The organism is Bacillus sp. ISL-55 (assembly GCF_018613155.1).
Taxonomy (GTDB): domain Bacteria; phylum Bacillota; class Bacilli; order Bacillales; family Cytobacillaceae; genus Mesobacillus.
The window spans coordinates 1-57553 of sequence record NZ_JAGGQU010000018.1 but is presented as its reverse complement, the minus strand read 5'-3'; the positions used below and the strand labels follow the sequence as shown (position 1 = coordinate 57553).

Sequence of the window (57553 nt, the reverse complement as noted above, 5' to 3'; positions counted from 1 at the left end):
TATTGGGCATCATGAAAAAACGGGAGGAATCCATACTAAATATACGAGGAAAACAATGTGTTGGAAGTGAATCTGATGGAAAAAACGATTTATATCCGCATGCGAAATCGCGTCCAGGTCAAGCCTGAGGAATCACTTTTGTTAAAGGATATAGCGCAGATCATTGCCAGTGAGGATATTTATGAGGAATTGGCAGCACTACAGGTCCTTAAAGTTACGCCTAAGGATCATATCCACATTGTTGATGTCATGAAGGTCATTGAATTTATCACCGGGATTTACAGGGATCATGAGGTTCAGGCTGTTGGGCCGCCGCAAACGATTATCGAGGTGATTTACAAGAAAAAAGGAATGTCGATTCCATTTTTTATCCTCGTCTGGTTCCTGTTGTTTTTTGGTGCAGCATTGACCATTATGAATTTCCATGAGGATGTTAGTATGCAAACGGTCCATGAGCGTCTTTATTACATTATGACAGGAGAAGAAGTTGAGAAGCCGCTATTATTCCAAATTCCTTATTCAATCGGAATTGGGGTTGGCATGATCTTATTTTTTAACCATGTATTTAAAAAGAGATTGAATGAAGAGCCCAGTCCTCTTGAAGTTGAAATGTTCAACTACCAGCAATCGCTTGACCAGTATGTAATCTTGCATGAAAACAAGGAAAGCGTGAAGCATATAGATGACGATTAGTATCTTATTCATAATTCTTGTTGGACTGGCGAGTGGGCTAGCGGTAGGATCTGGTTTTGTTGCGTTTTTGTCCGTCCTAGGAGTCATACCCAGACTTACACAGCTCACGAAGACGATGAAATTGATTTCCTGGTATGAATGGGCTGTTGTCCTGGGAGCCCTATTGGGAACTGTCGGCAGCTTAAGGGATCCGCTTCTCAGTTTTTCTCCACTGGTTACCATTCCGCTTGGATTGGCGGGTGGCATATTTGTGGGTATGCTGGCTGCGGCTTTGACAGAGGTCCTGAATGTACTTCCGATCCTCGCTAAAAGAGTCAGGGTGGATGACAAACTTGAGAATTTGCTCATGGCGATAGTGCTGGGAAAGGTATTCGGATCATTATTTCATTGGATTTACTTTGTAGGACGTTAAAAAGCTTTGTAGAATGCTTCATATTCCAGCAACCACCTTAATAAAGAAAAAGAGCTGCAGAAAGGACGGCAAAGAATGGCCGAAAAAAGGAAGGTAATTTTAATTACAGATGGTGATGATTATGCCCGGCGTGCGGTTGAGAGTGTGGCTGCAGATGTCGGCGGGCGGTGCATCTCTCTTTCACATGGAAACCCTTCTGTCCTTTCTGGGCCACAGCTAGTTAAATTGATCAAGAAAGCAGCCAAGGATCCAGTTTTGGTCATGTTTGATGATAGTGGTTTTCTTGGAGAAGGAGCAGGAGAGAAAGCGCTGAAATATGTAGCTGAGCATAAGGACATTGAGGTTCTGGGGGCGATTGCCGTAGCGTCAAAAACGCATATGGCGGAATGGAGCCGTGTGGATTTTTGTATAGACCGGGATGGTGAACTCACGCCATATGGTGTTGATAAACATGGAGTGCCAGAACTTGAGATTGGAAGGATTAATGGAGACACTGTGTACTGTTTGGATACGCTTAATGTCCCCCTAATAATCGGGATAGGTGATATCGGTAAAATGGCAAGGCGCGACCACTATAAAATAGGTTCACCCATAACGAAGAAAGCAGTGGAAATCATCCTTGAAAGGAGCGGATTCTATGCCAGAGAAGAATGACAAGCTGCCAATCCCGCGATCATTGGACGAAGCTGAAAAGTATATGAAAGAACACGTTGGTCTTGGAGACAGTTTTGACCTTGGGGTCAGGAAGCTGAAAATCCTGAAGAAGAATGTCCATTTTTATTATGTGAATGGGTTGTGCGATACAAGCTTCATCGTACATATCGTTGAAGAGCTAGTGGATATAAATGATAACGAAAAACTTTCAACCCATCTGCAGGAGATTGTTGAGAATAGAATCACCCACCAATCTGTTGAGAAGATTAAAACGATGGATGAGCTTGTCGACCAGGTTCTTTCTGGACTTATTGTCATATTAGTTGAAGGTGAATCAATCGGACTGGTAGTCGATGTCAGGAGCTATCCCGGAAGGCAGCCTCAGGAGCCTGATACAGAAAAGGTAGTGCGCGGATCTCGTGATGGCTTTGTGGAAAATATCATTGTCAATACTGCCTTAACCAGAAGGCGGATCAGGGATGAAAATCTGCGTTTTGAAATGATGAAGGTAGGCGAAAGGTCAAAATCAGATGTTGCGGTTGCCTATATAAAAGATATAGCGAATCCAGGCTTGATTGATGTCATCAAAAAGGAACTTAATTCAATCAAAATAGATGGTATTACAATGGCAGATAAAACAATCGAGGAATTCCTTGTAAAACAGGGATATAATCCTTACCCGCTCGTAAGGTATACGGAACGGGCCGATGTAGCAGCGACACATCTCCTAGAAGGACATGTACTAATTTATGTGGATACGTCTCCGAGTGTCATCATTACGCCAACGACCTATTTTCATCATCTTCAACATGCTGAAGAGTACAGACAATCACCTGGTGTCGGCACAATGGTTCGCTGGATACGATTCCTTGGAGTGCTTGCATCACTGTTGCTTTTGCCGTTATGGTATTTATTTGTGCAGAATCCAGACCTGCTTCCAGATAAAATTTCATTTATCGGACCTAATGAAGATTCAAATATTCCGATTTTCTTGCAAATCATGCTTGCAGATGGAGGCATTGAGTTCCTTAGGATGGCGGCCATCCATACGCCGACGCCTCTCTCCACAGCAATGGGTTTAATCGCTGCAGTCCTGATCGGTCAAATCGCAATCGATGTAGGGATGTTCGTGCCAGAAGTAATCCTTTATGTAGCTGTGGCAGCCATCGGTACTTATGCAACGCCAAGTTACGAATTGAGTATAGCGAACAAAATAGGCAGGATTTTCCTGTTAATAATGACTGCTATATTTCATGTGCCGGGATTTGTGGCAGGTACCACTGTTTGGCTGCTGCTGCTTGCTAATATAAAATCCTTGAACACTCCTTACCTATGGCCTTTCATTCCATTTCATCCTATCGCATTTATGCAGATTTTGATCAGGAGAGCTGTGCCAGGATCAAAAATCCGGCCAAGCATCGTCCATGCAAGGAACCGCTACAAACAGCCATCAAAATCCTGATCATGTTTCAATTGCGCGTTCGCTCAAATTATGATAAAGTGTTTTTAATTTACTAAAGACTTAAAGCGAAAAATAAATAGACAGTTCATCAGTGAACTGTCTATTTATTTATTATTCATGGATAAGCGTTATCGTACCTTAGCAGGTAAAAGTTTATGCTGAAATAACAGAACAATAAGAAAACAAGCTTAAATCAAATGATAGGCAAGGGATGAGGGACTACATGGAATTTCATGGAACTGCAAAGGTTAACCGACTAGGGCATTTGGAAATTGGCGGAGTCGATACAATCGAATTAGCTGAAAAATATGGAACCCCGCTGTATGTTTATGACGTTGCCTTGATCAGGGAGCGTGCAAGAGCTTTTAAAAGGACTTTCGAGAAGGCTGGAATTACCGCTCAAGTAGCGTATGCGAGCAAAGCTTTTTCAACCGTAGCGATGGTGCAGTTAGCTGCGGAGGAGAACCTTTCGCTTGATGTCGTTTCTGGGGGAGAGCTCTATACGGCGCTGGCTGCGGGTTTCCCTACAGGAAGGATCCATTTCCATGGAAACAATAAAAGCCGGGAAGAGCTGGTAATGGCTCTTGAGAATAATGTCGGCTGTATCGTAGTCGATAACTTTTATGAACTCAACATGCTGAAGGATATTTGCAAAGAGAAGAATACTGCAGTCAAAGTTCTGCTACGAGTTACACCTGGTATTGAAGCACATACACATGATTATATTTTAACTGGCCAGGAAGACTCAAAATTTGGATTTGATTTACAGAATGGACAGGCTGATGCGGCTATGAAGCTTTGCCTTAATGACAAGAATATCGATGTTCTCGGTCTGCATTGCCATATAGGTTCACAGATTTTCGAAACAACAGGTTTCATCCTTGCTGCACAGAAGATTTTTGAAAAACTGAATCAATGGAAAAAGGACCTGTCTTTCGACTCGACAGTCCTCAATCTTGGCGGTGGATTTGGGATTCGCTATACAGACGAGGATGACCCTATTCCAGCAGCACAATATGTAGAAGAGATTATTGCTGAGGTCAAAAAGCAAGCTTCTCACTATTCAATGAATGTTCCGGAAATCTGGATCGAGCCAGGACGTTCTCTTGTTGGGGATGCCGGTACCACCCTTTACCGCATCGGTTCTAGAAAGGATGTTCCGAATGTCCGCCAGTACGTAGCTGTCGATGGCGGAATGAGTGATAATATTCGCCCGGCATTGTACCAGGCTAAATACGAAGCAGTCCTTGCAAACAGGGTAATGGACAAACCAGAAGAGACCGTAGCAATTGCCGGGAAGTGTTGTGAATCGGGAGATATGCTAATCTGGGATCTTCCGCTGCCAAAGTCTGGTGACCAGGATCTTCTGGCTGTTTTTTGTACGGGTGCCTACGGCTATTCAATGGCCAATAACTATAATCGGCTTCCAAGGCCTGCGGTTGTTTTCCTGGAGGATTCCAAGGATACACTGGTTGTCCGCCGCGAAACATTTGAAGACATGGTGAAATTGGATCTCCCCTTTAAAGAAAAGGTGAAAAATTAAGCTGCTTTCCCGCAGCTTTTTTTATCTGGTTTTATTGGTGTTTTGTCATATTGGCTAAATGCCCGGTCTTATTGTAGAATTACAGATTGGGAGGGATTCCGGTTTGAAAAAGAACAACTGGCTGTTATTTGTGTTATTATTGTTGATGTCTGTTGGGTGGGGAGCCTACTACTGGTTTTTTATCGTACCAGGACAATAGCCTGCAGAAAAAGATTTGAAGTATCCGTTCAGATTATGTATGATATTATCATTCAATTAAAATGCAGAACCATAATTGACGAAAAAACATATAGTATCAAAAAGATGTTTTAACATTTGATTTTTTGTAGCCTTCTCTTTACGGGGAGCTAAGGTTTAAGTTGGATGAAAAATGGAAAAAATGGTTTTGTTATCATTCCATTATTACTGTCAAACCACAATGAGGGATTTCTATGTTAATTCGATATAAAAAGGCATTTGAAAAGATTGCGATGGGATTGCTATCCTTCATGCCAAATGAGAAGGATCTGAAAAAACTTCAGCAGACGATGAGGAATTATGAAACCGATGATTCCTGGCAGCTGTTTTTATGGAAAGAAGGCGAAGATATCATCGGGCTGCTGGGTGTTAACTTCACTGAAGATAAAATGATGCAGCTTCTTCACATCTCAGTGAATCCTTCACACCGCCATCAGGGGATTGGAAGGCGTATGGTCAATTCCCTCCAGGAGATGTTTCCTGAATGGACAACAGTTGCAAATGCTGAGACGGCTTCATTTTTTGAAAAGTGCAGCGAGGAAGATAATAGCGTAGAAGGCAGTGGATGTTAAATCCAGCTGCCTTTTTATTTTTCCCTGCCCTTCCTTTCCTCGAGGGCCATCTGCCGGTCGGAAATGACATCATTTCGATCCCTTGTTGAGTGCCGATGGACCAAGTCTGAATTTTGCAGATTACTGCTTGTTCCCCAAGTAAAACCGTTATGTCTGCACTCATCATAGCAAAGTCTTTTAAGCTCGGTGTCGCTTATAGGCAGATTAAAGCTGGTGTATGGAAGGTTGCTAAGCAAGTTGTTTTTTCTTTTAGACAGTGTTTCTGTCAATAGCTCGGGGTCGATTCCTAACCGGGCTGTTGCTTCTTTTGTATCTGAAAAGATTTCCTCTGCTTTAGTTAAGGTCCTTATTGCGCCAGGGAAATTATTGCGGCGATGGTGGTAAGTTGACACAGCCAAAAGGATTAAGGCTACCCAGATAGATTTTTTATTGCCAGCGTCTGTTGCTTTCCAATATTCTTCTAAAATCTCATGGCATTCAAAATAATCCCTGTCTCCGTGGAAATGAGCAAGATATTGTATATAGGATGCTGGATATTTTGACATATAATTACCTCCGATCATGTACCTCTAGCTTAGCATAAATTCCATAAAAGGCTGAAACAAGAAGAGGATATGCAAAACAGCAAACCTAAAAAGGCCCGGCTGTTGCCGGGCATTTAGTCATTGCTTTTTAAATTGCCTTACCCTATAACCAGGCTGCACCAACGATGATGAGCAAAATGAAAAGCACGACGATTAAAGCAAATCCAGCTCCGTGTCCATAACCTTTTTTATCTGACATTTAACATTACCTCCTATTAGTGAAATAGCCTAATATACAATTTCAGCATATGCAGGTACGAAGAGAAGGGTTTGGGCGGAAGCTTGTATTTTTTAGGAAGAACTAGATATTTGTACTTATAAATTAGTAATGGATAACATGTAGGTTATCTACTATACTTATATAATGATGCAGTTCATTATAGGAATTTTGGTGGGAAATAATGCAATATAACGTGAAAATCGAGGCCTTTGAGGGCCCATTGGACTTACTTCTGCACTTGATCAATACTTTGGAGATTGATATTTATGATATACCTGTTGCGGAAATAACTGAACAATATTTAATGTATATCCATGCGATGAAGGAATTGCAGCTCGATGTCGCAAGTGAATATCTCGTAATGGCAGCGACCCTGTTAGCAATCAAAAGCAAGATGCTCCTTCCTAAGCATGAAGAAGAACTGGAAGATGAATTTGACTTTGATCATGAAGAAGATCCGCGAAATGAACTCGTGGAAAGGTTGATTGAATATAAGAAATTCAAAGAGGCAGCCAGTGACCTGAAATCCCTTGAGGAGGAGCGGGGTTTGATGTATACCAAACCTCCAAGTGACCTAACGGATTATGCCGAAGAAGTTAAAGGTGACAATACTAATCTTGAGATATCTTTGTATGACATGCTTGGTGCATTTCAAAAACTTTTAAGAAGAAAAAAGTTGCAAAGGCCACTATCGACCAAAATCGCCCGTCAGGAAATTTCCATAGAAAAAAGGATGGACGAAGTCTTAAGCTTCCTGAAAAAAAACGGCACAAGGAAAAAGTTTTATGACTTGTTTCCCAAATCTGACCGTGAGCATATTGTCGTTACTTTCCTGGCAATTCTTGAGCTTATCAAACGGAAAGAAATCGATGTCGAACAGGAACAAAACTTTGCTGAAATATATATGACAGCCAGAAAGGAGTAAGAGCGTGGGAATAGTGAAGTGGAAAGGGATATTAGAGAGCCTTCTTTTTGCAGCTGGTGATGAAGGGTTGAGCCTGAAGCAGATAACATCTGTGCTTGAAGTTGATGAAATCCAGGCAACTGAAATTGTTACTGAACTCCAGCAGGATTATGAAAGTGACGAAAACCGCGGTATAACAATCGTCCAACTGGCAGGAGTATATCAGCTGGCTACGAAAAAAGAGCATGCTGATTATTTAAAGAAGCTTGTCGAATCACCAGGGGCGGCGCATCTGTCGCAAGCAGCGCTTGAGACTTTGGCAATTGTAGCTTATAAGCAGCCGATTACAAGAGCAGAGATTGAAGAGATTCGCGGAGTGAAAACGGAAAGGCCGCTCCATACTCTGTCTTCCAGGGCTTTGATTAAAGAAGTTGGAAGAGCAGAAGGAACGGGAAGGGCGATTTTATATGGAACGACAAAAGAATTTCTTGATTATTTCGGCTTGAAAAATATTAATGAACTGCCTCCTCTGCCGGATCATATTGAGGATGACGAATTGCATGATGATGCGGATCTATTCTTTGAGAAATTCCAGGAAACAATGGAAACAGATCAATAGCTTTTGTGCACAAAGTTTGGAATTTATGATAAAATCAAAATAATTATTTGGAAATGCTTTAACTGGATGCCAAATTGCTGGCTTCGATGGGAAAGCATTTCTTTTCTACATAGGAATTAAAGAAGAATGAATGTCCAACGGGAGGAATACCATGCTTATAAAGCAATGTATTGGTCATGAACTTGAAAAAGAAAAATCAAACACCTCGGAGGATTTTTTCAACCGAAGCGAAGTGACTTTTGTGGAAGATGGCAAGGAGAAAACCCTGCATGTCCTCTATGTAAGGTATTTTGATGAGTTGGCAGGAAGTATCACTCCATTTGAACAGGATCCAATCTTCAAGGCCGGCAGTAAGGAAGTATATATGAGGGATTTGGTAGCACTTGCTGCGTTATTGAAAAATCCGGGATATCGCCATCGGAAAAGGGTATATATAAATCAACAGAGAGAGTTTGCGGATATTTTCAAAGGATTGGATTATAGCAAGCTTCCTGAAGTATTTGAAGGTATCGAGCAAAAAGGCAGCTTTGAAGTGCGCTCTCCCTTGGATTATATTGTCCAGCCTGTATAGAGCAAGGCTCTTTCCGTAAACTTTGTTGCCTTTTCTCAGCTTCATTGGATTCTTGATTGCGGGAAATCACCCAATAGAGACCCTATTTCAGGAATGAATCGTAAGCTAGAATTCATGGGAAAGCAACTACCACCTAAAAAAAGTTATGGTAAAAATCCATTGGGGGTGTCAATTTGGGGAATACAATAGTTAAAACACAAATCGAGGAAGTAAGGGAATTTCTTTCAGACACAGTAGTGAAGCTGGAGAACTACCTGAATGAAACAACTCTTGAAGTGCTAAAACAAGGGCAGCAGGCAGACGAAGAATACTATAAAACGATTCTTTCAAGCCTCCGCAAGCTGGCTGTTTACTGTGAGGAAGGATTTGATGCCTGCAAGGTGATCCTTCAGGCAGAGGTATTTTCAAAACCAGCAGCTGAAAAAACTTTATACCGAATCTACTATCAATGCATTGAAGAATTCTTCTCTCCTAAAAGTGATGCATGGTATGAAGACAGCAGGGCTGCCTATACAGGAAAGAATGCCATCAAATTCAGACAACCAGTGTCAACTGGAGTAAACGAACTGATGGTCAGCCTCGAAAGCGGTTTTCAAAGAATCCGCGAAGAACTGGAATATTACGAGACAGATTACCGTACAAAAATGCTCCAATCAAGATAACGCAACCCAGGGAACAGCTATTTTTTAGCTGTTCCTTTTTTCATGTCTGTAATTAAGGAGATATATCCATCGTTGGCAGCATTCACGTTTTTGTGTCATAACACTCCTTGTCCTGCATAAACTTGTACAAACTGCCAAAGGAGACGAGGGTCTGTCAATGAAAAGGACTTGGATGAAATTAATGTTTATCGCCACTCTGTTGGTATACTGCATTCCTCAAACAGCGCAGGCTTCTGTTTCGGTAAGTGCCAGAAGCGCGGTTTTGATAGAACAGGAATCTGGCAGGGTATTATTTGAAAAAGACGCGCACAGAGTAAGCAGGATTGCCAGTATAACTAAAATCATGACGGCCATCCTTGCAATAGAATCTGGCAAATTGGATGAAAAGGTGAAAGTGAGCGAGAATGCTGTCCGTACTGAAGGATCCTCAATTTACCTGAAGCCCGGAGAAAAAATAAGGCTTGAGGATTTGGTGTATGGATTAATGCTGAGGTCGGGCAATGATGCTGCTGTCGCGATCGCGGAACATGTAGGCGGCAGTCTGGATGGATTTGCGTACCTGATGAACGAAAAAGCGCAGCAAATCGGCATGAAAAATACTCATTTTGCCAATCCGCACGGGTTGGATGACCACGAAGACCACGTGTCCACAGCCTATGACATGGCTATTCTGACACGCTATGCAATGGAGAATGAGATCTACAAGGAAATTTCCGGTACAAAGGTACACAGGGCTCCTAATCCAACAGAAACATGGGACAGGGTATGGAAAAATAAAAACAGGCTGCTGACAGAGAAATATAAGTATAGTACTGGCGGGAAAACCGGATATACAAAGCGGGCGAAGAGAACTTTAGTCTCCACAGCTCAAAAGGACGATTTTGGGTTAATCGCAGTTACACTTAATGCACCTGATGATTGGAATGACCATATCCAGATGTTTGAAACAGCCTTTTCAAATTATGATATCGCAGAGATACTCTCCAAAGGTAAAGTGAAAGGGATAAAGGATTCGCATTATAAAAATAAAGTTTACCTGGACCATTCATTTGTTTACCCGCTAACTTCAGAAGAAGAAGACATGATCAAAGTAGAATACAGATTGAAAAAGGCGTCGCCAAACGAGGAGGATAAGCGAAGTTCGATTGCAGGCCGGGCAAATGTCTACTTGGATGATAAGCAGATTGCAAGTTTGCCTGTTTATTACAAAGAGGAGGCAAAAGAGAACAAGTCCTTCTTCGGTCTTTTTAAGAACCTTTTCACATCAATAGCAGGGATCAAGAATCATGGTTAATTACATCTGGGTGGTTATGATCTTAATTGGTCTTGGCTTTGCAATGGTGAATGGCACGATGGCTGAAGTGAACGAAGCAGTTTTTAGCGGTGCAAAGGAAGCTATCACCCTGAGTATCGGTCTTATTAGCATCCTTGTATTTTGGCTTGGCATGATGAGGATTGCGGAGGATTCCGGCCTATTATCAAAGCTTTCCACTTTATTTAAACCATTGATTTCAAAGTTGTTCCCTGAAGTCCCTTCCAATCACCCGGCAATGGGCTATATACTGTCAAACATGATTGCCAACATGTTCGGGCTTGGGAACGCAGCAACACCTCTTGGGATCAAAGCAATGGAAGAACTGAAAGAGCTGAATGATGGGAAAAATGAAGCGAGCAGATCGATGATTACTTTTCTTGCGATCAATACAGCGAGCATCACCCTCATTCCAACCACAGTTATCGCGATAAGGATGAATTATGATTCCGCCAATCCAACAGATATCGTTGGACCAACTCTTGTGGCAACTGCTGTCTCTGCTGTTGCAGCGATATTAATTGACCGTTTCTTTTATTACAGAAGAATTAAAAAGGGGTAAATCTAAATGGAAATTGTATCTGCCATATCATTATGGTTCATCCCTGTCATGATAGCTTTTATCCTGATTTATGGAACTTATAAAAAAGTCCAAACATATGAAAGTTTTGTAGAAGGCGGTAAGGAAGGTATCAAAATGGCCGTTTCCATCATGCCATTTCTTGTCGGGATGATGGTGGCCATTGCAGTTTTTCGCGCGTCAGGGGCACTTGATGTTATGGTGAATTGGATTCGGCCAGGACTGGAGATGGTAGGAATCCCTGCTGAAATTGTACCGCTAGCGCTGATCCGGCCAATTTCAGGAACAGCGGCGCTCGGAATTACGAGCGACCTGATTGCGGTACATGGTCCGGACTCTTTTATTGGAACACTCGCTGCCACACTCCAAGGAAGCACGGACACGACGTTTTATGTCCTTACCGTATATTTCGGCGCTGTAGGCATTAAAAAAATGGGAGATGCACTCAAAGTTGGATTACTTGCAGATGCAGTCGCAATTATAACAGCTATAATCGTCGTTACTTTCATGTTCTGATCAGTTCTTGCAATCGTAGAGTGTGAATTCATATTTTTAACAAGAAGAAGATACCTCCTGCAGGTATCTTCTTTATTTTGGGGGGCCGACTGTTCAACTAGACGAATTGACATAGTAAGCGTAGGATACGGAAATCAACAGCCTCGTTTAGCTGTGGGTTATGATCACAATCTTTTTTTATACTCTTAAAAACCTGCCGAATCAGGTATCACAAAATGAACTAATATTAGTATAAAATAATATTGCATTATGTTTACAAAACGAACTTTAGTAGAAGTTGTTCTCGCCTCGTTTTTTGCTTTTCGTCTATAATCTACCATCCGCATTTTGAACAGTTTCGGGGCTCTTTTCTTGCAGCACCTTAACTGGCAATGCATGAGAAATCGTAAAAATCCAGAAGCCGATTTTTACTTTTGACTGTGAAAGCAAAATAGTTGACGAAAAGAGCCTTTGTTAAAGAACAATTAACTTTCCCTATTTATTTTTCGCTTTTTCCACCATTGCTTACTTTGAAAACAGCGAGACTTATGTCATAATTCATAAGGATGGATTAGATATTAATATTAACCATAGTTAATTGATATTAAATAGGAGTGACCTTATGGAAAGACTGCAAAAAGTTATTGCTCATGCAGGAATAGCATCGAGAAGAAAAGCCGAGGAAATGATCCTCGAAGGAAGAGTCAAGGTAAACGGAAGTGTTGTCAAAGAACTTGGCCGAAAGGTAACCCCATCTGACAGAGTAGAAGTGGATGGAGTCCAGATTGAAGGGGAAGAACCTGTCTATTTCTTGTTCTATAAACCCCGCGGTGTTATTTCAAGTGTACAAGATGATAAAGGCCGGAAGGTTGTTACCGACTTTTTCCAAACAATCGAACAAAGGATTTATCCAGTTGGGCGCCTTGATTATGATACATCGGGTCTGCTTTTGCTGACGAACGATGGAGAATTCGCAAACTTGCTCATGCATCCAAGCAATGAAATTGATAAGATGTATGTGGCAAAGGTTAAAGGTATTCCTTCAAAGGAAAAGCTGACTAGCCTGGCTCGAGGAGTCATGCTCGAAGATGGAAAAACAGCGCCGGCAAGGATTAAATTGCTGAGTGTTGATAAAAAGAAGGATACAGCAATTGTTGAAATCACAATCCATGAGGGACGGAATAGACAAGTCAGAAGAATGTTCGATGCAATCGGGCACCCTGTTTTGAAACTTAAAAGAGAAAAATACGGTTTCCTGACGCTGAATGGCTTAAGGACTGGGGAGATCAGGGAGCTTACACATCATGAAGTAAAGCAGCTTCGTGTCCTGGCGATGAAAAAGTCTTAGGTTTACTAACATGGGTGTAGTTGAAATGGTATAATGAAGGAGAAATACGGTGGGAGGTTTAGGGGATGAAAAAGAAACGTCTGATCACTAGAACGATTATTCTCGCGGTTATGGCTCTGGCTGTTGGCTATACTTTGTATGCTAACATGAATAAGGATAAAAACCAGAAGATTGTGATTGGAAAACCTGCTCCTGATTTTGTCCTTGTTGATATGGAAGGCAATAAACACAGACTTTCCGAGTATAAAGGACAAGGAGTTTTCCTTAATTTTTGGGCAACATGGTGCAAACCATGCGAGCGAGAGATGCCTTATATCGAAAATCAGTACCAGCAGTTCAAGGATCAGGGTGTTCAGGTCCTGGCAATTGACTCCGGTGAATCAGAACTTGCTGTTAATAGGTTCATTGAGCGAAAAGGCATGACTTTTCCGGTTATGATTGACGATGGACCAGTCCAGGCAGCATATGGGATCAATCCGTTGCCAATTACCTTCTTGATTGACAAAGAAGGCAAAGTGGTGAAAAGCCATACAGGGGAACTAAATGAAGAAACAGTCCGTGATTTCATGGAACAGATAAAACCTTAAAGTAAGGGGAACAGGGAGTTTTTACTATGAACGAGGTAAAATGTGAGTGCGGCCATATAAATCCGCAGGGAACGATCCTATGTGAATCTTGCGGAAGAGTGCTGGAAGAAAAAGAAAAAGAGAAGCAGCTAGCTGATATGCGCTATGAAGGAAGTGCGCGCCGTTCACAAACGTATAACAAGACAATCATCGATAAAATATGGAATTTCTTCTCGTCCGTCAAAGTTGGGGTATGGCTGATCGTCATCCTCTTAATCGCGTCCTCTCTAGGTACGATTTTTCCTCAGGAAATGTACATCCCTCCTGTAATGCCTGCATGGGAATATTATGAAGAGCAATACGGATGGCTGGGGAAACTTTATTATGATCTCGGGTTCCATAACCTTTACAGTTCCTGGTGGTACCTGCTTTTAATCGCTGCGCTTGGGATATCACTCGTTATCGCTAGTCTCGACAGGGTAGTTCCATTATACAGATCCCTGAAAAACCAGCGAGTATCGAGACATGAAAGCTTTTTAAAGCGCCAGAGAATGTTCAGCATTTCAGATGCTGTGCTGACAGATGAAGCAGCAGGGAAAATCAAAGAAAATTTAACAAAAAAACGGTATAAGCTGCGTGAGGAGAATGGAGATATCCTCGCGGAGAAAAATCGTTTTTCTCGTTGGGGTCCCTATGTAAACCACCTTGGCCTGATCATCTTTTTGATAGGGGGCATGCTCAGGTTCGTGCCTGGGATGTATGTGGACGAAATCCTCTGGCTAAGAGAAGGCGAGACAAAAGCAATTCCTGGGACCGAAGGACACTATTATCTGAAAAACAATCAATTTATCTTTGAAGTATATGATAAAGATAAAGATGAAGAAGTCTTCCAGGATGCGATCAACAAAGCAGGGACGGTAGTTAAAAACTATCAGACTGATGCTACTTTATATCAGAGACAGGGAGAAATTGTCCCGGGTGAAAAACCTGAGCTTGAAAAGATTCGTGACCATGCTATCCAGGTTAATAAGCCTCTGAAAGTCGATGGTTTTGCCTTGTATCAGGTAGATTATAAGCTTGATGAAATGAGCAAAATGGCTTTTAAACTAGAAAATAAAGAAACAGGGGATCAGTTTGGTGATGTGACTGTAGACTTATATGACCCAGAAATGAAATACGATCTAGGAAATGGGTACAAAGTCGAAGTGATGAGCTATTTCCCGGATTTTGAGTTTAATGAAGACGGGGAGCCTGCGACAAAGTCACGCATTCCGAATAACCCTGCGTTCATCTTCAAGATGTTCAGCCCAGAAAAGCCTGAAGGTGAAGTCAGTTTCGTAGCCATCAGGCAGAACCTTGAGCCATTGGGTGAAAATGATTACAAGATGACATTTAACGGGATCGAAACGAAGAATGTTACGGCTCTGACTGTCAGAAAAGACCACACTCTTTGGATCATTGGGCTTGGAGGATTAATATTCATGATCGGTGTAATCCAGGGTGCATATTGGAATCATCGACGTGTATGGTTGAGAAGAGTAAATAATCAGGTATGGATTGCCGCACATACAAACAAAAACTGGCATGGCATAAAAAGGGAGCTTGAAGATGTCTTTTCCGATTCAGGAATAGCCGCTCCTGAAGACCAGGTGTCAGAAGAAAAGAAGGAGTAAGGAGGGAATATAATGGTTGAGTTGAGTTCTAACTTTCTGTTTGCAGCATTTATCCTCTATCTAGTCGGTATTTTGTTTTTCGGGGGAGCTATTAAGGATAAAAGGCATGCTGACAAAAAAAACACACCTAACAAATGGGCGAAGATTGGGCTAGTTGTAACGATTGCGGGTTTCCTATCCCAGTTGACATTTTTCATTTTAAGATGGATTGCTTCCGGACACGCGCCGGTCAGCAATCTGTTCGAATTCACGACATTCTTCGGCATGTCATTGGTAGGGGCATTTATCGTCATTTATTTCATGTATAAAACACCATTGCTGGGACTGTTCACTTTGCCTGTAGCTGCTTTGATCATTGCCTATGGAAGCATGTTCCCAAGGGACGTAACCCCATTGATTCCGGCACTGCAAAGTTACTGGCTCCATATTCACGTTACGACGACAGCGATCGGACAAGCAATCCTGGCAATCAGTTTTGCTGCTGGTCTGATTTATCTCGTTAGAAGTGTTGATCAGACGAAGAAAACCAAAAGTACATTATGGCTTGAAGTTGTCTTGTTTGGCTTGATCAGCACGCTTGGCTTCGTATTCGTTTCCAGTTTCTTTGCAGCAACAGATTATTCAGCGAATTTTAACTATATCAACAAGGATGGCCAGCCTGCTACTGAGGAATTTACAATTCCTGCTCTTGTTGGACCCCATCAGTATGAGTTGACAAACAAAGATCGTTTTGAACCATTGTTCGAGACACCTGCAATCATCAGTGCAAAGAAATTGAATACTGTTATTTGGTCGCTCATAGCGGGTATAGTATTATATGTATTACTAAGACTCGTCCTGCGCAAGCGCGTTGCTGCTGCATTGCAGCCGTTGACGAAGAATATTAATATGGATCTCGTCGATGAGATTGGCTATCGCTCGGTTTTAATCGGCTTCCCGGTTTTCACTCTTGGCGGTCTGATTTTTGCAATGATTTGGGCCCAGATTGCCTGGACTCGCTTCTGGGGCTGGGATCCAAAGGAAGTGTGGGCATTGATAACCTGGCTTTTCTACGCGGCTTTCCTGCACCTGCGCCTTTCAAAAGGATGGCATGGCGAGAAATCGGCATGGCTAGCGGTCATCGGTTTTATCATTATTATGTTCAACCTGGTAGCAGTTAACCTTGTTATCGCAGGTCTGCATTCTTATGCAGGTTCCTAATTTGTGTCAATTTTATGACTGCCTTCACTGTCTTAAGTGAAGGCCTTTTTTAAAAAATCATGGCAAGTAAACGCATGTTTATGTAAAATAATCGCAGGGAGGGATATATTTTATGGAAAAAGACGTGAAGATTTTAGTAGTGGATGATGAAGAAAGAATTAGACGATTGTTGAAAATGTATCTTGAAAGAGAGAACTATATAATTGAAGAAGCAGAAGATGGAAATGAAGCGTTGGCAAAAGCGCTTGCCAACGATTATGACGTAATCCTTCTTGATTTGATGATGCCTGGGAAAGATGGAATCGAAGTTTGTCGTGACCTTCGTGAAAAGAAGTCAACTCCTGTTATCATGCTAACCGCAAAAGGCGAGGAAGTGAACAGGGTCCAAGGCTTCGAGGTAGGTACTGATGATTATATCGTCAAGCCGTTCAGCCCTCGTGAAGTTGTCCTGAGAGTCAAAGCTATGCTCCGCCGTTCATCGAGCACAAGCTACTTGCAGACAGAGACAACTGCTAAAGATGTAATTGTTTTCCCTCATTTAACCATTGATAATGATGCCCATAGGGTTTTGGCAGATGGCAAAGAAGTCAGCTTGACGCCTAAGGAATATGAACTGCTTTACTTCCTGGCGAAAGCGCCTGATAAAGTTTTTGATCGGGAGCAATTATTGAAAGAAGTTTGGCATTATGAATTTTTCGGTGATTTACGAACGGTTGATACACATGTTAAAAGATTGCGCGAGAAGCTGAACAAAGTATCTGAACAGGCTGCGAAAATGATCGTGACAGTCTGGGGGGTTGGCTACAAGTTCGAGGTAGTCAATGAATGATGTTTTGGCGCAGTGTAGTAGGTAAACTTTGGATTACCATCCTTTTGCTGGTTTCATTTGTGTTATTCATCTTGACAGTGATGCTGATGGAATTTTTTGAAAACTATCACATTAATGAAACCAGAAAAGGAATGACCAATACTGCAGAGAAAATAGCCAGGGTACTGGAAGACCATCCTGGCCAGGAGGAACAACTAGGTCTTGAAATTGCATGGGAAATGGTCGACGATGACTCTAGAGTGACTGTCATTAAAGATAAGGATACTTATTTTTACTCACCTGATGGAGAAGATACAGCACATGTACCGATTTCATTTTTTATGAATGACCGGGATCTCTCTGCGGTTTTTAAGGATGATAAAACTGTAGATATCATTTCTTCTATGCCAGGTATTTCAAACGAGGTTGATGATACTCAGTATTTAATGATCGGTGTTCCGCTTGACCAGTTTGAGCAAGGGAACGGGGCCGTATTCATTTATCAGTCACTTGAGGTGATGGAAGAGACGACCAGGCTGACAACGAAGTTCATCTTGCTTGCAGCGGGCGTGGCAATAGTCCTTACGACAATCTTTGCTTTCTTCCTGTCCACCAGGATCACTGCACCTTTGCGTAAAATGAGGGAGGCAGCCTTTGAAGTCGCCAGAGGCAAGTTTGACACAAAAGTACCAATCCTCACTCATGATGAAATAGGGGAATTAGCAACTGCCTTCAATCAGATGGGCAGACAGCTGAAATTCAACATGAACGCATTGAGTCAGGAAAAAGAACAACTGACAAGCATCCTTAGCAGCATGGCAGATGGAGTGATCACTTTCAATCGTGATGGTACAATCCTGATTACGAATCCGCCTGCTGAAGTATTCCTGAGATACTGGTATTATGAGCAGGGCCTGGCTTCTGAGAATACAGATGCCGTCCCTTCTGAAGTCATGGAGTTATTCCAGCTGGCAGTCAATACGGAAAAAGAGCAGGTTGGTGAGATCACTGCCCAGGGAAGAACCTGGGTAATCATTGTCAGCCCGCTGTATAATAAAAGATTCATCCGCGGGGCTGTTGCTGTAGTCCGGGATATGACTGATGAACGAAAACTCGACAAGATGAGGGAAGATTTCATCGCCAATGTTTCACACGAATTAAGAACGCCGATTTCGATGATGCAAGGTTATAGTGAAGCGATCGTCGATGACATCGCTCAAACGGATGAAGAAAAGAAGGAAATGGCTAAAGTCATTTACGATGAGTCACTGCGAATGGGCCGCCTTGTTAATGAACTTCTTGACTTAGCCCGTATGGAAGCAGGTCATATTCTTCTAAACGTTGAATCCGTCGAAATTAATCCATATGTAAATCGAATTATCCGTAAATTCCATGGTTTGGCGAAGGAAAAGGGAATTGAGTTATCTGTCCAGTTTGATTCAGAAGAACAAGATTTCCGTTTTGATCCAGACCGCATCGAACAGGTCCTGACCAACTTGATCGATAATGCTATAAGGCACGTCCCTGATTCGGCATCCGTCGTCATTGGTGGAAGAACCGATGAAAAAGGATTATATTTTGAGGTGAGCGACCAGGGGCCTGGTATCCCTGAGGAAGATTTACCATTCTTGTTCGAGAGGTTTTATAAAGGCGATAAATCCAGGACTCGCGGTGTATCCGGCACCGGGCTTGGACTAGCAATTGCCAAGAATATTATCGACGCACATCGAGGAAATATCTCGGTAAAAAGCAAACTCGGACAAGGAACGACATTTTCCTTTTTCATCCCTCGAAATATTGAATAACTTGCCGACTATTCTTGATTCACGAGGAACAATGAATAAGTCCATCCCGATTTGTGGGTGGGCTTTTTTGTGTTTTTAAACATGGGAATTTCTTTAGAAACCCGCTATCGGACAAACTGAAGTGGAATAGAGGGGTTATTGTCCAATAGAGCGCCTCTATCGGACAAACACAAAGGGAATCAGGGGGAAAAGTGTCCGTTAGAATGCCCCTATCGGACAAACGCTAAGAGAATCAGGGAAAAAGTGTCCGTTAAAACGTCTCTATCGGACAAACAGAAGCAGAATTCAGAGGAAAGTGTCCGTTAGAACACCTCTATCGGTCAAACGTAAAGGGAATCATGGAAAAAGTGTCCGTTAGTACCCTCCATCAGAATTATTTATTCCATAGCCTACCTTATTCAGGTAATTCACTTTAATATAACGTAACTTCATCAAATATTTTGTCCTCGAAAATTCCTTCCATTTCCATTCTAAAAATAATATAGTTAATATGAAACTTTTATTAATACTTTACGACTAATCTAATGAATACGGAGGCGAATAGAGCTATGAACTCCGTTTTTGATGAATTGTATCAAAAATATCATCATGACGTTTTTCAATTTTTATTTTATATGGTTAAAAGCAGGGAGCTGGCTGAAGACCTTGTACAGGAAGTATACATTCGCGTTTTGAAGGCATACAACCGGTTTGAAGGAAAGAGCAGTGAGAAGACATGGCTGTTTTCGATTGCCAAAAATGTCGCGATCGATCACTTCCGCAAACAGAAAGGCTGGAAGCAGCGATTGCTTGAATCCTTTGATATGTCTGCCCGCCAGGTAAGGGACGACCAGCCCCTTCCTGAAGAAATGGCACTCCAAAGTGAAGAGATTCAAATGATGTACAAGTGCCTTGACCAATGCACGGTTGACCAGCGAATGGTCATCATCATGCGCTATATACATGAGTTAACGATCAGCGAAACAGCAGAAGCTTTATCATGGACGGAAAGTAAGGTAAAGACGACTCAGCACCGTGCTTTGAAGACATTGAAAAAGCTGATGGAAGAAATGATTGAAAAGGAAGGGATGACTAGTGAAAAAGTCACAGCTAAGCGATAAGCAGCTAGAAGAAATCCTCGGCCAAATGCCTAAGGTTAAAGATCATCGCGACTCTCGTGACATTTATCAGAATATCGCTCATCGTGTTGAAAAAAGAAAGACAATGCCGACATGGGTTATTCCGGGTGCTGCGCTGGCAGCCGTACTTTTCCTTGCATTCATCCTTTCACCAGGGTTGATGGGTGTGAACCACTCCGCCGATAAAAGCATTGAAAGCAACTCTGCTTCTGATGCCAAGTCATTCATGGAGATGGATACAGCTGTCAGGGATGATACGGCAAATGAAAGTGCCAGCCAGGAGGAGAGCACTCTCATGATGGATGCAGCCGATGGTGAGGCTGAAGAAAAGAGCAAAGAATTCGCTGCGATGGATAAAGCTAATCCTTATGACGGCCTGATTTCTTTATATGCAGAAGAGGTAGACACCGAGACATCCGAAATTCTTACTTATGCAATTCCTGACGACCAGGCGATGAGGATCGTTCCAGTTACGGTAACGACACCGAAGGAAGAAGGCAAGTCCTGGATTGACAACTATACAGAAACGATGCCGAAGCTAATGGAAAAGGAATGGGGATTGACCGATTACTATCCAATGGACGCTGCCTGGAACTTTGATGAAGCGACTAAGACATTGACAATGGATGTTAAACAAAATAATCCCTACCGAGATGGCAGCACTGCAAACGTCATATTCATCGATTCAATGACTCAAAATTTCTCAGGTGCAGGAATAGATAAAATGGTTCTGTCGACAGAGGGAAAACCAGGGCTTGAACTAAGCAACATCGGCTTGTTGGAGGAGCTTCCGCTCAACGCAGAAACAAAAAAGAGGCGGGCGTACTTGTTTTTGACTGTGGAGGGGGTACAGAACCCGTACCTTGTACCGACAAAAGAACAGCATGAATCTATAGGGAAAGCATTTGAGCAAATGTGGAAAGGGGATGGATACCTTTCAGCATCACTTCCGGAAATTTTCAGCCTGGCAGAAACCAATAAATCCGAAAATGATATCTTAGAGATTACAATCGACAAGAATACAACCCTGGATGAAAGTTATCTGCCCAATCTTGAGGCAATTTTAATGACAGCGAGTGAATTTGATTACTCTGGTGTCAGATTCACAAATGCAAACATCGATCAGCTTGGACCTTTCAATCTGAACGAAGTTCTCCCGCTCCCACTCGCTCCAAACAAGAAAAATATTAACTAGAAGAAAGGCCATCTGGTCTTTCTTTTTTTGTGCATTGAAGTAGAACTCTCGATAGCTTTACATAAACAAATTTTCCTTCTTTTGCATAAAAAAGCAGTTTACCACCAATTATAACGAATGTGCTTTTTTTAGCTGCTGCTTTTCCAGCCATACAGTTCTAATTTCGTACAGGCTGTCATAGGGATGGAAAGGGAGTAAAAAGTTAAGGAGGAAGAAAATGCAGGATTACATAAAGCGTTTACTCATTGCTGGGTTAATGGCACTCTGTATCAGCTTGCTATTTCTTGGCGGAAAGCACTCTCAGGCAGAAATGCTCGATATAAAGGAATTGACTTCAGATTGGGTTTGGCCGGCTGAGGGGGTCGTTACGGATTTATATGGAACACGTCATGGCCACCACAAGGGAATTGACATTGCAGGTGAATTCAAAACACCTATACATAGTGTTGATAAAGGAGTAGTAACAAAGTCATATTATTCGGGTTCGTATGGACATGTTGTGTTCATTAAGCATGACAACAATCTGGAAACTGTATACGCCCATTTGAACAAAAGGAATGTTAAGGAAGGACAGGTCGTTCAGCAAGGTGATATTATCGGCCTGATGGGAAACACAGGGGATTCTTCTGGTGTTCATCTTCATTTTGAAATCCATGAAGAAAAATGGACATATGGAAAGGAAAATGCCATGGACCCTGTATTGGCTTTGGGAGAAGCAGCTATAGGACAACCAGTAGTAGCTATGGAGCAAAAACGTAATGAAGTGTCGCTGGCAACAATCGCGAAGCTGCGTCTGAACGATGATACATTCATTAATCAAGGTGAGAATGTAAGCGCTGAAAATGTGAAAATAAATGGACCGGATACCGTGGCTGCCGTCCTGCCGCCAAAAGAGAAACAGGTAAATCATACCGTCCAAAGAGGAGAGACTCTCTGGTCAATAGCACGACAATATAACACATCGGTAGAAGCGATCAAGCAAAAGAATGACATAAATAATAGCCACATCTCTCAAGGTGATATTTTAGTAATTGTGAAATCAGATGATCAGAGTTATGTCGTTGAAGCAGGGGATACACTGCACTCTATCGCGAGAAAGACGAACACCACTATTGAAAAATTAAAAGCCCTGAACAATCTGACATCTGACACGATACGACCTCAGCAAATATTAATAACCCGATAATCTAGCCTTGTACCGGTTATTATCTGAAAGTATAATAGGTAAAACGGTCACAAAGGGGATGGGCACTATGCTGACGGATTACCACAACCATTTGGAAAGAGGCACATTGACGCTTGATTATTTGAAACAGTTTACTGATACAGCCAATGAAAAGAGGATCCAGCATTTCGGGATTTCTGAGCATGCATATCACTTTTATCAGACTGCTGATATTTTACGCAACAGCTGGGTGGATGAACGCAGATTCTATGATATGGCAGATTACGTCGATCTTTTCGAGCAAGCGTGGAGAAACGAAATTGACGTTAAAATGTCGATCGAAATGGACTACACTCCTGGCAAGCATAAGGAGATGGAGCAGTTCATCAAGAGCTATGACTTCGATTATGTAATTGGATCGATCCATTGGATTGGTGATTTTGGGATTGATCTTGCCGAGTATCGAAAAGAGTGGGACAGAAGAGATGTTTATGAGGTTTATCGAAGGTATTTTGACCAGGTAGTAACTCTGGCGCAATCAAATCTGTTTGATATAATCGGGCATATCGATCTTGTGAAGATTTTTAAATATGTCCCTGAGGATGAAAGTTTCCTATTGGAACAGTATGATAGGGCAACAACGGCGTTGGCCCAATCCAAGACCTGTGTGGAAATAAGCACTGCAGGATTAAGGAAGCCTACTCAGACTTTATATCCCGATAAAAGGCTTTTGCAGATGTGCTTTGATAAGAATATACCGATTGTCTTGTCATCGGATGCCCATGTACCTGAGCATGTCGGTGCTGATTTTGATCAGGCTCTGACGCTTGCCAGGCTTGTGGGTTACGAAGAAATTATCACCTTCTCAAAAGGAGAACGAAAATCATATCCTTTGGGTTGAAAAACAAACAGGCCTCACTGTAGGGAGGCCTGTTTGTTCAGAGTATAATACTGTTGATCGTAACAATGTCCTGCAGTGATTTCAGCTTTTCGACCATTTCATCTGGCAGTGGTCTGTCAAAAGAGAGGACCATGATAGCCTCGCCGCCAGCCTCTTTTCTGCCGACTTGCATTGTCGCGATATTCACACCGTGGTCTCCCAGGACCTTTCCTACATGCCCAATTACACCAGGACGGTCCATATGCTGGATGTACAAAAGGTTTCCTGATGGATGGAAATCAATATTAAAGCCGTCCAGGCTGACAATTCGTGGCCCGTAATGCTCGATGTATGTTCCTCTAGCTGTAAAAGTTTCTCCGTCTCCGCTGGCTTTTACTGTTATGGTATTTGCGTAACCAAATGAATTCCCAGTCACTTTTTCCCCCACCATGATACCGCGTTCTTTTGCGATGTGGATTGCATTCACTTCGTTTACTTTCACATCAATGCGGTTTTCGAAGAACCCTGCCAGCAGTGCCTTTGTTAAAAAGGACGTTTCGAGTTCCGCCGCAGTACCAGAATAGGTGGCGGTCAATTCACTGATTCCTTTATTGTGACATTCTGAGACAATCTTGCCCATTTCTTTCGCAAGCTGGTGATAAGGCTGGATCTTTTCATAGATCTCTTTAGACATCGCTGGGAGATTGATTGAGTTGGCAACAGGTTTATTTTCAAAATAAGTACTGATTTCTCTGGCGACCTGGGTAGCAACATTCAATTGCGCTTCTTTTGTTGAGGCTCCTAGGTGTGGGGTGGTGATGACAGAATCAAGTTTCAGCAATGGGTGGTCCCCTGGGGGTTCAGTTTCAAATACATCCAGTGCAGCACCGGCGACATGGCCCTTTTCAATGTAGTGGGCAAGAGCAATCTCATCAATTATTCCACCTCTCGCACAATTGAGGAGGTAAACCCCTTTTTTAGTTTGACTCAATGTCTTTTCATTAAGAAGTCCTTTTGTTTCTTTCGTCAAAGGTGTGTGGACCGAGATGATATCCGTTTCAGCGAGGACCTCATCGAAGGTGGATAGTTGGACGCCTAAAACCTCTGCTCGTTCCATCGTCAGGAATGGGTCGTAGACCTTAACTGACATTCCGAAAGCCCTGGCCCTTTTTGCGAGCTCAGAACCAATCCTTCCCAAACCCACGATTCCTAATGTTTTTCCGTATAGCTCATTGCCAATATATTGATTTCTTTTCCATTCTCCATTTTTTACAGAGGCATGTGCCTGGGGGATGTTTCTCATTAAGGCGGACATCATTGCAAATGTATGCTCTGCGGTTGAAATGGTATTTCCATCCGGGGCATTGACGACGATAATTCCTCTTTTTGTCGCTTCAGCAACATCGATATTATCGACTCCGACTCCTGCCCGGCCGACGAGCTTCAACGATGGCATTCTGTCGAGCAGTTCTGAGGTGACTTTCGTTGCGCTCCTGACGATCAGGGCATCGATTTTTTGTAGATCTATACTCTCAGAGTCAACACTCCCGATATGTACCTGGATACCATCCTGTTCTAATAATGGCTGTAAGCCTTCTTCTTTTATTGAATCTGCCGCTAAAACCTGGAACATCCATTCTCACTCCCTTTGTTAAAGTGGTAATTTTCTGATTATTTTACAAGACGAATATTCTTTTGTCAAATTGTATAATTGTTCATGAATAGAATGAAAGCGCAAACAAAATCTATTGATTAATACTAAATATATTCAGTTATTCCGAATTTATCAGGAGTTTAGTATTAAAATTATAAATGTGTCACGAACGGAATGCATTTAACTCATCTCTGTCAAAAAAACGTCACAAGCAGACACCTTCACAAATTATCTTTTTTTCAGTATAATGAACTTGTTAAATTAAATATGGTCTATCTTCGGGGCAGGGTGAAATTCCCGATCGGCGGTAATAAGATTGATTCTTTAAGCCCGCGAGCCTGTATGGGCAGGATTTGGTGCGATTCCAAAGCCGACAGTATAGTCTGGATGGGAGAAGATGGAGGTTCTGCAGACGTTCAAAAAATGCAGGTTTTGAATGTTTATTAAGCATGCCCTTCACAAAACTCCCTCAAGTATTGAACTTGAGGGTTTATTTGTTAGGGTGTGTGATTGCTGAACCTTTCTTCTTTATGTGAGATGGATCTCTATAAGGAGAGAGGAAAAATGAAAAAATTTAGTGTTAAAGCAATGGTTTCAATTGGTATGCTGAGCAGTATCTCTTATGTATTGATGCTGCTGAATTTTCCGCTGCCGCCGTTTCCAAAATTTTTAATGGTCGATTTCAGCGATATTCCTGCATTAATTGCTGCGTTGATTTTTGGTCCGGTAGCCGGTATTTTAGTAGAATTCTTAAAGAATACGCTGGATTATTTCATGACAGGCAGTGATACGGGAGTTCCAGTAGGCCATGCTGCCAACTTTGTTGCAGGAGTATTATTCATTCTGCCAACTTACTATATTTATCAACGGATGAAAACCAATAGGGGAATGACATTTGCATTAGTGGCTGGGACAGCAAGTATGGCTATCCTGATGAGTGTCCTTAACTACTACGTCTTCCTTCCTGCATACACATTGTTTTTGAACATGCCAGCAATGTCGGGACCGGAAGCGCGAGCCATGATTGTTGCAGGGATTCTACCATTCAATTTCGTTAAAGGTATACTGATGTCTGTCATATTCATGCTGATGTTCACAAGGATGAAAACATGGATTGAGAGACAGCAAACATTCAAAAGTGCATAAACTCATATGAGATCTTATACAAAAGCAACGGCCTGCACCGTTGCTTTTTAATTTATAACGATTAGTAATTACTCACTCTGAGCTATCCACGCAAATGTTTTAGTACGTGGTAGATAAAAAGCAAGCATATCGAAACTCTTTAAAATAGGCTCTTTTCTCAAACTTTGTTGCTGTTGAAAACAAAATAGGATTCAGACTTCTTTTTTTCGTAAAGTTGACTCTTTTTATGAGAAAAGAGCATGCAAACTTAGTACCGACCTGCAAAATGGCTTTTTATTACGTTAAAATCGGCTTTAGGATTTTAACAACAATCTTTACGAAAACAGCGTTAAAACAAAAAAATTCCCGCTTATTAGCGGGAATTATGTATTTCTTTATTCGAACTTAGTAGCATCTCCGTTAAATGGCTCATCTGCAACTTTGATTGAGTCAGTTGGGCAGCCTTCGAATGCGTCCATCATGTCGTCAATTAATACATCAGGAATCTCAACGATACCTTCATTTTCATCAAGAGTTACGAATGCGATGCCTTCATCGTCGTAATCGTAGATATCTGGAGCAGCTGCACCGCAAGCTCCGCATGCAATACAAGTTTCTTTGTCAACAATTGTGTACTTAGCCATGATATAATTCCTCCCAAGTGTTTAACAATAATATGCTGTTCTCACCTAAATAGTGAAAACGTATTCCTCATATCTATTGTAAAACTGTATCGCCAACATTTCAATAAAAAAAGTATTGAGAATGCTTATCACACAAGGCATTGAATGGTTTTTTCGTTGAAAATAAAACATTTTACGAGATATTTTCATGTTAAAATAATGTTATATTATTTTTCTGCTATAGTGGGCGCCGAATATTATCGTGCCCTTTGCTTAATTTTTCATTCAAAGGTGATGTTATGGGGATAACGTATTTGGAGACAGTTGTTTTATCAATATTGAAAAGAATCAATGGTGAAAGAACCATCTATTCGTTATTTCATCTTTTACAGGGAAAGCGATCCTCTCAGACGATTCAGGACGCTCATTTATACAAAATAACCCCATATTTTCATACATATCCCTCAGTTACCCGTGAGGGACTAGAAAAAATGATTAACCAACTGCAGAATAGAGGGCTGTTAGAGGAAATAGCAGATACCAAGGTAATATTAACAGGAAAGGGCGAAGCCACCCTGGAACAGAAGTTGTTGGAATACAGGCTTCCTGACTATCTAAATGGCTGGAAATATCACCAGGTGACTGATTCTTTTTGGGAGAGGCTAACGCTGCTTATTCAGGTGAGTTCAAACCTGATTAATCATGAGCGCTCCTTTATACCTGTGAGGAATAAGCGGGAAACCCTTACTTGGGTAAAACAATACATTAAGCAACAAAATGAAGATCGATTTAAGCTGGCAGAAAGGCTGTATGGTGAACTTGCATCTGCGCTGGAAAATGAAAAGACGAAGCCGGAGCTTGTTGTTATAAGGTTGACAGGCTACAGGAAAATTGGATTGACGACTATGCAGGCTGCCGAATGGATTGGACTCGAACCTGCTCACTATCATTTTGAATTCCTGAATTGCTTGCATGCAATGTTTAATAAGGTGCTGGAGAATTCACAAGGCTACCCTTTACTTAATGGATTGATCAAGAAGGCAGAGAGTAATGTTCCTTTGACGATTTCGACAGATAAGACATATAAATTAATGCAGAAGGGTTATACCTTGGAAGAGATAGCGGCTGTCCGCAACCTAAAACAAAGCACCATTGAAGATCATGTTGTGGAGATTGCTCTTTCTATCAAGGAATTCGATATAGACCACTATGTTCCTTTGATTAAAAAGGAAAGCATTCTACAGGCGGCAAAGCGGAATTCTGCTAAAAAGTTAAAGCAAATCAAGGAACAAGTGGCTGATGCTTCTTATTTTGAAATCAGGCTTGTTCTTGCTAAATATGGTGATGTGGAATGGAGTTAAAAAGATATTTAAAAAAGTATTTTAAGTTCGAGGAGTTCCGTCCAGGGCAGGAAGAAACGATTGAATCCGTTTTAAAAAGACAACATACGATTTCTATGTTGCCAACTGGAACGGGAAAGTCCCTGTGCTACCAACTTCCAGGCTATCTAGTGCACGGGCCGGTCTTGATTGTTTCACCGCTGCTGTCACTAATGCAGGATCAGGTAGAACAAATGATGGCAATGGGTGAAAAGAGAGTAATTGCCTTGAATTCCTTTTTGTCACCACAGCAAAAGGCTAAAGCCCTTGAAGAACTCGAAAGGTATCGGTTTATCTTCATATCTCCAGAAATGCTGGGAATTGAATCTGTATTGAATCGGATCAGGAAATTGTCTGTATCACTGTTCGTTGTGGATGAGGCACACTGTATCTCTCAATGGGGATATGATTTTAGGCCGGACTACCTCAAGCTTGGAGAATTCAGGGAGAAGCTGGGACAACCATTGACGCTTGCGCTAACAGCTACAGCGTCAAAGGAAGTTCGAAAGGATATTGCCGAAAAGCTCCATTTAGAAGAATGGAATGAGGTTGTCTATTCTGTTGACCGCCCTGCTATTTCGCTAGCTTTGGAATTTGCATCTGCCTTTCAGGATAAGCTGGACCGGACAGTTGAGCTGGTGAAGTATTTAAAGGGGCCGGGGATCATTTATTTTTCCAGCAAAAAAGTCGTCGAGCAAACTGCAGTGCATATGAGAGAAAAAGGAATCAAGAATGCCATGGCATATCATGGGGGCCTGGATACGGAAAGCCGGGTCCTCATACAGCAGCAATTCCTCAATGGTCAACTTGACGTCATATGTGCTACCAGTGCTTTTGGAATGGGAATTAATAAAGAAAATGTCCGATTTGTGATTCATTTCCACATGCCTATGCAAATTGAGTCCTATCTTCAGGAGATAGGAAGAGCAGCAAGAGATGGCCGCGATTCAATTGCCATCCTGCTGTACTCGCCAGGTGACGAACAATTGGCCTACCAGCTCGCTGAAGGTGAGCTCCCTGATCAATATCAGATTGAAAGATTGTTTGCTTATTTAATCGATAACCGTATTCTTTATAAAAATCTTTCAGACCTCGCCGAAGAGCTATCAATGATATGCGGCTTCACTGAAATTCAATGGAGGGTCGTCGAAGATTACCTGTCTAATATAGGCGCGCTGGATTATAAAGAAGATAAACAAAGTCTTCTCCAAATGATCGAAAACCGCTTGAAGGTAAAAAATACAAAAATTAAGAAGATGCTCGGTTGGGTTCATACAAAGGAATGTAAGAGGAAAGTTATTTTGGAAATGTTCGGCGACGAATTGCAGGAACGGCCACAGAATTGCTGCATCAGCTGTGGATTAGATATGGACCATTATAAAGAAACCGAACCATCCAGTGAACAATCGCTAGTTGCGTTGGACTGGAAGCAGGAATTGGCTTCAATCCTATTGATGAGAGAGCGGATATAATGAAAGATGAATATAAGGAAACAGTGGCAGGACTTACTGAAAAAGAACTGCTTTTCCACTTAGTTGCTACGCAAATTTTACTATTAACGATTTCAACTATATTAGGTATGATATTGTTTGATAGCTTTACTGATCTCAAAGAATTATTTATTTGGGCCGATTGGAACATTTTATTGATCGGGGTAGTTGCTGGTCTGGCAGTCGTGGCTTTGGACTTTATCCTTATGAAATATCTGCCAAAGTCGTACTACGACGATGGCGGCTTGAACGAAAGAATATTTAAGAATAGAAGTGTATTCCAAATCATGCTCATTGCTGCGATGGTAGCAATCAGTGAGGAAATCCTTTTTAGGGGAGTCATTCAGACAAACACTGGGTTAATCATATCTAGCCTGATTTTCGCAGTCGTTCATTACCGCTATCTGTTTAATTGGTTTTTGTTTACTAATATTATTTTATTGAGTTTCTTGATTGGCTATATTTATATGATGACAAATAATCTTGTTGTGACCATCGTGATGCATTTTATCATTGATTTTATTTTAGGATTGATCATTAAATTCAGGACTCAAGCAACAATTGGGGGTACAGACAGTGAATAAGGAAAAACCTATCAGGGACCAGGCGGAGCGGCTGAGAAAAAGGGTAGAGCGCAAATCCGGGCATACTGTTGAAAAAAAGGAATCCCTTCCTCCAAGAAGAGAGATGCACAGGCAAAAACAGAAAAAAACCAGGGTTAAAGTAAAGTATCCTGTCATCAGGTTGATGGCTCTGTTTTTCATCCTGCTGCCTATTACTTTTTTCAGCATTATCTCGTATTTGGATGGCACAAAGATGCCTTTGAATAAGTCTCTGGAACGTGCCGGAGTGGAAATGATCAATGTTGAAAGTCAGGATGATGGTAAAGGTGTGGGCCAAGTAGAAGACGAAGACCAAGAAGCACCATCTTATGAAGAAATTACTGATCCAGAGGAAATCGATGTTGTGGCAGCCGGGCCTGCTCCAACAAGCAGCGGGGATAAAAACACTGCCGAAGCTCCTGGAGACAGTGACGATAAAGAAAGCGGGAAAATCACAGTTCCAGCTTCTGCCGAGTCTGAGAATGAACCAGCAGACACAGAAGGCACCAAAGCTACAGGTGAAGGCGAATCCGCAACCAGTGAAAAGGTCCTTTATCATACAGTCAAACCGAATGAAACATTATTCAGAGTAGCGATGACATATTATAAATCCCAGGAAGGCATCCCAATCATTAAAAAAGCAAACAACATCCAGGGAAATGAAATTCAGGCAGGACAAGTATTAAAGATACCCGTAAAAAATTAGTCAGAGTGACAAAGAGCTTATTAATATTTGCTGTCTTTTAGATTTTCTTGAGAATTAAGCGAAAAAGCCGGATTCAGTCCATATTAATGGAATTGGTCCGGTTTTTCTTGTTTTCAATCTTATTTTTGGATCACGATATCATAACTCCATGGACAAGTTCATAAAAATTATAAAAGGCTGTTTTTGTAAAGATTGTTGTTAGTATTCTTAAGCCGATTATAATAGCCATTTTATAGTTGGGTATTAAGTGTACAAACTGCTTTTCACAAAAATAAGCTTTAATTTTTTGTGAAGAGACATAGGTAATTCAATCCTATTTTGTTGTCAATAGCAACAAAGTTTGTGAAAAGAGCTTTATAAAAAGGGGAGGGGCTTGCCGTGGAACTGGAAATCGAGAATCTGGATGATCGAACGGACCCAGCAACTAAAAGGATGCTACAGAATGTAATTGACCGAAAGAAAAAGTTTGACCGGTATAAATCCCGGCATCTTATGTCGGTATGGGTGACGATTGGATTGATATCTGTTTATTTCTACTATCTTTATATTACAGTGTTAAAGCCGTATTCTTATTCTTTCGCTGAGATTTTTTCTGTGTATGTCAAGAATTCCGCAAATTTATATTTCCTCATATTGACGGTTGGGACATATGGCTTGATGATCCTGTTTAAGGAGAAACGTGAAAAGGCAGAGAAAGAATACCAGGCGCTTCGTTGTGAAATAGTAGACCGAAGTAAGGATTTATGGAAAAAAGAAGAAGAGTGGAAGAACCGGCATATAGTATTTGATATGATGAAGAAAAAGTTTGATATCAATTTGTTTCACGAAAATAAATAGAAGCATCCAAAACGGATGCTTCAGTTTACTTTAGTTAGAATACTCTCTTTTTCCCTTGTTCGTCCTTGAGTATCTCAACTGCTTCACGGAAGCGCTGGGAGTGGATGATTTCGCGTTCCCTGAGGTATCGTAATCCATCATTCAGGTCAGGGTCATCGCTCATATTGATGATCCATTGATACGTAGCCCTTGCTTTTTCTTCCGCAGCGATATCTTCATATAGATCTGCGATTGGGTCGCCTTTAGCAGCGATGTAGGATGCAGTCCACGGAACCCCAGCAGCATTATGATAGAATAGAGCGCTGTCATGGTTAGCGTAGTGCGCGTCAAGTCCAGCCTGTTTCATTTGTTCTGGTGTTGCGTCCTTAGTCAGCTTGTAAATCATTGTGGCAATCATTTCTAAGTGAGCGAACTCTTCTGTACCAATATCAGTCAATAATCCGATTACCTTATCTGGAATTGTGTAACGCTGGTTTAAGTATCTCAGTGCTGCAGCAAGCTCCCCATCAGCTCCGCCATATTGCTCCACGAGGAATTTAGCGAGCATGGGGTTACAGGTGCTAACTTTTACGGGATACTGTAATTTTTTTTCATAAAGCCACATGTTCCTTACCCCCTCCTAATTGGAATCTAGATTTGCCATGGCCAAGGACCGTCATCCCAATTCCAGGGATAACCTGAATAGCTGTTGCCGAATTGCTGGAGAGGTCCATACATACTTTCAACGACCTTTTTTAGCCGCCGTCTTTCTTTAGCGAACTGATTGAATTGGTTGATAGCTTCATAATCCTCTGGATGTGTATCTAAGTACAAGGTGAGGTCCACGAGAACAAAATCTACAGCCTGGAGTTCTTCCATGGCAGCATAAAATTCCTTTGGCAATTGCTTCATGAGTGATCATCCTCCCTTGGAGCTTCGTATGGCGAATACCAAGGATCATAAAAAACCTTCCACAGTGTCCCTGTTCTTAATGCTTGCATTGGAGTGAACTGTTCTAGATTGGGCGGCTGAAAGCCCAGAAATAAATTTGGCGGTGTAGAGTACGTTTTTGCCTTAATAGGCGGACAAGGGTCGAAGGGACTGGCGTACGGATACCATACTCTTCTATGTGTAGACAAACTAAGCCCTCCTCTAAATGAACTTCATTTCATTTTATGAGCAAAATTTCATTTCATGTTAAATTTATCTGGCAGGCAGGGATTTTAATTAATCTGGAGAATTATATATATATGGCAGTACTTTAAATTTGAGGTGAGTTGAATGTTTGTTAAAAGTATTATGATACCGAAGTACAAATGCATTACTGTACAACAGGATGAGACATTGCAAAGTGTGTTAGAAAAATTGGATGGTAATGAGATTGATGGAGTTCCAGTTTTGGATGGTGACAAATATGTAGGCGTCGTCACGAGACATGGAATTTATCAGGAATTCTTCAATACCGGTGGACAAAAAGAAGAATTTCTACAAAGTAAATATGCGAAAGACATCCTGACTCTGCAGGATCAAATCCTTCATGGCATTGAGGTTTTCGAAACAACGTTAGTAAAATTGAAAGATATTCCGTTAATGGCGGTAATAGATGAGAATGGAAAATTTCAGGGAGCTGTAACCCGCTCAGATGCTCTGGACCAGTTCCAGAGTGCTTTTGGTGTCCATCGAGAGGGTGTAAGGATTGCGTTTACTTCCGTCGAAACGGAAGGCCGTATCGCAAGGCTGGCTGATATTGCTCACCAGTTCCATGAGCATATTATCTCGCTGGTTACTTTTGATGAGACAGACAAGCTCGTCCGCAGAATTGTCATGAAAGTAGAAAAGAAAGACAACATTGACAAGTTTGTCAAGAAGCTGGAAGAGTCAGGATTCCGCATTCTTGATATTCATGAAGTTTGATTTTTTCTATACGGAAATAAAGACAAGGGCCTTTCATACATTGTGTATGGGAGGTTTTTGTATGCTTTGGAAGGTTTTAAGGATGGTCATTGGACTGCTTTGCGGTTACCTCTTTGTCATTTCGCTGTCAGCTATAATTCCTTTTCAATCTGGGGAGCTCCTGGGTGAGTTTATTTTAAATCCATTTGAATTCCTGGTAGGAGCAGTGTCTCTTGTATTCGGAATGTATGCAATTGGAGGATTGATCAGGGATGGGGGAGTTGCTGTCATAAGTGCATATAGAGGAAATAAAAACATAGTACCTGATATAATTTTAGCAATTACCTGTCTAGGCTCATTTTTTCTGCTATCACACTTAGGAGCTTGGCAGACGGCAGTTTTTTTCGTTTTCTGCTTGCTTTATGGTATGATGTCATTTAGCTCACCAGAGGACACAAATGAAAGCTAGATAAAGTAGTGCGGGAGGCAGAAATGGATTTAATTTATTTTATACTTGGAATGCTGCTGATCGGCAGCTTCCTTCTACTATATATGTATCGCCAGGCCTTTACAGACAGAGTGCTGAAGCAGGAAATCCAGTTGAAGGGATTTCCGGAAAGCTTTGGGTCTGTCAAAATCTTTTTTATATCAGATATCCATAAGCGGATTATTCAAGATTCAATAATCAGTGAGGTGAAAGGAAAGGCCGACCTTGTGGTTATTGGAGGCGATCTCGCGGAAAAAGGCGTTCCTTTGGAGAGGGTGTCTGCCAATATAGAAAAATTAAAAACGATTGCCCCGGTATTCTTCGTCTGGGGGAACAATGATTATGAATTCAACTCACATGAACTAGACTCACTTCTTTACCACTTGGGTGTTAAAGTACTAGACAATACAGCAGTGAAATTTGAATCGAGTACCGGGGATGTATTGCATATTTTAGGTATTGATGATTTAAGTCTTGGTAAAAGCAGGCTGGACTTGGCAATTCGTGATGCAGGAGAAGAAGGATTCCGGATCCTTGTAAGCCACAACCCCGCCATCGTCAACAGTCTCAAGCCAGAACACAATATTAGCCTCGTTTTAAGCGGACATACCCATGGGGGGCAGATCAGGATATTCGGGTTCGGTCCTTATGAATTAGGCGGTATTAAAATGAAGAATGGTGCAACGGTGCTTACGAGCAATGGATATGGCACAACGGCTGTGCCTTTTAGACTTGGAGCCAGAGCTGAAACCCATCTACTTACATTGGTTACGGATTCCAATACAGAAGATTGAGGTTTTACAGAGGTACAGCAGCGCGGCTATAATCGGTAGTACAGGTAATAACGGAGGTATTAGGATGGGGAACGGCGCAGGAAAATATAATATTAAAGCAGTATCCAAAATGCTTGGTATTCAGCCCGGGACACTCAGGGCTTGGGAGAGAAGATATCAGATGATTGCCCCTGTCAGAAACGAATCCGGTCATCGATTGTATACAGAGGAGCATGTAGAAATTTTGCAATGGCTAATCTCAAAAATAAATCAAGGCTTTACCATCAGCCAGGCTGTGTCTTTGCTTGAAAACTCAGCTTTATCAATGGAAAAGGCTGAAGTGCCTAAAAGGGACATGGTAGATGAAATTGGAGACAAGCTGTTGAGTGCACTTCTTGAGTTCAATAGTTCCAGAGCTCATGAATTGATTAACCAGGCCTTCAGTATATTTACAATTGACAAAACTGTTATTGATTTATTAGGTCCGATTTTGATTAAGGTGGGCGATTTGTGGGAAGAGGGAAGTATAACGACTGCACATGAGCATTTTGCTTCGTCATTTATACGTTCGAGAATAGAAGGATTATCAAATTCATTTCCGCACAATGCCTTCCTGCCAAAGTCAATTGCTGTATGCGGACCTGGAGAAAGACATGAACTGGGTTTATTAATCTATACATTGTACCTAAGGCGAAAAGGATTTGAGGTAGTCTTCCTTGGCACAAGCCTTGCTGAGAATGATCTTGAGGCAGTGCTGGAAAAGGTGAAACCCAAGTTCCTTTTCTTGTCTTGCACTCTTGATGAAAATAGAGAGGCAACTTTGAAGCTTGCCAAAGAGATTAATAAAATCCATCCAGATCTTATTATTGGGCTCGGTGGTATAGCGATTGACTCCATGCCGTTAGAGCAGCAGGAACAATATCAAGAAAACATTGTAGGCATGACAAGAGCGGAATGGGAAAAATGGTTGAAAAAGCGCATTGATCAATTTAAATAACTCACCAACCTGCGATAATTTCATAAACTAAAATAAGAGCTTTGTCGATGGCAGGGGGCATGAATATGCGCTTGGAACGATTAACCAACAATAAAATTAAGATTTTCCTTACGATAGATGATTTATCCGACCGGGGTTTGACCAAAGAGGATATATGGAAGGATTCGTTGAAGTGGCATCAGCTTTTTCACGATATGCTCGAGGAAGCCAGCGAAGAATTCGATTTGGATATCATCGGTTCAGTTGCAGTGGAAATTTTTTCGTTGCATGCCCAGGGGATGGTCATGATCGTCACAATGATCGAACAGGATGAAGACGAAGAGCAGTTTGATGATGGGATTATAGAAATGCAGGTAACGGTCGATGGAAGCGAAGACATTTTGTTTGAATTCGAAAATATCGAGGACGTGATCCAGCTGGCAAAAAGACTTTTGGACGCCGGAATTGACGGAGGCAGCCTGCATTTCATGAATGACCATTATTATTTGCTCATGAATGGTATATTGCCTGATGAGACCAATAAAACAGTGTCATTAATGGCAGAATACGGAGTTCCATCAATATTGAGCATCCACAGACTGCTTGAATATGGGAACGAGATTATGGAAGAACGTGCAGTCGAAAGCCTTGTCCATTATTTTATGAAATAATGGATGGGCTTCGGCTTTTTTTATGGAAATATTGTGTTATACAAGGGCTGTTAGAATTGGGTTTTTTTAGGAAAAAACATGCCTGATTGCTAAGGTAGGATTTTTATTGAGTTATCCTCGAATCTGACTCTTATAATACAGTCATTTAACCTAGGAATGTCTTATTATTCAGTAAATTTATTATCAAGTCAATAATAATAAGGGCTTGAATGGTAGCGTTTTCATTTAATAATCAAAAAATGCGGAAAACTGTTTTTTTCTTCTTGCATAAAATAACCAAAGGTGTATACTAATCCATGAAAGCAGACAACATCCGCAAAAGTGATTTAGGAGGTTTATCAATGGTAGCCGCAAACGGTAATGAAAATCCAAATAAAGAAGACAAACATGACGTCTTACGATCTACACAAACTGTTATTCACAAGGCTTTGGAAAAACTCGGATACCCTGATGAGGTTTTTGAGCTTTTAAAGGAGCCGCTCAGGATGATGACAGTGAAAATCCCTGTCAGAATGGATGACGGATCTGTTAAAGTCTTTACTGGCTACCGGGCGCAGCACAATGATGCAGTGGGTCCAACAAAGGGAGGAATACGTTTCCATCCAAACGTAACGGAGAAAGAGGTAAAAGCCTTATCAATCTGGATGAGCTTGAAATGTGGCATTGTCGATCTGCCGTATGGCGGCGGAAAAGGCGGGATTGTTTGTGATCCTCGCGACATGTCGTTCAGGGAACTGGAAAGATTGAGCCGGGGATATGTCCGTGCGATCAGCCAGATCGTAGGACCAACAAAAGATATCCCGGCACCTGATGTTTTCACGAACTCACAGATTATGGCTTGGATGATGGATGAATATAGCCGTATAGATGAATTTAACTCTCCAGGATTCATTACAGGCAAGCCGCTGGTACTCGGTGGTTCACATGGTCGTGAATCAGCAACAGCAAAAGGGGTTACGATTTGTATCCGCGAAGCTGCAAAGAAAAAGGGAATCGAGCTTGAAGGCGCAAGAGTGGTTGTCCAGGGATTTGGAAATGCCGGAAGCTACTTGGCCAAGTTCATGCATGATGCTGGTGCGAAGATCATCGGTATTTCAGATGCATACGGCGCGCTGCATGACCCAGACGGACTCGACGTCGATTACCTGCTAGATCGTCGTGACAGTTTTGGTACGGTAACCAAACTATTCAATAATACAATTACAAATAAAGAATTATTGGAACTTGATTGTGATATTCTTGTTCCAGCTGCGATAGAAAATCAGATTACCGAAGAAAATGCCCACAATATCAGGGCTAGTATCGTCGTTGAGGCTGCAAATGGGCCAACAACGCTGGAAGCAACAGAAATCCTTACAGAACGCGGCATCCTGCTTGTGCCGGACGTCCTTGCCTCCGCTGGTGGAGTAACCGTTTCTTACTTTGAATGGGTACAAAACAATCAGGGCTATTATTGGACGGAAGAAGAAGTCGAAGATAAGCTTGAAAAGGTCATGGTGAAATCCTTTGACAGCATCTATGATACAGCCCAGACACGAAGAGTAGACATGAGGCTTGCTGCTTATATGGTCGGTGTCCGCAAAATGGCTGAAGCTAGCCGCTTCAGAGGCTGGATTTAACATAAGAAAAGGGTTCTTCGTTGAATCTTATGATGAAATCTCCTATCATTTAATGATGGGAGATTTTTTATATATCAGCTTTTACGGTTTATATAGATCCAGAAGGAGTGATTTGGCAACATGAAGAAAGAAGAAGTCATTATTGTCGGAGGAGGCCCATGTGGTCTTGCTGCCGCGATTGCATTGAAGAATAAGGGCTTGAATCCGCTTATCATCGAAAAAGGAAATATCGTGAATGCGATTTATAATTATCCAACACACCAGACTTTTTTCAGCAGCAGTGAAAAGCTTGCGATTGGCGATGTACCCTTCATTACCGAGAACCTTAAACCAAAGCGTAATCAGGCGCTTGTTTATTACCGGGAAGTCGTCAAGCGGGAAAAGCTTAGAATCAACAAATATGAAAGGGTAACAGAAATAGTAAAAAAACAAGAGTCCGGCTTTGAGGTGACAACTGATAAACAGGTATACTCCTCGCAAAATATCGTCATCGCAACCGGTTATTATGATAATCCTAATTTCATGGGTATCCCTGGCGAAGAGCTTGAGAAGGTCTCACACTACTTCAAGGAGGCACATCCTTTCTTTGACATGGATGTTGCAGTCATTGGCGGAAAAAACTCAAGCGTTGATGCCGCGATAGAGCTTGAGAAGGCGGGGGCGCGAGTGACAGTTCTATATCGTGGAGCGGAATATTCGCCAAGCATTAAACCGTGGGTGCTGCCAGAATTTGAGGCACTAGTTAAATCGGGCGTTGTTGATATGATATTTAGTGCAGAAGTCAAAGAAATCACTGAAGACTCCATTGTTTATGATCATGAAGGCAAAACGGTGGAATTGAAAAATGACCATGTTTTCGCTTTGACTGGATATCGGCCGGACCACGCCTTTCTTAAGAAAATGGGTGTGGAAATTGAAACAGAAACGGGTCGGCCATATTTTAACTCTGAGACAATGGAAACAAATGTACCAGGAATATTTATTGCAGGAGTCATTGCGGCCGGGAATAATGCAAACGAAATATTCATTGAAAATGGACGCTTCCATGGCGGACAGATTGCAGAAGCAATATCAAGTAGAGTTTAGATTGGTAGTAGGAATCAATGTAAGAAAAAGCGGTGTCCGAATGGCACCGCTTTGTTTACGGAGAAATATCCTTGCCCTTATACAGAGTTACCGCTTGCTATAAAGATGGTGAAAATCGTGCCCTTATGGAGAGGTCTCGCATGTTATAAGGATACTATAAAGAGGGAATCGTGCCCTTATGGAGAGTTTTCAAATGATATAAGGATACGATAAGAAGACAATCCCGCCATTATGAAGAACATTCGCTTCATATAAGGAAACATTTAGAAGCTAAACGTGCTCTTATGAGATTATCCAATGTCCATAAGGGTACATTTCCTTTTTTTTTATCACTGAACAAAACCAAAAGCGATGCCTGCACACATACAGGCACCGCTTTTTTCATATATTATCCTGATTGCTCCATTTTTTAGAACATGAACATTTCATTAATATCATCCATCTTTTCAGTCTTGGCCAGAGCAACCAGCAGTTTGATCCTTGCTTTCTGTCCATTCAGGCCGTTTGAGAAAATGACACCCAATTCCTTTAGGTGCTTTCCTCCGCCTTCATAGCCATAAACATCCTGGACAATGCCGGCAAAGCTCCTGGAAACAATGACGACAGGAATATTGTTTTTAATGAACTCTTTTACACCCTCAAGTGCTGCTGGTGGAAGATTGCCTTGTCCAAGTGCTTCAATCACGACTCCATCAACTTTTAATTCGAGTAACGCTTTGAGTAGGGATGAGTCCATTCCCGCATGCGCTTTTATCAGTGACACGTTCTTATTGATGTACTGAACAGGATAGTTTTCATGTTTAGTTGGAGTGTGGTGGAAAAGAACACCCCTTTTTGTCACAATGCCAATCGGGCCGTATTGCGGGCTTTGAAAGGTTGAGATATTGCTAGTATGCGTTTTGGTGACGTTCACTGCCGTATGGATCTCGTCATTCAGGACAACAAGGACACCCTTGCCTTTTGCATCTGGGCTGGAAGCAACGCTTATGGACGATATTAAATTATAGAGTCCATCAGAGCCGATTTCATTGCTTGACCGCATGGCGCCAGTAACGACGACCGGGAAGCTGGTCTGGCAGGTGAGGTCCAGGAAATAGGCTGTCTCTTCAAGTGTATCTGTTCCATGGGTAATTACGGCTCCGTCGATATTGCCTTTTTTATCATAGTCCTCCAGGATGAATTTTAACTCCATCATCTCTTTTGGTGTAATATGTGGAGAAGGCAAATTGAAGGCTTCTTCTACAACAAGGTCAGCCAAACTGGATAAATGATCGGTTCCTTGTGTCAAAGGGTTATTTGTCCCTGGTTTTACTGCTCCACTTGTATCCTCGCTCATTGAAATGGTACCGCCAGTATGAATCAATAAAATATTCTTCTTCAAAACTATTACCTCCGAAAGACCAGTGAGAAAGAATAATAATCCATTTTCTTTCTTCTAATTACATGATACGATTAAAAAAACAAATTGAAAAGAGGACAGCATATGCTGGGAATAGTTACTGCCGGGGTAGCTCCGGGTCTGGCGCTGTTAAGTTATTTTTATTTAAGGGACCAATATGGGTCAGAGCCGCTATCCCTGGTGTTTAAAATGTTTATATTCGGTGCATTGCTTGTATTTCCGCTTATGTTCATTCAATATGTACTCTCTGCCGAGGGATTGTTCCAGGATGACTTTATTAAAGCATTTGGGACGGTTGGCCTTTTAGAAGAATTTTTTAAATGGTTTATCCTCTATTACGCGATTTTCCAGCATATTTCCTTTGATGAACCATATGATGGAGTCATCTACAGTGTGGCTGTGTCCCTGGGCTTCGCATCGGCTGAAAATATTTTTTATCTGCTCGCTAATGGTCTTCAGGACGCAATTGGCAGGGCGCTGTTGCCTGTTTCGAGCCATGCGCTCTTTGGGGTTATCATGGGTTACTATATAGGTAAGGCCAAGTTTTCACCAGGGGTTCAAAAGAAATGGATCATGCTCTCCTTAACAGTGCCTGTTCTTCTGCACGGGATGTATGATTTTATCCTGATGACCAGGGAGAACTGGTTCGTGTTTATGGTTCCATTTATGATATTCCTTTGGTGGCTAGGTCTGCGAAAAGTAAAGAAGGCGAGAACCTTGACTCTGCAGCATATTGAGAAGCAATATCCAATCTGAGAAACTCTTCATTCTTAAAAAATGGAGGGTTTTTTTGTTTTGTGGAATAAAAGTCAACTCTTGACAAAAAATAAGATTAATCTTTTAAGTTCACATCTTTGGGGGTTGCATTCAATGAAGAATTATCGGTCTATCTTGAAGGTGATGGCCGCATTGGCTTTAATCATGTCTTTTGTACAATTTAGCGAAGTGGATCAAAGGGCTGAGGCCTTTACGAGTCAAGTGCTGCAGCAGGGTTCTACAGGAGAGGATGTAATAGAACTCCAATCACGTCTCAAGCATATTGGTTTTTATAATGGCAAGATCGACGGGGTATTTGGATGGGGTACCTACTGGGCTCTAAGGAATTTCCAATACGAATTCGGTCTGGAAATCGATGGAGTTGCAGGATGGGTAACAAAACTTAAGCTTGCGAAGGCGACGCCAAATGCGAAAATTGCCTGGGGCGGCGAAAAAACAGGCGGGGGTACAGCTGGTGGCGGCACTCAAACCCAGTCCGCACCAAAAGCAGCAGCTGCAACAAATACACCAAATGGATTCTCGCAGAATGATATTCAGCTTATGGCTAATGCGGTCTATGGAGAAGCCAGGGGTGAACCGTATACCGGACAGGTAGCAGTCGCAGCGGTAATATTGAATCGCGTAGACAGTGCCACATTCCCGAATACAGTATCCGGCGTTATTTTCGAACCGAGGGCGTTCACAGCCGTGGCTGATGGCCAAATCTGGCTGACGCCAAATGAGACTGCGAAAAAAGCTGTCCTTGATGCAATCAATGGCTGGGACCCTACTGGCAATGCGATGTACTATTTTAATCCCGATACAGCAACCAGCGCCTGGATATGGGGACGGCCGCAGATCAAGAAGATTGGGAAACATATTTTTTGTAAATAGGGGTGAGTTGAATTGCTAAGAGGAATAGCCATAGCAGTCCTTGTTGTAGGAATTGCCGGAACCGCATTCTGGGGTTATCAGGAGCACAGGGAAAAAACAGCAGTACTGATCAATGCGGAAAACAATTATCAAAGAGCTTTTCATGACTTGACATATCAAATTGATTTACTGAACGATAAAATTGGTACAACACTTGCGATGAACTCAAGAAGTTCATTATCGCCTCAATTGGCGGAAGTATGGAAGATTACTTCACAAGCCCATAGTGATGTAGGCCAGCTTCCATTGACGCTTTTGCCTTTCAATAAAACGGAAGAGTTTTTAGCGAATATTGGGAACTTCAGTTATAAAGCAGCGATTCGTGATCTGGATAAAGAACCATTAACAGAAAAAGAATATTCGACGTTAAAGACCCTGTATGAGCAATCAGGTGAAATTCAGCAGGATTTAAGGAAAGTCCAGCATATGGTGCTGGAAAACAATCTTCGCTGGATGGATGTAGAGCTAGCCCTTGCAACGGATAAGGGACAAACTGATAATACCATCATTGATGGGTTCAAGACTGTTGAAAAAACAGTAGAAGGCTATTCAGAAACAGATTTTGGGCCGGCACAGATCAATCTTCAGAAAAAGGACGAAAACTTTAAAAAGCTGCCTGGAGAAAAGATATCAAAAGAAAAAGCGGTCCAGATTACCAAACAATACACCCCGGTCAAAAATGGCGGTAAAGTAAAAGTGACGGAGAGCGGCAAAGGATCGGATTATGGATTTTTCAGTGTGACGATCCAAAACCCCGAAACAAATCTGCAAGCAAGTATGGATATAACGAAAAAGGGTGGCTATCCAATCTGGTTCCTGCTTGATCGGGATGTAAAGAATCAAAAGCTTAGTCTCAATGACGCTTCCAATAAGGCAATTGCCTTTTTAAAGGATCATAACTTCGAAAACCTCGATCTCTTCGAAAGTGCTCAATATGATAACATTGGAGTTTTTACATTTGTAGGGAACCAGGACGGCGTAAGGATTTATCCAGATGCAATCAATATGAAAGTCGCATTGGATAACGGAGATGTAATCGGCTTCTCAGCTGAGGATTATTTGAAATCCCATAAAGCAAGAGAAATCCCGCAAGCAGGCATTGAAATAGAAGAGGCAAAAAAGAAAGTCAATCCAAATCTCAAGGTTATGGATGAGAAAAAAGCAATAATCCTGAACGACCTGAATGAAGAGGTGTTATGCTATGAATTCACCGGAGTTCTCGGCAATGATACCTTCAGGATTTATATCAATGCAGAAGACGGTACAGAAGAAAAAGTAGAAAAACTTCATAACGCTGAACAAGTGTATGAAGACGTTGTTTAAGGGGAAGCCAGGCGCTTTCCCTTTTTTTATTTTAGGCTCTGTTAAAGCCCAATGTTGTTTTAATGACCTGTTGATTGTAGTGGAAGGCGCGTAGACTCCTGCGGGATGAGCAAGTCATGGGGAGACCCCGCAGGCGCATAAAACGCCGAGGAGGCTCCCCGACTGCCCGCGGAAAGCGAAGCGCCTGGAACGAAAATCAACAGCATATTTTATCAGAGCCTTATTTTAGAGCACTGACATAAGGTTCTTTTCAACGGTGTTTCTGAACAGGTTTTGCAATTATAACCTTAATGCGGTTTTTACTTATTGTTGAGAAAGCTACAAAGATTTGAATAGAGAATTGTAAAAATAATCCATTAAAGGACTATTGCACCAGATTAGTCCGCCATGTCATAATAAACATGAGAATATATAGAGAGAACAGTTTACCAAACAACAAAAATTTAAAACAGCATAGACAGAAGTGGGGAAGTGGATTAGCTATGATAAAAATCGGTGATAACATAATCCTTGAATATAAGTATTCCGACAGTTTTGAGCAGTACAAGTGTAAACTGGTTGAGAGTAAAGGAAATGATCTGTATATTGATTATCCTGTAAATTTGACTACTAACAGAACAGTGTTCTTGCTTGAGGGTACACCTTTGAAAGCTAATTTTGTAACCGAATCAGGTTCTCATTATTATTTTGACACAGAGGTTAAAGGAAGAATAAAGCTTAACATCCCAATGGTGATTCTTTCATATCCCGGAAAGGAACGTCTTATCAAGGTCCAGAGAAGGCAATTCGTCAGGGTGGAAACCTCAGTGGACGTTGCTGTTTACGCAGGCAAGGGAGAATTTGCTCCATTTACAACTGTCACCGACGATATCAGTGCAGGAGGGGCTGCATTGCTGATTGATAAAAACAGCAGTTTGAAACAGGATATGGAGATTGGATGCTGGTTTGCCCTTCCTATGCAAAATGGAGAATTCGAATACAGGAAGTTCCGTGGAAAGGTTGTCCGGATCATCGATGGTCTAGGACATATGAACAAAGCTTCTGTTCAATTTTTTGACTCATCGGGCACCGACAGGCAGGTGCTTCTAAGGTTCTGCTTCGAAAGACAGCTTGAAATGAAGAAAAAAGGTCTTCCAGTCTAAAGGAATAAATACCTGGAAATGCTCCAATACTAGAATAAAAGTTTTTACAGGAGCATGATAGATGAAAACATTTGAAAGAATCTTAATCAAGATCGCTATCATTCAATTTATTTTTTTGGTTATTGCCCAAGTTTTTTTTCATGAATTCAATGCTTTCCCAGAACTAAAACAAATTACTCAATACGAGGGAGTTACGGACAATAATCATTCAGAAGTCCTGAATACATTCAGGAGCAAAGAGTAAGCGGGTGTTGAACCTGCTTACTCTTTATTTTTTAAAATAAGGAAATTTTAAAATACCAAAGCCTGGAATATTCCTCTAATGAAAGGGGTACAGGGCAAGTTTTGAAAAGTGCCTTAAAAAAAGTGTTGAATGAAGAGGATTAAAAGATTTTTGTGTTAAAATATAAGAGTATATCAAGTAACAACTAGAAGGGTACCAGGAGGAAATATGAGTAGACGAATTTCAATTGCCATAGACGGTCCTGCAGCTGCAGGGAAAAGTACGGTTGCCAAAATTGCAGCCGAAAAACTGACGTATATATACATCGATACAGGTGCGATGTACAGAGCACTTACATACAAGGCTTTGAACAAAGGAGCCAGCCTGGACAACGAAGCAGAGTTGATGGAGATCTTAAATAATACATCAATTGAGCTGATGCCTGGAGAATCAGGCCAAAAGGTTTTGCTTGACGGGATCGAGGTCACCAATGAGATTAGGAGTGCGGAAGTTACCAATCAAGTCTCATATGTAGCGGTCCATGAACTTGTCAGGAAAGAGATGGTCAAACGCCAGCAGCAGTTTGCAGTTGATGGCGGTGTGGTGATGGACGGAAGGGATATCGGCACCCATGTATTGCCGAATGCCGAGGTGAAGGTGTTTTTGCTTGCAAGTGTTGAGGAGAGGGCACAGCGCCGACATGCAGAAAATATCCAGAAAGGATTCCCGTCTGATCTCGAAAAGCTGAAAGAAGAAATTGCCGCCCGTGACAAGATTGATTCGGAGCGGGAAGTAGCCCCTTTGAAAAAGGCAGATGATGCAATTGAAATTGATACAACTTCTTTGTCGATTGCAGATGTGGTAGACAAAATCATGGGTTTGGCGCTTGAAAGGATCGGATAAAATTGACGGTTTATTCATTTGCAAGGTCTTTAGTAAATACAGTATTAAAACCAATTTATCGTATTGAGGTGATTGGCAGAGAAAATATCCCTGCTGATGGCGGAGTGTTGTTATGTGCCAATCATATTGATAATCTAGATCCCCTGGCAGTCGGGATTACTGCTTCCCGTCCTGTCTATTTCATGGCGAAGGAAGAGCTTTTCGCTGTCCCTGTACTTGGGAAAATTGTTCCTCACCTGAATGCGTTCCCTGTCAAAAGGGGTATGAGTGACAGGGAAGCTTTAAGGAAAGGCCTCGGAATTTTAAAGGATGGAAAGGTTTTAGGATTGTTTCCAGAGGGAACAAGAAGCAAGACAGGTGAATTGGGCAAGGGACTTGCAGGAGCAGGCTTCTTTGCGCTCCGCTCTGATACTCATGTCGTTCCATGCGCAATCATCGGTCCATACAAAGCATTCAAGAAATTGAAGGTGGTATATGGAAAGCCTATCGATATGGTATCAATCAAGGAAAAAAAGCTAAATGCAGAACAGACAACTGACTTGATCATGAGTGAAATCCAGGAACTTATTAACAAATATAAGTAATGTTTCTTGCTTGACAAAAATGTCTGTTTGTAAGAAGTTATTAAGAAGAGATATTTTTAGAATTTTCACTTAGTGACTATTTAATGTGTTTTTTTAAGTGGCTTTTTGCCACAAAGCATATATTTGCAGCAGTCATGGATTAAGGAGGAGTACATATGTCAGAAGATATGAATCAAATCGAGGTAAAAAATTTTGAGGCTGGCGACCGTGTCAAAGGCCAGGTAACGAAAGTGGAAGAAAAGCAAGTTTTAGTAGATATCGAAGGAAGCAAGCTAGATGGCATTATCCCGATTAGCGAACTATCAAGCCTTCATGTTGAAAAAGCCGAAGATGCAGTATCTGTCGGTGACGAGCTGGAGCTTGAAGTCCAAAAAGTCGAGGAAGAAGCTTTAATTCTCTCAAAGAGAAAAGTAGATGCTGAGAAAGCTTGGGAAGAACTTAAAGGCAAGTTTGAAAGTGGAGAAGTTTTCGAGGCAGAAGTAAAAGATGTCGTTAAGGGCGGCCTGGTAGTTGACCTTGGCGTTCGCGGATTTGTTCCTGCATCTCTTGTGGAATCCCACTTTGTGGAAGATTTCTCCGATTACAAAGGAAAAACGCTCAGCTTCAAAATCGTAGAGCTTGACCAGGAGAAGAACCGCCTGATCCTTTCTCACCGCGCTGTCGTGGAAGAAGAGCAAGGACAGAAGAAACAGGACTTACTTGCGGCCATCCAGTCTGGACAGGTTATTGATGGCACAGTACAAAGAATTACCGACTTTGGTGCTTTTGTGGATATCGGTGGAGTTGATGGCCTTGTCCATATTTCACAGCTGTCTCATGAACATGTTGAAAAGCCATCTGATGTTGTTCAGGAAGGCCAGCAGGTTCAAGTTAAAGTATTGAGCGTTGATCGTGATAATGAGCGGATATCACTTTCAATCAAAGAAACCCTGCCTGGACCATGGTCAGACATTGATGAGAAAGCTCCTAAGGGCAGCACTCTAGAAGGCACTGTGAAACGTCTGGTTTCTTATGGTGCATTTGTCGAAGTATTCCCTGGGGTTGAGGGCCTTGTCCATATTTCGCAAATTTCTCATAAGCATATCGGTACACCGCATGAAGTCCTTCAAGAAGGGCAGACTGTAAAAGTAAAGGTACTTGACGTAAACAAGCAAGATCAAAGGCTATCACTTAGCATGAAAGAGTTCGAGGAAAGAGAAAGCAATGAAGCTTTTGATTATGAACTTCCTGAAGAAACTAAAGGTTTCAGCTTAGGTGATATGATCGGAGACAAGCTAAAGAATCTTAAACAGTAATGGTGATAAATAGTGTCAAGATCAAAACGTAAATGGGACCATATACAATATGCCCTGGAAACAGGCCAGAAGCGGCTAACCGGTTTTGACGATATTAAGTTTGTAAACCAAAGCTTGCCTGGATCGAATCTTGATTCAGTAAAATTTGAAACTAGAATTGGCGAACTTTCTTTAAGTTCGCCAATTTTTATAAATGCGATGACAGGCGGCGGCGGGGAGAGAACTTACCGTATCAACCGTGAATTGGCTGTAGCGGCAAGAGAGACAGGATCTGCGATTGCAGTTGGATCTCAAATGGCTGCACTGAAGGATCCGGACGAACGAAGAAGTTATGAAGTGGTCAGGAAAATGCACCCTGACGGTATTATCCTTGCCAATCTGGGCAGTGAGGCAACTGTCAGACAGGCAAAAATCGCAATCGATATGCTTCAGGCAGATGCGCTGCAAATTCACTTGAATGTAGTTCAGGAATTGACCATGCCTGAGGGAGACAGAAATTTTGACGGTGCATTAACGAGGATTATTGAAATCCAACAGAGTGTGGGAGTTCCGGTCATCGTCAAAGAAGTTGGTTTCGGCATAAGTGCCGAGGCAGCAGCCGAGCTGTTCTCATCAGGAATACGCTATGTTGATATTGGCGGATTTGGGGGTACCAATTTTGCGGAAATTGAAAATAAGCGGAGGAACCGTTTGTTGACGTTTTTCGAGGATTGGGGAATTCCGACTGCGGCCTCAATAATTGAAACAAAATCTGCATTGCCAGAACTTTCCGTTATCGCTTCTGGAGGAATACAGACTAGCCTTGATATTGTTAAAGCACTTGCATTAGGTGCCGATGGTGCTGCAATGGCTGGTTACTTGTTAAAGACCTTGATGGAAAATGGAACGGATGAACTAATCAGGGAAATTCATCTGTTAAAAGAGGAAATTGCTGTCATTATGACAGCGCTAGGTGTACATAAGATTGAGGAGCTCAAAAACGTACCTTTGGTCATATCAGGAGATACGCATCATTGGCTCGAACAGAGAGGTATTGATACAAAACGTTTTGCTAGAAGGAAAAAATTTGATCTATGAATTGTAACAGAAGGGCCTCTGCTTTTGCAGAGGCCCTTCTGTTTGTTGATTGACTGGAACGCATGGTACTAATTTTAGCTGTACTTGCCGTCATTCATGGAACGAGCTTCTTCAGGGCTTTGCATCTTAGCTGCTCCTGGGTAGTGCAGTGCCTGGTCACGGTCAGACTCCACTCGTCCGCTCTTTTTAAGTTTCTTTTCCTGTCTGTCTTTGCCCATAACATTCCCTCCTGGTCATTAAAATAAGAGCATTACAGAGATTTGTCCTGATAACAAACAAACAGACCTATTCCGGTTATTGTCCATTAATCCAGAACAGTTTTCCAGCTGTGAAAAAAGGTACTGCTTTTCTTAACATGGAACAGGTAAAAAACTTTATGCAAAAAAGATTAAATTACATAAGTGATTACCATAATGGAAATGATAGGAGGGGTTGAATGGAAGGGTTGTACTTTTACTGGATGGCATGGATAGGTTGGATTTGGACTACTTTCTTCATGAATAAAGATAATCCGCTTCGGTGGAAATGGACTGTTATGTTGCTCGCCGTCATTTTTGCGGCGCCATTTACAGTTGATGTTCTTATTTTTGAGCTCCACCTATCTGCTTTTGTGATTGCCTTTTTTATTTTTTTGGAAACAAGGCGAAAAAAGACAGGTTCATTTTTATATTTATTTTTATCTTCATTTATTATTATGCTTGCCTACACGAGTTTTTTATTGTTCGAATTATTCGACCCGGTATGGGTGTTATTCGATCGGAAAATTATGCTTGGAGCAGCAGGTTTTTATCTGGCAGTCCTGTTACATAAAGATAGACATGATCGTATATTGGCTTTGATTTCTGGCTTTTTGCAGGGTGATATATTATTTTCTGCGATTCTATGGAAATTTAATTTTCCATATGCTGCTGCATCAATGGTTTTTATGGACATATTGTTCATATCTTTAGGGCTGCTTCTTGCCTGGTCAGCTATCGAATCGATCATTGCGGTTATGTCGGGAAGTTCAATAAACCAAGTTGAAGGGGAGGAACAAAAGACTTCATGAATGAATACACGTTACCAATCGTATTCGGAATAGCAATAGGGACGTTATCGAGACTTTTTATGCTGAGGACCGATTATCGTCAATATCCAACGTATTTGCATGGGAAAATCATTCATGTAGCTCTTGGGTTCATTGCAGCAGGACTTGGCACGGTTGCAGGCCCAGCAATCATGGAGGAGGAATTCACAGCGATTACCTTCTTGACCCTGGCAGCGTCACAATTCAGGGAAGTCAGGAATATGGAGCGAAATACGCTTACCGAACTTGATAGCTATGAACTCGTTTCCCGGGGAAAGACCTATATCGAGGGAATTGCGATTGCTTTTGAAAGCCGCAATTACCTGGTGATTTTCACCTCGCTCGTCAGCACGCTCGCATATTTGATTTTTAACATATGGGGTGGAATCATTGCCGCGATCATCGCGATGCTTATTTCCCATAAGCTGATGTCAGGCGGAAAGCTGAGGGATATTGTTGAAATTGAGTACATGGAACCAAGATTTGATGGGGCAGGCCTTTATGTTGATAATATTTATATTATGAATATCGGTCTTCCTGAAAGGCAGAAAGAGGTACTTCGTTATGGTATGGGTTTTATCTTAAAGCCCAAAAACATGAATGCCCGTTCCACCATTGCGAACCTGGGACAAAGGCAGGCAGTGCTGCATGATTTGTCAACCGCGCTTGGAGTTTATCGTGATTCAGGAACACCTGCACTGGTTCCGCTGGCCAAAAGGGATCTGGATGATGGCAGAGTAGGAGTGTTCGTTCTGCCCCAGGAACGTGATATCGAGCGTGCGATAACGGTGATTGGTGATGTGCCAACACTGGAGAATGCCATAAGGATGCCTTCTGAAAAAAAGAGCAATGAAGGGAGTGGGGCTTAATGATGCTTGAGAAATTCGTTCTTGCCGCCATCACAACCAACCCTAAAAAAATACCATCTGGAACCGCTGTTTTTCATTGCGATTCAAAAGAAGAAATGGAGAAGGTCGCTGCAAACCTCGAAGCCATCCTGGATGGAATCGCACATGCCCTGACGGAGGACCTTTATATTATCGTAAAACACTGACAAGAAATGTTTTCATTGCCTGTTTAAGGTATCTTTTGATAAACTGATTAAGCCAGACCCTTCTGTATATCAAGAAGGGTTTATTTTATCAGTGTCTTGAAGGCATTAAATTAATAATGAGAACTATAGAATTTTGAGTTTGAAATTGTTATGGCTCAGGTCATTGACCTGCACAATAGAATTTTGAAAGGGTGATGTTCATGACGAAACCAGTGGTAGCTATCGTTGGGCGTCCGAATGTCGGCAAGTCTACGATTTTTAACCGAATCGTTGGTGAACGTATTTCGATCGTTGAAGATATTCCTGGAGTAACGAGGGATCGTATATACAGTTCAGCTGAATGGCTGACACATGATTTTAATATTATTGATACTGGCGGGATAGATTTAGGGGACGAGCCGTTTTTGGATCAAATCCGCCAGCAGGCTGAAATTGCCATTGATGAGGCAGATGTTATCATTTTTCTTGTAAACGGCAGAGAGGGAGTAACATCAGCTGATGAGGAAGTAGCAAAAATCCTTTATCGCTCCAACAAGCCAGTGGTCCTTGCGGTTAATAAAATTGACAATCCGGATATGAGAGACATGATTTACGACTTTTATGCTCTTGGATTTGGAGAACCTTTCCCGATTTCTGGTTCACACGGGCTTGGTCTGGGTGATCTGCTTGATGAAGCGGCTAAGCATTTTCCAAAGGATAAGGTAGACGAATATGATAAAGATGCGATTAAGTTTTCATTGATCGGCCGCCCAAATGTCGGGAAGTCTTCTTTGACGAATGCAATTCTAGGAGAAGATCGCGTAATTGTAAGTGACATTGCAGGTACGACCAGGGATGCTATTGACTCGCAAGTGACTTATGATGGGCAAAAATATGTAATTATTGACACAGCGGGGATGCGCAAAAAGGGTAAGGTATACGAAACGACCGAAAAGTACAGTGTTCTAAGGGCTTTAAGGGCGATCGAGCGATCAGACGTTGTCCTTGTGGTCATTGATGCTGAAGAGGGCATTATCGAGCAGGATAAGCACATTGCCGGGTATGCTGAAGAAGCTGGGCGTGCGGTCATCATAGTGGTTAACAAATGGGATGCAATTGAGAAAGATGAAAAGACAATGAAGGAATTTGAGGAGAAAATACGTGCCCATTTCAAATTCCTGAGCTATGCACCAATCGTCTTCTTATCAGCAAAAACTAAGAAACGAATCCATACATTGATGCCGATGATTAATACGGCAAGTGAAAATCATGCAATGAGAGTGCAGACAAACATCCTGAATGAGGTCATTATGGATGCTATAGCGATGAATCCTACTCCAACAGACAAAGGGAAGAGGCTTAAGATTTATTACGCCACACAGGTTTCAGTAAAGCCGCCTACTTTTGTTGTCTTTGTCAATGAACCGGAATTATTGCATTTTTCTTATGAGCGATTCCTTGAAAACAGGATCAGGGATGCCTTTGACTTCACAGGCACACCAATCAAGATTTTTGCAAGACAAAGAAAATAATCTAAAGGTTGTGGTTTAAATGGAAAGGAAGAGAGAGAAAGTAGCTGTTCTTGGTGCCGGTAGCTGGGGAACGGCTTTGGCAATGGTCCTTGCCGACAATGGGCATGAGGTTCGTCTTTGGGGGCACAATCCAGTGCAAATTGATGAAATCAATCAACACCATACCAACAAGAAGTACCTTCCTGAAATTAAGCTGCCTGCAACCATCATTGGCTATTCTTCACTTCAAGAGGCGTTGGCTGGAATCAAAACGGTCATTATGGCAGTTCCAACGAAAGCGATTCGCGAAGTGATCAGGAAGATGACAGAGGTTACTTCTGAAGCCCTGGTAATTGTCCACGTCAGTAAAGGGATTGAACCAGATTCCTTGCTTCGTATTTCTGAAATGATTGAAGAAGAAATGCCTGAGGGCTTATTAGAAACCGTTGTAGTCTTATCTGGTCCAAGTCATGCGGAAGAGGTGAGCCTGCGCCATCCGACGACGGTCACTGTATCCTCGAAAAATATGGGAGCGGCCGAAAAAATCCAGGATTTGTTTATCAACAACAACTTCAGAGTTTATACAAATCCGGATTTAATCGGTGTGGAAATTGGCGGGGCACTTAAGAATATTATTGCTCTTGCTGCCGGTATTTCAGATGGATTAGGTTACGGAGATAATGCCAAGGCTGCTTTAATCACCAGAGGGCTTGCTGAAATAGCGCGTCTTGGTGTTAAAATGGGCGCCAGCCCGTTGACTTTTTCAGGATTGACAGGGATAGGAGATTTGATTGTCACTTGTACAAGCGTCCATTCCAGGAACTGGCGGGCTGGAAATCTGCTTGGCAAGGGCCAGAACCTTGACGAGGTCCTTGAGAACATGGGGATGGTCGTAGAAGGTGTAAGGACGACAAAGGCGGCATATCAGCTTGCTGAAAAACATGGAGTCAATATGCCGATTACAAATGCGTTATATAATATCCTTTTCAATGACGTCAATCCGAAGGACGCAGTTGATGGGTTGATGTCCCGAGAGAAAACCCACGAGATGGAAGACCTGGCTGATATCCTCGGAGGTAAAATCTAAGTTAGAAAAAATTTTCTCATGAATAATATTGCCAATATAGGCATTCGAGGATGCGATTTCTTCTATACTTGCATAAGATGCAACGAAGCAAACTGGTGGTTTGAACTGGGTGTTAGGGTATTTAGTCATGTGAGCTGAGGTAAAGTTGTCCGCCCCTTCTTTACTTCAGCTTTTTTTTTGCTTACATAAAGGGTCTTATCTCAAACTTTGTTGCTTTTGAATACAAAATAGGATTTCAAGATCTGTTTTTTTTTCGTAAAGTTGACTCTTTTTATGAGAAAAGAGCATGCAAACTTAGTACCGACCTGCAAAATGGCTTACGTTAAAATCGGCTTTAAGATTTTAACAACAATCTTTACGAAAACAGCGTTCATAAAAGATTTTTTTGTTTGAATAATTGCTGCATATGATATAATACTTCTCGGAAAAGGGAGGGGTTTATTTTGTCACCCGCATTATTGAAAATGTATATTTCTTTTGTTGGCATGGGCAGCATGATTCTGTCTTTGTTTGCCATCTATTTAAGCCGTTATAAGTTAAAAGGTTTCTTTAAAATTGCAACGGCGATCATAGCCTATATGCTGATGATTTTAGCAGGGCTGATAATCTTTTTTGTTGTTTTCAGCGGTCCGACGAGCGAATAAAATACATAGGATTAAAGGGTTGGGATCAATGAACAAAATCCGTATTTTAATGCCAGTCATCCTGGTATTACTCACATTGACTGGTTGTATGTATCCGGAAGAAAAACTTGTGCAGAATCAGGTACCGTATAAGGACCAGCTGGACAGTGTCCAGTCTGCAGTTGACCAGTACAAGGAAGCGAATGGCGGCTTGCTGCCAATCAAGACAAAGGATGCTGAGACACCGATTTATCAAAAGTATCCAATAGACTTTAAGAAAATCGTTCCAAGATTTATTGCCGAGTCGCCAGGCAATGCATATGAAAATGGCGGCTTGTTTCAATATGTCCTAATTGATGCAGAAACAGATCCAACAGTGAAGCTGCTCGACTTGAGAATGGCAGAGACAATTCGTGAAATTAAAATGAGAATCAATGCATCTGGATATCCACCTTTCAAGGAGCAGATTGCAGAGAATGTATATACTCTTGATTTTAAAAAAATTGGCTATAAAGAAGAACCTGTAGTGGTAAGTCCGTTCACAAACCAGAACCTGCACTTTATCATTTCGACTGATGGCGAAATTTATGTAGATTATCGGAGTGACCTCTACCAGGCTATTAAATCGTCAAAGAAAGAGTTTGCGGAGGGTGAGGATATCCGAAACATTCTCGTAGATAATTCCATGTTCGTACCAGCATATTCTTTGCCATATACCATCGATAAGGAGACCAATGAACCGGTCTTTTTAGTGAAGGAATAAAATAGGAAGTTTATAGGTTCATCACTTTTATGGGTGAACAGCGGCTTGCGCATTTCTAATAAATTAGTCATAACCCTGTTTCTGCAAAATATATTGTAGAAGTAGGGTTTTTTTGTCTTTAAAAAGATATCGATTGTTCTCATAAATGGGAATTGAAGAAGTCTTTTTTGAAATTAAAATTAAGGGGGTAAAAAAATAAAAAATTGTCATATTGATATAGGACAACATCATAAATATATACTGTCCCAGATTACTAATTTGGATGAATTTATTCCCACTAACTCTATGATCGGGAGGGGATCACTTGGAAAAGGTAGATATTTTTAAGGATATTGCCGAGAGGACTGGCGGCGATATTTACCTGGGGGTTGTAGGTGCGGTCCGCACTGGAAAATCCACTTTTATTAAAAAATTCATGGAACTGGTGGTTTTACCTAATATCAATAACGAGGCTGAAAGAGCCAGAGCGCTTGATGAGCTGCCTCAGAGTGCAGCGGGTAAAACAATCATGACCACTGAACCGAAATTCGTGCCTAACCAGGCGGCATCCGTGCACGTTGATGATGGTCTGGATGTAAATATCAGGCTCGTAGATTGCGTAGGGTATACAGTTCCGGGAGCAAAGGGGTATGAGGATGAGAATGGGCCAAGGATGATCAATACGCCTTGGTATGAAGAACCAATCCCTTTCCATGAAGCAGCAGAAATTGGAACAAGGAAGGTTATTCAGGAACACTCAACACTCGGTGTCGTCATTACGACAGATGGGACAATTGGGGAAATCCCAAGACAAGATTATATTGAGGCAGAGGAAAGAGTAATTGAGGAACTAAAGGAAGTCGGCAAGCCGTTCATCATGGTGATCAACAGCGCCCAGCCGTATCATCCAAGTACTGAAACACTTCGTTCCCAATTGGCTGATAAATATGATATCCCTGTGCTTGCAATGAGTGTAGAAAGCATGCGGGAATCAGATGTTCTAAGTGTGATGAGGGAAGCACTTTACGAATTCCCTGTCCTAGAAGTGAACGTCAATCTGCCAAGCTGGGTAATGGTGCTCCGCGAAAACCACTGGTTGCGTGAGAGCTATCAGGAAGCTGTCAAGGAGACTGTGAAGGACATTAAGAGGCTGCGTGATGTTGATAGAGTCGTACATCAATTCAGCGATTTTGAGTACATTGACAGGGCTGGACTGGCGGGTATCGAAATGGGCCAGGGTATAGCAGAAATCGACCTGTATGCTCCGGATGACCTGTATGACGAGATTTTAAAAGAAATCGTAGGTGTCGAGATCCGCGGCAAGGATCACTTGCTTGAGCTAATGCAGGAGTTTGCTTACGCAAAAACAGAGTTTGACCAGATTTCTGATGCGCTTAAAATGGTTAAGCAGACAGGATATGGCATCGCTTCACCTTCACTGACGGACATGAGCCTGGAAGAGCCAGAAATCATCCGCCAGGGGGCGCGTTTCGGTGTTCGATTAAGAGCGGTAGCTCCTTCAATCCATATGATCAAAGTGGACGTAGAATCCGAATTCTCGCCAATTATTGGCACTGAAAAACAAAGTGAAGAGCTCGTTCGCTATTTGATGCAGGATTTTGAAGATGACCCGCTGTCAATCTGGAATTCTGATATCTTTGGAAGAAGCTTAAGCTCAATCGTTAGAGAAGGAATTTCGGCAAAATTGAGCCTGATGCCAGAAAATGCACGATATAAATTAAAAGAGACGCTGGAAAGAATCATCAACGAAGGTTCCGGTGGATTAATAGCAATCATATTATAATTTGGACTCCTTTTGGGAGTCTTTTTGTTTTGTTGCCGGAGACATGGATTTTTTCTCTATTTAATTGATTTACAAGCAAATTTGGAGTGAAATTAATCTTCTAATATAACTTCCTTTCAGTAAATTACCAGTAAAGACATTGTTGACTGCTTGCGAAATCAGAAGAAAAGGCATAAAATTCATTATTGTATGTTTGATACTCCCTGGTACGGGTAATAAATGAGGGTCAACATATTACAAATATGTTTCAAAGAAGAAAAGATTCCCATTATTTCTTGAAATTATCTTGATAAGAGTAAAACATTGTGATAATCTTTTAACAGAATTAGCGTTGTAGCTTACAAACCCTTATATAACAGGGTTTCAAGCGATTTAAGGTTTCTTTATCATAGTTTTTTTAAAACTATGATAATAAAATCTTCCAGCAACGTATAGAATTCATATGTTTTGTTTAGAAATGTAGTAAGATGCTTTATTTCTGAGCAATGGGATCTCTTTGGGAGGAGGTGAATGGCATGAACAAAACAGAACTTATCAATGCAGTTGCAGAAGCTAGTGAGCTTTCTAAGAAGGATGCAACAAAAGCAGTTGACGCTGTTTTTGATTCAATCTTAAATGCATTAAAAGATGGAGACAAAGTACAATTAATCGGTTTTGGTAACTTCGAAGTTCGTGAGCGCGCTGCCCGTAAAGGACGCAACCCACAAACTGGTGATGAAATCGAAATCTCTGCAAGCAAGGTGCCTGCTTTCAAACCTGGCAAAGCGCTTAAGGATGCAGTGAAATAATTACATACGACGCACTGAGCGTATGCTAAACCCTAAAGGCCGCGACCTGTTCGCGGCCTTTCTCTATGTGTGCGCCCAGCATGGGT

The 57553-nt window shown here is 41.7% G+C and carries 64 protein-coding genes and 1 riboswitch; of the genes, 54 read left to right on the top strand and 10 right to left on the bottom strand.

Features of this window, described 5'->3' with window-relative positions; translation table 11 throughout:
• The first annotated feature begins 75 nt into the window (after window positions 1-75).
• From J7E32_RS09800 to J7E32_RS09775, 6 genes are all read left to right on the top strand, one after another.
• Window positions 76-693 (top strand): stage V sporulation protein AA, encoded by a 618-nt coding sequence (locus J7E32_RS09800; protein ID WP_102265123.1) that lies wholly within the window; start codon window positions 76-78, stop codon window positions 691-693.
• Entirely contained in the window at window positions 683-1105 is a 423-nt protein-coding gene (locus J7E32_RS09795; protein WP_214906832.1) for a stage V sporulation protein AB, read from the top strand. Before J7E32_RS09800 ends, J7E32_RS09795 begins: the two co-directional genes overlap by 11 nt.
• Before the next feature lie 75 nt (window positions 1106-1180).
• Entirely contained in the window at window positions 1181-1759 is a 579-nt protein-coding gene (spoVAEA, locus tag J7E32_RS09790) for a stage V sporulation protein SpoVABEA (RefSeq protein ID WP_214906830.1), read from the top strand.
• On the top strand, window positions 1743-3221 hold the full coding sequence (locus J7E32_RS09785; protein ID WP_214906828.1) for a spore germination protein: 1479 nt from the start codon (window positions 1743-1745) through the stop codon (window positions 3219-3221). The genes spoVAEA and J7E32_RS09785 overlap by 17 nt, the downstream gene beginning before the upstream one ends.
• Window positions 3222-3444: 223 nt before the next feature.
• The gene (gene lysA / locus J7E32_RS09780; RefSeq protein WP_214906827.1) at window positions 3445-4764 is read left to right on the top strand and encodes a diaminopimelate decarboxylase; all 1320 of its coding nucleotides are present in this window, start codon (window positions 3445-3447) and stop codon (window positions 4762-4764) included.
• 431 nt (window positions 4765-5195) lie between these two features.
• Window positions 5196-5573, top strand: a complete 378-nt coding sequence (locus tag J7E32_RS09775) for a GNAT family N-acetyltransferase (protein ID WP_214906826.1) — start codon at window positions 5196-5198, stop codon at window positions 5571-5573.
• 14 nt (window positions 5574-5587) lie between these two features.
• On the opposite strand, the gene J7E32_RS09770 is transcribed toward J7E32_RS09775, so the two are convergent.
• The gene (locus J7E32_RS09770) at window positions 5588-6118 is read right to left on the bottom strand and encodes a DUF309 domain-containing protein (RefSeq protein WP_214906825.1); all 531 of its coding nucleotides are present in this window, start codon (window positions 6116-6118) and stop codon (window positions 5588-5590) included.
• Between the two features lie 142 nt (window positions 6119-6260).
• Entirely contained in the window at window positions 6261-6356 is a 96-nt protein-coding gene (locus tag J7E32_RS09765; protein WP_023627472.1) for a YjcZ family sporulation protein, read from the bottom strand.
• A gap of 202 nt (window positions 6357-6558) precedes the next feature.
• Between J7E32_RS09765 and J7E32_RS09760 the strand changes: the two genes are divergently transcribed.
• The 15 genes from J7E32_RS09760 to J7E32_RS09690 all read left to right on the top strand — a co-directional run bounded on the left by J7E32_RS09760 (window position 6559) and on the right by J7E32_RS09690 (window position 21233).
• Window positions 6559-7302, top strand: a complete 744-nt coding sequence (locus tag J7E32_RS09760; RefSeq protein ID WP_214906824.1) for a segregation/condensation protein A — start codon at window positions 6559-6561, stop codon at window positions 7300-7302.
• Between the two features lie 4 nt (window positions 7303-7306).
• Window positions 7307-7900 carry an SMC-Scp complex subunit ScpB gene (gene scpB, locus J7E32_RS09755; RefSeq protein WP_214906823.1) on the top strand — a complete coding sequence of 198 codons (594 nt, stop codon included), beginning with the start codon at window positions 7307-7309 and terminating at the stop codon, window positions 7898-7900.
• A 151-nt stretch (window positions 7901-8051) separates the two neighbouring features.
• Entirely contained in the window at window positions 8052-8471 is a 420-nt protein-coding gene (locus tag J7E32_RS09750) for a hypothetical protein (RefSeq protein ID WP_214906822.1), read from the top strand.
• Between the two features lie 173 nt (window positions 8472-8644).
• Complete coding sequence (locus tag J7E32_RS09745) at window positions 8645-9133, top strand: YpuI family protein (protein WP_214906820.1); 489 nt, start codon at window positions 8645-8647, stop codon at window positions 9131-9133.
• Between the two features lie 157 nt (window positions 9134-9290).
• Complete coding sequence (locus J7E32_RS09740; RefSeq protein ID WP_214906819.1) at window positions 9291-10427, top strand: D-alanyl-D-alanine carboxypeptidase family protein; 1137 nt, start codon at window positions 9291-9293, stop codon at window positions 10425-10427.
• Window positions 10420-11007, top strand: coding sequence for a nucleoside recognition domain-containing protein (locus tag J7E32_RS09735; RefSeq protein WP_214906817.1), 588 nt, complete (start codon window positions 10420-10422; stop codon window positions 11005-11007). Before J7E32_RS09740 ends, J7E32_RS09735 begins: the two co-directional genes overlap by 8 nt.
• A gap of 6 nt (window positions 11008-11013) precedes the next feature.
• Window positions 11014-11541: a spore maturation protein gene (locus J7E32_RS09730; protein WP_214906815.1), complete on the top strand. Its 528-nt coding sequence runs from the start codon at window positions 11014-11016 to the stop codon at window positions 11539-11541.
• Window positions 11542-12142: 601 nt separating this feature from the next.
• A complete protein-coding gene (rluB, locus tag J7E32_RS09725) occupies window positions 12143-12868 on the top strand; it encodes a 23S rRNA pseudouridine(2605) synthase RluB (protein ID WP_214906814.1) in 726 nt (241 codons plus the stop codon).
• Between the two features lie 65 nt (window positions 12869-12933).
• Complete coding sequence (gene resA, locus J7E32_RS09720) at window positions 12934-13455, top strand: thiol-disulfide oxidoreductase ResA (protein ID WP_214906812.1); 522 nt, start codon at window positions 12934-12936, stop codon at window positions 13453-13455.
• Window positions 13456-13481: 26 nt separating this feature from the next.
• The gene (gene resB / locus J7E32_RS09715; protein ID WP_214906810.1) at window positions 13482-15107 is read left to right on the top strand and encodes a cytochrome c biogenesis protein ResB; all 1626 of its coding nucleotides are present in this window, start codon (window positions 13482-13484) and stop codon (window positions 15105-15107) included.
• Between the two features lie 12 nt (window positions 15108-15119).
• Entirely contained in the window at window positions 15120-16307 is a 1188-nt protein-coding gene (gene ccsB / locus J7E32_RS09710; protein ID WP_214906809.1) for a c-type cytochrome biogenesis protein CcsB, read from the top strand.
• A 112-nt stretch (window positions 16308-16419) separates the two neighbouring features.
• Window positions 16420-17136, top strand: coding sequence for a response regulator (locus tag J7E32_RS09705; protein ID WP_214906807.1), 717 nt, complete (start codon window positions 16420-16422; stop codon window positions 17134-17136).
• Window positions 17133-18920: an ATP-binding protein gene (locus tag J7E32_RS09700; RefSeq protein WP_214906805.1), complete on the top strand. Its 1788-nt coding sequence runs from the start codon at window positions 17133-17135 to the stop codon at window positions 18918-18920. The genes J7E32_RS09705 and J7E32_RS09700 overlap by 4 nt, the downstream gene beginning before the upstream one ends.
• Window positions 18921-19468: 548 nt before the next feature.
• The gene (sigX, locus tag J7E32_RS09695) at window positions 19469-20020 is read left to right on the top strand and encodes an RNA polymerase sigma factor SigX (RefSeq protein ID WP_214906803.1); all 552 of its coding nucleotides are present in this window, start codon (window positions 19469-19471) and stop codon (window positions 20018-20020) included.
• Window positions 19995-21233 carry a hypothetical protein gene (locus J7E32_RS09690; protein ID WP_214906801.1) on the top strand — a complete coding sequence of 413 codons (1239 nt, stop codon included), beginning with the start codon at window positions 19995-19997 and terminating at the stop codon, window positions 21231-21233. Before sigX ends, J7E32_RS09690 begins: the two co-directional genes overlap by 26 nt.
• On the opposite strand, the gene J7E32_RS09685 is transcribed toward J7E32_RS09690, so the two are convergent.
• Window positions 21226-21384 (bottom strand): hypothetical protein, encoded by a 159-nt coding sequence (locus J7E32_RS09685; protein ID WP_214906799.1) that lies wholly within the window; start codon window positions 21382-21384, stop codon window positions 21226-21228. The genes J7E32_RS09690 and J7E32_RS09685 overlap by 8 nt on opposite strands.
• A 66-nt stretch (window positions 21385-21450) precedes the next feature.
• Between J7E32_RS09685 and J7E32_RS09680 the strand changes: the two genes are divergently transcribed.
• On the top strand, window positions 21451-22419 hold the full coding sequence (locus J7E32_RS09680) for a peptidoglycan DD-metalloendopeptidase family protein (RefSeq protein WP_214906797.1): 969 nt from the start codon (window positions 21451-21453) through the stop codon (window positions 22417-22419).
• Window positions 22420-22486: 67 nt separating this feature from the next.
• A complete protein-coding gene (locus tag J7E32_RS09675; RefSeq protein WP_214906794.1) occupies window positions 22487-23299 on the top strand; it encodes a histidinol-phosphatase in 813 nt (270 codons plus the stop codon).
• A 37-nt stretch (window positions 23300-23336) separates the two neighbouring features.
• On the opposite strand, the gene serA is transcribed toward J7E32_RS09675, so the two are convergent.
• Complete coding sequence (gene serA, locus J7E32_RS09670; protein ID WP_214906793.1) at window positions 23337-24911, bottom strand: phosphoglycerate dehydrogenase; 1575 nt, start codon at window positions 24909-24911, stop codon at window positions 23337-23339.
• A 291-nt stretch (window positions 24912-25202) separates the two neighbouring features.
• Window positions 25203-25335: riboswitch (FMN riboswitch) on the top strand.
• A 161-nt stretch (window positions 25336-25496) separates the two neighbouring features.
• Between serA and J7E32_RS09665 the strand changes: the two genes are divergently transcribed.
• A complete protein-coding gene (locus J7E32_RS09665) occupies window positions 25497-26078 on the top strand; it encodes an ECF transporter S component (RefSeq protein WP_214906791.1) in 582 nt (193 codons plus the stop codon).
• A 374-nt stretch (window positions 26079-26452) separates the two neighbouring features.
• Here J7E32_RS09665 and J7E32_RS09660 read toward each other — a convergent pair whose 3' ends face one another.
• Window positions 26453-26701 (bottom strand): ferredoxin, encoded by a 249-nt coding sequence (locus tag J7E32_RS09660; protein WP_023627496.1) that lies wholly within the window; start codon window positions 26699-26701, stop codon window positions 26453-26455.
• A 470-nt stretch (window positions 26702-27171) separates the two neighbouring features.
• Between J7E32_RS09660 and J7E32_RS09655 the strand changes: the two genes are divergently transcribed.
• The 5 genes from J7E32_RS09655 (at window position 27172) to J7E32_RS09635 (ending at window position 31694) form a co-directional block, all read left to right on the top strand.
• Window positions 27172-28041, top strand: a complete 870-nt coding sequence (locus tag J7E32_RS09655; RefSeq protein ID WP_286182959.1) for a YpbB family protein — start codon at window positions 27172-27174, stop codon at window positions 28039-28041.
• Window positions 28032-29531: a RecQ family ATP-dependent DNA helicase gene (locus J7E32_RS09650; RefSeq protein ID WP_214906787.1), complete on the top strand. Its 1500-nt coding sequence runs from the start codon at window positions 28032-28034 to the stop codon at window positions 29529-29531. Before J7E32_RS09655 ends, J7E32_RS09650 begins: the two co-directional genes overlap by 10 nt.
• Window positions 29531-30133 carry a CPBP family intramembrane glutamic endopeptidase gene (locus J7E32_RS09645; RefSeq protein WP_214906784.1) on the top strand — a complete coding sequence of 201 codons (603 nt, stop codon included), beginning with the start codon at window positions 29531-29533 and terminating at the stop codon, window positions 30131-30133. Before J7E32_RS09650 ends, J7E32_RS09645 begins: the two co-directional genes overlap by 1 nt.
• Entirely contained in the window at window positions 30126-30857 is a 732-nt protein-coding gene (locus tag J7E32_RS09640; RefSeq protein ID WP_214906782.1) for a LysM peptidoglycan-binding domain-containing protein, read from the top strand. The genes J7E32_RS09645 and J7E32_RS09640 overlap by 8 nt, the downstream gene beginning before the upstream one ends.
• A 378-nt stretch (window positions 30858-31235) precedes the next feature.
• The gene (locus J7E32_RS09635; protein WP_353654034.1) at window positions 31236-31694 is read left to right on the top strand and encodes a YpbF family protein; all 459 of its coding nucleotides are present in this window, start codon (window positions 31236-31238) and stop codon (window positions 31692-31694) included.
• Between the two features lie 34 nt (window positions 31695-31728).
• On the opposite strand, the gene J7E32_RS09630 is transcribed toward J7E32_RS09635, so the two are convergent.
• Genes J7E32_RS09630 through J7E32_RS09620 form a run of 3 tightly spaced genes read right to left on the bottom strand, consistent with a single transcriptional unit; the run spans window position 31729 to window position 32812 of the window.
• The gene (locus J7E32_RS09630) at window positions 31729-32298 is read right to left on the bottom strand and encodes a manganese catalase family protein (protein WP_041965695.1); all 570 of its coding nucleotides are present in this window, start codon (window positions 32296-32298) and stop codon (window positions 31729-31731) included.
• 26 nt (window positions 32299-32324) lie between these two features.
• Window positions 32325-32585 carry a spore coat protein CotJB gene (locus tag J7E32_RS09625; RefSeq protein ID WP_192470627.1) on the bottom strand — a complete coding sequence of 87 codons (261 nt, stop codon included), beginning with the start codon at window positions 32583-32585 and terminating at the stop codon, window positions 32325-32327.
• Complete coding sequence (locus J7E32_RS09620) at window positions 32582-32812, bottom strand: spore coat associated protein CotJA (protein ID WP_023627506.1); 231 nt, start codon at window positions 32810-32812, stop codon at window positions 32582-32584. Before J7E32_RS09620 ends, J7E32_RS09625 begins: the two co-directional genes overlap by 4 nt.
• A gap of 142 nt (window positions 32813-32954) precedes the next feature.
• Here J7E32_RS09620 and J7E32_RS09615 point away from each other — a divergent pair, with 142 nt between their 5' ends.
• From J7E32_RS09615 to J7E32_RS09585, 7 genes are all read left to right on the top strand, one after another.
• Window positions 32955-33587 carry a CBS domain-containing protein gene (locus J7E32_RS09615; RefSeq protein WP_214906780.1) on the top strand — a complete coding sequence of 211 codons (633 nt, stop codon included), beginning with the start codon at window positions 32955-32957 and terminating at the stop codon, window positions 33585-33587.
• On the top strand, window positions 33577-34035 hold the full coding sequence (locus J7E32_RS09610; RefSeq protein WP_214906778.1) for a hypothetical protein: 459 nt from the start codon (window positions 33577-33579) through the stop codon (window positions 34033-34035). Before J7E32_RS09615 ends, J7E32_RS09610 begins: the two co-directional genes overlap by 11 nt.
• Window positions 34036-34058: 23 nt before the next feature.
• A complete protein-coding gene (locus J7E32_RS09605; protein ID WP_214906775.1) occupies window positions 34059-34847 on the top strand; it encodes a metallophosphoesterase in 789 nt (262 codons plus the stop codon).
• 64 nt (window positions 34848-34911) lie between these two features.
• Window positions 34912-35823, top strand: a complete 912-nt coding sequence (locus J7E32_RS09600) for a MerR family transcriptional regulator (RefSeq protein WP_214906774.1) — start codon at window positions 34912-34914, stop codon at window positions 35821-35823.
• Window positions 35824-35888: 65 nt separating this feature from the next.
• Window positions 35889-36473, top strand: coding sequence for a genetic competence negative regulator (locus J7E32_RS09595; protein ID WP_214906773.1), 585 nt, complete (start codon window positions 35889-35891; stop codon window positions 36471-36473).
• 341 nt (window positions 36474-36814) lie between these two features.
• On the top strand, window positions 36815-38092 hold the full coding sequence (locus tag J7E32_RS09590; protein ID WP_214906772.1) for a Glu/Leu/Phe/Val family dehydrogenase: 1278 nt from the start codon (window positions 36815-36817) through the stop codon (window positions 38090-38092).
• 120 nt (window positions 38093-38212) lie between these two features.
• On the top strand, window positions 38213-39178 hold the full coding sequence (locus tag J7E32_RS09585; RefSeq protein ID WP_214906771.1) for a YpdA family putative bacillithiol disulfide reductase: 966 nt from the start codon (window positions 38213-38215) through the stop codon (window positions 39176-39178).
• Between the two features lie 409 nt (window positions 39179-39587).
• Here the strand turns inward: J7E32_RS09585 and J7E32_RS09580 are convergent, their stop codons facing one another.
• Window positions 39588-40559 carry an asparaginase gene (locus J7E32_RS09580; protein ID WP_214906770.1) on the bottom strand — a complete coding sequence of 324 codons (972 nt, stop codon included), beginning with the start codon at window positions 40557-40559 and terminating at the stop codon, window positions 39588-39590.
• 102 nt (window positions 40560-40661) lie between these two features.
• Between J7E32_RS09580 and prsW the strand changes: the two genes are divergently transcribed.
• The 9 genes from prsW (at window position 40662) to fni (ending at window position 48813) form a co-directional block, all read left to right on the top strand.
• Window positions 40662-41333, top strand: a complete 672-nt coding sequence (gene prsW / locus J7E32_RS09575; RefSeq protein WP_214906769.1) for a glutamic-type intramembrane protease PrsW — start codon at window positions 40662-40664, stop codon at window positions 41331-41333.
• A gap of 114 nt (window positions 41334-41447) precedes the next feature.
• Window positions 41448-42227 carry a spore cortex-lytic enzyme gene (gene sleB / locus J7E32_RS09570; protein ID WP_214906768.1) on the top strand — a complete coding sequence of 260 codons (780 nt, stop codon included), beginning with the start codon at window positions 41448-41450 and terminating at the stop codon, window positions 42225-42227.
• Between the two features lie 12 nt (window positions 42228-42239).
• The gene (gene ypeB, locus J7E32_RS09565; RefSeq protein WP_214906766.1) at window positions 42240-43589 is read left to right on the top strand and encodes a germination protein YpeB; all 1350 of its coding nucleotides are present in this window, start codon (window positions 42240-42242) and stop codon (window positions 43587-43589) included.
• Between the two features lie 482 nt (window positions 43590-44071).
• Complete coding sequence (locus J7E32_RS09560; RefSeq protein WP_214906763.1) at window positions 44072-44731, top strand: flagellar brake protein; 660 nt, start codon at window positions 44072-44074, stop codon at window positions 44729-44731.
• Between the two features lie 61 nt (window positions 44732-44792).
• On the top strand, window positions 44793-44975 hold the full coding sequence (locus J7E32_RS09555) for a YpfB family protein (RefSeq protein WP_214906761.1): 183 nt from the start codon (window positions 44793-44795) through the stop codon (window positions 44973-44975).
• A 207-nt stretch (window positions 44976-45182) separates the two neighbouring features.
• A complete protein-coding gene (gene cmk / locus J7E32_RS09550) occupies window positions 45183-45857 on the top strand; it encodes a (d)CMP kinase (protein ID WP_214906759.1) in 675 nt (224 codons plus the stop codon).
• Between the two features lie 2 nt (window positions 45858-45859).
• Entirely contained in the window at window positions 45860-46441 is a 582-nt protein-coding gene (locus J7E32_RS09545) for a lysophospholipid acyltransferase family protein (RefSeq protein ID WP_214906757.1), read from the top strand.
• A 155-nt stretch (window positions 46442-46596) separates the two neighbouring features.
• Complete coding sequence (rpsA, locus tag J7E32_RS09540) at window positions 46597-47736, top strand: 30S ribosomal protein S1 (protein WP_214906755.1); 1140 nt, start codon at window positions 46597-46599, stop codon at window positions 47734-47736.
• Between the two features lie 12 nt (window positions 47737-47748).
• Window positions 47749-48813, top strand: coding sequence for a type 2 isopentenyl-diphosphate Delta-isomerase (fni, locus tag J7E32_RS09535; RefSeq protein WP_214906753.1), 1065 nt, complete (start codon window positions 47749-47751; stop codon window positions 48811-48813).
• Between the two features lie 74 nt (window positions 48814-48887).
• Here fni and J7E32_RS09530 read toward each other — a convergent pair whose 3' ends face one another.
• Window positions 48888-49031, bottom strand: coding sequence for a YpzI family protein (locus J7E32_RS09530; RefSeq protein WP_214906750.1), 144 nt, complete (start codon window positions 49029-49031; stop codon window positions 48888-48890).
• A gap of 218 nt (window positions 49032-49249) precedes the next feature.
• On the opposite strand from J7E32_RS09530, the gene J7E32_RS09525 reads away from it, so the two are divergent.
• The 9 genes from J7E32_RS09525 to J7E32_RS09485 all read left to right on the top strand — a co-directional run bounded on the left by J7E32_RS09525 (window position 49250) and on the right by J7E32_RS09485 (window position 57467).
• Entirely contained in the window at window positions 49250-49861 is a 612-nt protein-coding gene (locus J7E32_RS09525) for a YphA family membrane protein (protein WP_214906748.1), read from the top strand.
• A complete protein-coding gene (locus tag J7E32_RS09520; RefSeq protein ID WP_214906747.1) occupies window positions 49858-50748 on the top strand; it encodes a YIEGIA family protein in 891 nt (296 codons plus the stop codon). The genes J7E32_RS09525 and J7E32_RS09520 overlap by 4 nt, the downstream gene beginning before the upstream one ends.
• Window positions 50748-50933: a capping complex subunit for YIEGIA gene (locus J7E32_RS09515; protein ID WP_214906745.1), complete on the top strand. Its 186-nt coding sequence runs from the start codon at window positions 50748-50750 to the stop codon at window positions 50931-50933. Before J7E32_RS09520 ends, J7E32_RS09515 begins: the two co-directional genes overlap by 1 nt.
• Before the next feature lie 200 nt (window positions 50934-51133).
• Window positions 51134-52444, top strand: a complete 1311-nt coding sequence (der, locus tag J7E32_RS09510; protein WP_214906743.1) for a ribosome biogenesis GTPase Der — start codon at window positions 51134-51136, stop codon at window positions 52442-52444.
• A 19-nt stretch (window positions 52445-52463) separates the two neighbouring features.
• A complete protein-coding gene (locus tag J7E32_RS09505; RefSeq protein WP_214906741.1) occupies window positions 52464-53510 on the top strand; it encodes an NAD(P)H-dependent glycerol-3-phosphate dehydrogenase in 1047 nt (348 codons plus the stop codon).
• Between the two features lie 443 nt (window positions 53511-53953).
• Entirely contained in the window at window positions 53954-54154 is a 201-nt protein-coding gene (locus tag J7E32_RS09500; RefSeq protein ID WP_214906739.1) for a DUF2768 domain-containing protein, read from the top strand.
• Window positions 54155-54182: 28 nt separating this feature from the next.
• Window positions 54183-54896, top strand: coding sequence for a hypothetical protein (locus tag J7E32_RS09495; protein WP_214906737.1), 714 nt, complete (start codon window positions 54183-54185; stop codon window positions 54894-54896).
• 304 nt (window positions 54897-55200) lie between these two features.
• Window positions 55201-56679 (top strand): stage IV sporulation protein A, encoded by a 1479-nt coding sequence (gene spoIVA, locus J7E32_RS09490; protein ID WP_214906735.1) that lies wholly within the window; start codon window positions 55201-55203, stop codon window positions 56677-56679.
• A gap of 515 nt (window positions 56680-57194) precedes the next feature.
• Entirely contained in the window at window positions 57195-57467 is a 273-nt protein-coding gene (locus J7E32_RS09485) for an HU family DNA-binding protein (protein ID WP_023627533.1), read from the top strand.
• Window positions 57468-57553 lie beyond the last annotated feature (86 nt).

Coding starts and splice junctions, on each gene's coding strand:
- J7E32_RS09625 (WP_192470627.1), bottom strand. CDS start 32,585: ATGAAGCAATTGCCAAAGGAATTTTATGCTGCCATGGAAGAACTCCAG.
- J7E32_RS09765 (WP_023627472.1), bottom strand. CDS start 6,356: ATGTCAGATAAAAAAGGTTATGGACACGGAGCTGGATTTGCTTTAATC.
- J7E32_RS09520 (WP_214906747.1), top strand. CDS start 49,858: ATGAATGAATACACGTTACCAATCGTATTCGGAATAGCAATAGGGACG.
- rluB (WP_214906814.1), top strand. CDS start 12,143: ATGGAAAGACTGCAAAAAGTTATTGCTCATGCAGGAATAGCATCGAGA.
- serA (WP_214906793.1), bottom strand. CDS start 24,911: ATGTTCCAGGTTTTAGCGGCAGATTCAATAAAAGAAGAAGGCTTACAG.
- J7E32_RS09555 (WP_214906761.1), top strand. CDS start 44,793: ATGAAAACATTTGAAAGAATCTTAATCAAGATCGCTATCATTCAATTT.
- J7E32_RS09665 (WP_214906791.1), top strand. CDS start 25,497: ATGAAAAAATTTAGTGTTAAAGCAATGGTTTCAATTGGTATGCTGAGC.
- prsW (WP_214906769.1), top strand. CDS start 40,662: ATGCTGGGAATAGTTACTGCCGGGGTAGCTCCGGGTCTGGCGCTGTTA.
- J7E32_RS09515 (WP_214906745.1), top strand. CDS start 50,748: ATGATGCTTGAGAAATTCGTTCTTGCCGCCATCACAACCAACCCTAAA.
- resB (WP_214906810.1), top strand. CDS start 13,482: ATGAACGAGGTAAAATGTGAGTGCGGCCATATAAATCCGCAGGGAACG.
- J7E32_RS09605 (WP_214906775.1), top strand. CDS start 34,059: ATGGATTTAATTTATTTTATACTTGGAATGCTGCTGATCGGCAGCTTC.
- J7E32_RS09505 (WP_214906741.1), top strand. CDS start 52,464: ATGGAAAGGAAGAGAGAGAAAGTAGCTGTTCTTGGTGCCGGTAGCTGG.
- J7E32_RS09630 (WP_041965695.1), bottom strand. CDS start 32,298: ATGTGGCTTTATGAAAAAAAATTACAGTATCCCGTAAAAGTTAGCACC.
- J7E32_RS09795 (WP_214906832.1), top strand. CDS start 683: ATGACGATTAGTATCTTATTCATAATTCTTGTTGGACTGGCGAGTGGG.
- J7E32_RS09645 (WP_214906784.1), top strand. CDS start 29,531: ATGAAAGATGAATATAAGGAAACAGTGGCAGGACTTACTGAAAAAGAA.
- der (WP_214906743.1), top strand. CDS start 51,134: ATGACGAAACCAGTGGTAGCTATCGTTGGGCGTCCGAATGTCGGCAAG.
- J7E32_RS09705 (WP_214906807.1), top strand. CDS start 16,420: ATGGAAAAAGACGTGAAGATTTTAGTAGTGGATGATGAAGAAAGAATT.
- resA (WP_214906812.1), top strand. CDS start 12,934: ATGAAAAAGAAACGTCTGATCACTAGAACGATTATTCTCGCGGTTATG.
- J7E32_RS09775 (WP_214906826.1), top strand. CDS start 5,196: ATGTTAATTCGATATAAAAAGGCATTTGAAAAGATTGCGATGGGATTG.
- J7E32_RS09525 (WP_214906748.1), top strand. CDS start 49,250: ATGGAAGGGTTGTACTTTTACTGGATGGCATGGATAGGTTGGATTTGG.
- J7E32_RS09585 (WP_214906771.1), top strand. CDS start 38,213: ATGAAGAAAGAAGAAGTCATTATTGTCGGAGGAGGCCCATGTGGTCTT.
- rpsA (WP_214906755.1), top strand. CDS start 46,597: ATGTCAGAAGATATGAATCAAATCGAGGTAAAAAATTTTGAGGCTGGC.
- cmk (WP_214906759.1), top strand. CDS start 45,183: ATGAGTAGACGAATTTCAATTGCCATAGACGGTCCTGCAGCTGCAGGG.
- J7E32_RS09735 (WP_214906817.1), top strand. CDS start 10,420: ATGGTTAATTACATCTGGGTGGTTATGATCTTAATTGGTCTTGGCTTT.
- J7E32_RS09590 (WP_214906772.1), top strand. CDS start 36,815: ATGGTAGCCGCAAACGGTAATGAAAATCCAAATAAAGAAGACAAACAT.
- J7E32_RS09560 (WP_214906763.1), top strand. CDS start 44,072: ATGATAAAAATCGGTGATAACATAATCCTTGAATATAAGTATTCCGAC.
- J7E32_RS09675 (WP_214906794.1), top strand. CDS start 22,487: ATGCTGACGGATTACCACAACCATTTGGAAAGAGGCACATTGACGCTT.
- J7E32_RS09760 (WP_214906824.1), top strand. CDS start 6,559: ATGCAATATAACGTGAAAATCGAGGCCTTTGAGGGCCCATTGGACTTA.
- J7E32_RS09730 (WP_214906815.1), top strand. CDS start 11,014: ATGGAAATTGTATCTGCCATATCATTATGGTTCATCCCTGTCATGATA.
- J7E32_RS09685 (WP_214906799.1), bottom strand. CDS start 21,384: ATGGCTGGAAAAGCAGCAGCTAAAAAAAGCACATTCGTTATAATTGGT.
- J7E32_RS09600 (WP_214906774.1), top strand. CDS start 34,912: ATGGGGAACGGCGCAGGAAAATATAATATTAAAGCAGTATCCAAAATG.
- spoVAEA (WP_214906830.1), top strand. CDS start 1,181: ATGGCCGAAAAAAGGAAGGTAATTTTAATTACAGATGGTGATGATTAT.
- J7E32_RS09495 (WP_214906737.1), top strand. CDS start 54,183: ATGAACAAAATCCGTATTTTAATGCCAGTCATCCTGGTATTACTCACA.
- J7E32_RS09660 (WP_023627496.1), bottom strand. CDS start 26,701: ATGGCTAAGTACACAATTGTTGACAAAGAAACTTGTATTGCATGCGGA.
- lysA (WP_214906827.1), top strand. CDS start 3,445: ATGGAATTTCATGGAACTGCAAAGGTTAACCGACTAGGGCATTTGGAA.
- sleB (WP_214906768.1), top strand. CDS start 41,448: ATGAAGAATTATCGGTCTATCTTGAAGGTGATGGCCGCATTGGCTTTA.
- J7E32_RS09655 (WP_286182959.1), top strand. CDS start 27,172: ATGATTAACCAACTGCAGAATAGAGGGCTGTTAGAGGAAATAGCAGAT.
- J7E32_RS09800 (WP_102265123.1), top strand. CDS start 76: ATGGAAAAAACGATTTATATCCGCATGCGAAATCGCGTCCAGGTCAAG.
- J7E32_RS09485 (WP_023627533.1), top strand. CDS start 57,195: ATGAACAAAACAGAACTTATCAATGCAGTTGCAGAAGCTAGTGAGCTT.
- ccsB (WP_214906809.1), top strand. CDS start 15,120: ATGGTTGAGTTGAGTTCTAACTTTCTGTTTGCAGCATTTATCCTCTAT.
- J7E32_RS09615 (WP_214906780.1), top strand. CDS start 32,955: ATGTTTGTTAAAAGTATTATGATACCGAAGTACAAATGCATTACTGTA.
- J7E32_RS09680 (WP_214906797.1), top strand. CDS start 21,451: ATGCAGGATTACATAAAGCGTTTACTCATTGCTGGGTTAATGGCACTC.
- J7E32_RS09700 (WP_214906805.1), top strand. CDS start 17,133: ATGATGTTTTGGCGCAGTGTAGTAGGTAAACTTTGGATTACCATCCTT.
- J7E32_RS09770 (WP_214906825.1), bottom strand. CDS start 6,118: ATGTCAAAATATCCAGCATCCTATATACAATATCTTGCTCATTTCCAC.
- J7E32_RS09750 (WP_214906822.1), top strand. CDS start 8,052: ATGCTTATAAAGCAATGTATTGGTCATGAACTTGAAAAAGAAAAATCA.
- J7E32_RS09650 (WP_214906787.1), top strand. CDS start 28,032: ATGGAGTTAAAAAGATATTTAAAAAAGTATTTTAAGTTCGAGGAGTTC.
- sigX (WP_214906803.1), top strand. CDS start 19,469: ATGAACTCCGTTTTTGATGAATTGTATCAAAAATATCATCATGACGTT.
- J7E32_RS09595 (WP_214906773.1), top strand. CDS start 35,889: ATGCGCTTGGAACGATTAACCAACAATAAAATTAAGATTTTCCTTACG.
- J7E32_RS09785 (WP_214906828.1), top strand. CDS start 1,743: ATGCCAGAGAAGAATGACAAGCTGCCAATCCCGCGATCATTGGACGAA.
- J7E32_RS09530 (WP_214906750.1), bottom strand. CDS start 49,031: ATGGGCAAAGACAGACAGGAAAAGAAACTTAAAAAGAGCGGACGAGTG.
- J7E32_RS09740 (WP_214906819.1), top strand. CDS start 9,291: ATGAAAAGGACTTGGATGAAATTAATGTTTATCGCCACTCTGTTGGTA.
- J7E32_RS09610 (WP_214906778.1), top strand. CDS start 33,577: ATGAAGTTTGATTTTTTCTATACGGAAATAAAGACAAGGGCCTTTCAT.